The following is a 57,671-nucleotide window of genomic DNA, read 5'->3' as shown; positions in this document are numbered from 1 at the left end:
ATCTCCGCCCAAATTCGGAACGTAAACTTCGGGTGTTGTAATTAAAAACGATAAGGTTACAAATGCCATTACGAACGTTAGAAGTCCGCCCAGAAAGCCGATTTTAGGATACCAAATTCCCAAAAGCACCAACAAGCCAATGGTCACAATAACAGTTCCTAATCCGTAAGAGAAAATATAGGTTCCGTTGGTTTCGTGCCATTTAATGTTTTTCTCCACAGTTTTACCTTCAGCGTTTTTGTAAAGTGTATAGGCTTTGACGGTTTTACCATCCTCATTCACAACTTGTTTATTGGCATCTTTATAAAAGAAACTCATAAACGGACTATTGGCAACTAGCGGAACAATTCCGTCAGCTTCATATTTAAAAGCTTTTAATCCGCCAATCCAAGCCATTACAACAAATATGGCAATTCTTAAAAAGTGAATAAAGTTGTTTTGTCCACCAGCAATAAATCGTATAAATTTTTCCATTTTGATTCTGTTTTAAATACATACCAAAATTACTATACTGCTATCTGGATAAAAATGGACTAAAAGGAGTTTTCATGGACTATTTTGCCACGATAGAAATGCCAACTTCTTTTCGGAATTCTTTAGGCGAAATGCCCACACTTTTCTTGAAATATCGGCTGAAATAAAATTCGTCTTCAAAATTAAGATCGTCTGCAATTTCTTTTATCGTCTTCGTTGTTAAATGCAGTTGTTTCTTGGCTTCCAAAACAATTCGGTCCTGAATAAGCTGAGAAGGCGATTTTCCGAAATGCTTTTTGATTCTTTTACTGAAAGTATTCACACTTAAATTGTACTTAGAAGCATAAAAAGCGACTTCTTTGGCTTCAAGAAAATGAGTGTCTAACAAATGCTGAAATTTCAAAATATCAGCATTTCCAATAGATTCCTGAATCTGTGGTGACATTTTGAGCTGTTTTTCTTTGCTGCTCAAGGCGAGAATAACCTGTAAATACGATTTTAGAATCGAATTATCATAATCGAGTTTAGAGTCTTCTACCCTTTTCATTCTTTCCATAATGCTCGTGATTTCTTCATAAATAAAATCAGAAACCGTCACAAAAGGTTCGCTATAAATATCATTGAATAAAATTCCGTTGCAGGCCACTTCTTTTTTATGGTATTCAATACAGTAAAAATCGCCATGAAAACTGAGAACATTTATGAAAGATGCAGTCGAACTTTTCCATTGCAATAACTGATATGGCGTTAAAAACAAAAGGCATTTCCCTTGGCATTCGTAATCGGTTAAATCAACAGAAAAAGCCGCTTTTCCATCAAACATTAAAATGTTGTAATACGGCTCGTTGATTCCCTTTTCAAGAAAAGAAGATTGTTTCAGTTCGATTTTCATTTTACTAAATTAACGTAAAGCCAACTATTGCGCAATTTAAACCAAAAAAAAATGTCCCAGAAAGTTAGCTTTTCTGGGAACATTTGAGGTTGAACAATTCTAATTATTCAAAGCTGGTTTCGTAAATATTCCTCTTTTAATTCAGGAAACAAGAATGCACTGGAAGTTGGTACAATTCTTCAAAATCTACTCCGACGAGATTTAGGCTTTTAAAAAATGTTTTCGCTTTATTTTTTGCCTGTTTATTCAATCCAGTATAAAATATTTCATCGCCATTCTGCTTTTGGTTTATTATAGAAAATACTTCTGGATTAACTATATTAAGCACCCTTATAGCATGAGCTTCTGGTAAAAGAGAAGCAATGATTTCGGGTGATGATTTTGAATTTGGCTTCAAGCATTCTAAACTAAAAATAGGATTGCTCTCGTATATAATTACTTTTTCGTTCATATCTGGCAAGTCTGTCAGGAACAATCCAACATCTTCACGCGGAATAAACACGATCAAAATGTTGGCTTTTGCAGCTTCGTCTTTGCTTACCAATGTTACGTTCTCTCCCAAAGTCTCCGCCATATCTTTAAACTGACGATTTTCGCGTGTAGAACTTAATAATACCTGATGTCCAGCCCCGACCGCACGGTTCACAAAATCCATTGTAAAACTACATAAACCAATTACCCCTACCTTCATACGTTTTGCATTTTGTTTTAACCTTATAACGCAAATATAACGGTACAAAGTACTACACGACTTATTTTTGCTGTGCCAATAAATCTACAACGTTGTAGATTTAAAACTACAAACGGCAAATTGTGATTTATGTTTGCTAAGTTTGTTCTATAATTTAGTCAGATGCCAAAAATAGCGGTTCATATTTTGCGTTACTGTTGTTTTCTGCTTTTGCTCATTACAACCCAAATGGTCTGTCAAGAAAACTACACAGCCAGATGGTACACTGCGGATAATAACGAGCTGCAACAGAATAGCATAAAGGCAATTGTTCAGGGTAAACACAATTTTATATGGATGACGACTGAAAATGGCATTGTGCGCTATGACGGAAATAATTTTCTTACTTTCAATTCTTCCAATACCTCTTTAGAACATACTCGCTTTACAGATATTTTCGGAAGCATCGAAAAAGACAGCCTAACCAGTTTCAACGAAAGCAAAAAAGAGCTTGTCTTTATCCGAAATGCCAAAGTCCAAATACTCAAAAAAAACGCTCGCAATTCTAGTTTAGTGCGAAACGACAGACGTATCTTTTTTCATGACGGTCTTCCTTCCAACTATACAATCAATCGGCATGAACCTTATTATATTAAATTATCTACTGGAAATATATTTTTTATAGATAACCAAACCGTTGAATTATGCGATTCTAAAATGAAAAGCATTTCTAAAATTGTTTTCAAAAACGATAATGTCTTTAATTTTTTTGCAATCAGCAATTCTCTTTTCTACCTTACAGATAACGGCGATTACAAGTGTTTTTCTAAAAAAGGTGAATCTTCTGGAAAACTGAATATAGCACTAAAAGGCAATCATAAGCTATTCTGGAATATTACAACTGGGCAGGTTTTTCTTTGTATAAAAAATAAAATATATCAGCTAGAGAATCAAAATGATCAATTAAAAGCTAAGCTCATTGTAGATTACAAAGATTTTGAAACTAGCAATATCATCGCTATTTATTTCGATCAGAAAACCCAAAAACTGTACTTAGGAAGCGGTACAGATGGCTTGTGTATTATTTCCTTTCCTGCTTTTAAATCGGTTACCAAAAGTAAAAATAAGGCCGAAGTGTACTACGCTGCACAAGCTTTCAGCGACAGTACAGTCATCACCTCTGAAGGATTCATAATTGGCAATAAAAGAGTGATTGACAGTATTCCTTTTCCTAAAAGTGTTTTTTTGGATGAACGACTGAATATGGCTCTCGACGATGAAAAAAACATCTGGATTAGCCGAGACAAGAAAGTTCTTTGTTATCTAAAAAAATCCGGATATAAAAAGTATACCACCTACCCTTTTGACCAAAATCCGAAAACAATATTCAAAGATAACAGCAATACCATTTGGGTTTCTATGGGATTGGACGAATTCCATAAACCTAAGTTATATGCTATAAAAAATGGAGTTGTAAAGCTTAAAGCGAACTTTAGAAATAACATTCATTATATTGTCCAGCAGAACAATACGCTTTATTTAGGTGGAGATAATGGTTTGTTTCTGTACGATTTAGAAACCAACAAATTACGTTTTGCAAAAAATACCGAGAAAATAAATATTCGAAGTGTTTTTATAGACAGTCAACAGAAAATGTGGTTTACTACATACGAGAAAGGATTTTTCCTTTACGAAAACAATATTTTGCACTCTTTTCCAACAGACGAAGAACATTCTCTCAACGCTTCACACTGCATTATCGAGGACCATAATGGCTTTTTCTGGATATCTACCAACAAAGGACTTTTTCAGGTTTCTAGAAAAGCGCTGCTTCAATATATTAAAAATAAAAACACGGTTATTTACTACCATCAATACACTAAATCGGATGGTTTCCTGATTAACGAATTTAACGGCGGATGCCAGCCATGCGGTAATTTTCTAAAAAATAATGATATCGTTTTTCCGTCTATGAATGGTATCGTGTTTTTCAATCCTTATAAAGTAGCTCCTTTACTGCCTGGCAAGGAACTTTTTATTGACAGAATTGTTCTGGACCAAAAAACAATTGATCCAAAAGACACCATTGTCTTAAAAAACAACTTTCAAAGGGTTAGTTTTTTGCTTTCTTATCCTTATTATGGCAATCCTAAAAATCTGTCTATAGAGGCGAAAATGGACAAAATTGGCACGGATCGCTGGGAACGATTAAAAGCCGATAAATCGATATCTTTTACCACGCTTCCTCCTGGAAATTATAAACTTACCTTTAGAAGTTTATCTGGTTTTAATGCCAATTACGCCTACAAAACTGTAATTCTTGTTGTTCCTGCAAAATTTTACCAGACGATCTGGTTTGCCATTCTCTGCGGTTTTCTGGTCGTTGGTTTTGTAATTTCGATCTGGCATATTAGATTGTATTATCAAAGAATGAAAAGAAGACAGCTGGAGGAAGTAATTGCGAAAAAAACAAAGAAATTGGCCTCTACCGTTAAAAAGCTTGAAAAAACAGAAAACAATTTAAAACAAGAAATTAAACAGCACGAAATGCTTGTTAAAAGTGTGAGCCATGATATAAAAAGTCCGTTAAAATTCTTGTCTTCTTCTATAAAACATCTTTCTGAAAACAGTAGTATTCAAGACGACCAGCGCCTCAAACAGCAATTAACAACTTTACAGACTTCGACATCTCAGCTTTATGAATATGTAGAAAATCTAATAAAATATTCTTCTATTTTTATTGAAGGAAAAAAACTGGAAGACGATAGTTATTCTTTGTATGAATTGATCGAAGAACGAATCCAGATTTTTGAAAAGATTGCTGAAGCAGAAAACGTATCGATTGTCAATAATGTAGAAAAAAGTTTTTGTGTGAGAACCAACAAGAAAGCGCTTTCTATTATCATTCATAATCTGATTGATAATGCCATAAAAAACACCAAAAACGGAAGAATTGAGCTCTTATGCACGCCTCAAGAAAATATTCTGACTTTAAAAATTATAGATAATGGAAAAGGAATGAGTAAAGAGCTTATTGATTATTACCATAATTTTTATAAAAACCCGATTTCAAAAAATTACCATCTCGGACTTCATATGATTATTGAACTTCTTATTCTTATTGAAGGGAACATCAATATTATTAGTGACCTTGATAAAGGCACTACTATAGAGATTATGGTTGAGTACAACTAACTCTTAAACGTTTTATATAAGTTGATAAGTTCTACCAGATTATTGACTTTTAATTTCTCAAAAACCCTCGCTTTGTATGTGCTTACAGTCGACATATGAATGTTGAGTTTGTTGGAGATTTCTAAATTACCATTTCCCTGAACCAGTAAATCTGTAATTTGAAGCTCTCTTTTAGACAAACCTTCCAACGGATTTAATTTTCTTTTATTGGACTGATTATCTACTAATTTACTGACTAGTTCTGGAGAAACATAAGTTCCCGATTCGAAAATTGAAGTAATGGCAAACATGATTTTTTCTTCGCTGCACAATTTGTCTACATAACCGTTGGCACCAGAAGAAAGGTATTTTAAAGCATATTGTTCTTCTTCGTGAGCAGAGAAAACCAATATTTTCACCTCAGGCTGAATGGCTCTAATATCGGTTATCATATCCGTGTTTTTTCCGCCGGGAATATTGATATCTAAAATCACTAAGTCAAAAGGAAGATTTTTTAAAAGTGTAATCGCTTCAAAGAAATTTTCGGCATTCGAAATGGCAACATCTTCAAATTGTCGCTCCAAAATCATAGCAACCCCGTTTCGCACTACCAAATGATCATCTACTATTAAAATCTTCTTTGTCATCTTCATTATTTCTTGGTAAATCCTTTTCTGGTCATTTCTCCCCAGCCTTTGGTTCCCATCATTTTTTCTTTATAACCAATTAAAGCGGCATAAACCGTAAACGGATGAAAATAAAACGGCTCAATAAAAGCGGCCATCAGTAATTTGAAAAAATCAGCCTGTTTTGGGTATTTATGATAGGTTTTTTCTTCGCTGTACAAAGCAATCACCGAAAAGAACACTGCAAAGGTATACACAAAAAGCAGCAGTAAAAAGAAAAAATGCCAGTTTAGCAAACCGAACACTATAAATACAGCGGTTATGACCAAACCGATAAACTCAATTGCAGGCGCTAAAAACTCAAACAGAGTCCAATACGGCACACTCAGCATTCCTAATAATTTATATTTTGGATTTAAGAACATTCCGCGGTGAATGCTTAATGTTTCTATGGTTCCTCTCATCCAGCGGGAGCGTTGTTTTTTGAATATTTTGAAATCCTCAGGCGCTTCGGTCCAGCAAAGCGGATCTGGAATATAACTCACGGAATAAGGCAGTTTATTATCGAGCATATAACGGCGCATTCTGACAATAAGTTCCATGTCTTCTCCAACCGTTTTGGTGCTGTACCCGCCACAAAGAATGGCAATTTCTTTGTCAAAAGCTCCAAAAGCACCACTGATAAGCAGTAATCCATCCAGTTTTCCCCAGGCCATTCTTCCTAAAAGAAAAGCTCTTAGATATTCTAAAACCTGAATTCTCGACAGCATTACATCTGGAACATTTACTTCGACCAAGCGTCCGTTTTTAATCACGCATTGATTGGCAATTCGTACTACTCCTCCAGTCGCGATAATTCGTTTTCCGTACGATTCTAAAAATGGTTTTGCGAGTTTTAAAAGTGAATCTTTATCTAAGATACAATCAACATCAATACAAACTACGTAAGGATTTTGGGCAATATTAAGTCCGACATTTAAGGCATCGGCTTTACCACCATTTTCTTTGTCAACGACAATCAGTTTTTTGAAAGCAGCATTTTTGGAAGTGTAAATTCCTCTGATTTTTTTAGTCTCAATTTGCGGATGAAAATCCAAATCAGTCAAAACCAAATCGTAGGTTTTGGTTAAGATTTCCATCGAATTGTCTTTACTTCCGTCGTTTACCACAATAACCTGATAATTGTTGTAATTCAGCGAAAGCAGCGATTTTACATTTTCTTCAATAGTTAAACCTTCGTTATACGCAGGCGCTATAAGCGAAAGTTTTGGCGCAAACTCGCTGGTTAACAAAACATCATAATCTACAAAACTGTTTCGTTTAAGGTATTTTCTAAGCTCTTTTGTAGAAAGATAAGCCAACATTAAATAAGAAGACATGATTAGTATGGCGTAACCCAATATAAGGAGTATATATACATCCAAAAACCACGTTATTTCAGTATTAAAAAAAGTCATTTTCTTATAAGATTATGCTGTTAAGGTCTGCAAAATACTCTGCGCTTCGTACTTAATGATGGTATTGGTTGTCTGAGCTGCCAATTGTGCTACATGAGGAACTTTTTGAGACAATTTAAGCTCTTTTATCAGTTTTAATCCAAGTGTAACCACTGTCATATTTTGTGATTCCAATAAATGCTCGATTCCTTCTGTATCGCCAATATCATGTTTTTTGAAAGCTCCAATAATATTCAGCTGCATCCAATCGTCTATAGGATCTGAATGTTCTACAAGATATTTTATACTTTCAGTGCCTTCAAGTTTAATAGCTGCATTGATTGCTACGATTTTTAATGTTTTCTTTCTGGCTTTAGAATAAACAATAATCTGATCAAAAGCTTCATTGATATTAAACTCTGCCAGTTCAGTAATTCCTTTGCATTTTACCTCCCATTTCAGGCTTTTCAATTTTTTGAATGAATCTTTTATCAATCCAGAATCTTTATAAAACTGCTCTAATTTTTGAGCATAAATACCTTCATAGTTTTTATGCAGATTGATAAGAGATTCTGTCAAAACTTCTCTGAAAAAAGAAGTGTCAAAAAGAACTAGGAAATTTTTGTCTTTCTTTACTTCTTCAAAAGGAACATCTTCAAAAATAACAGCCGACATTATTTTGTCTATTATTGTACTGTATTCTTTACTTAGGCGTTCTCGTTTTATTTTACCGTTTCTGCTGGCAACAATAACAAGATATAGAATAAGTGAAGCCGCTATGAACAGATAAATCGAGAAAGTAAGAAAAGGCACTTCCCACTGACCTTGCTTATATAGTTCCCAGATTTCAGTCATATTAAAAACGTTTTGTTACAATTAACTGCACATTAAACTTGTTTCTATATTCTCCAGGTGCATATTCCTCATCTTCATAAAGGAAAATCGGGCGTACAAAAAACGAATCGCCAAAACGATGCTGATACTGAATTCCAATTCTATACGCTTTTAGAGGTTGTGTAAAATTATTGTACAGATACAAATAAGGAACGTTTCCGTATTGCAACTCCAGCCTAATAAGGCGCTCTTTTTCTTCGTTTACGCGCTGAACGCTTAAAACATGAGAAAACAATTCGTTCGAAGTATCATAATAAGGTCTGTAAGCAAAACTATAAATTCCGGCGCTATAGGCCACTTGTCCTGTAAGCAGCGTAATATCGTCTGTATCAAAATGCATAAATCTTGCGCCAAGCGAAAAATCAAAATGTTTCCGTGGCTTAAAATAATATTCTAAACCAGCTTTGGCTACAGGAAATATAGTTTCTCCTGTTGATACCCCAGCATTTACATACAAATAGCTTTTGTTTGAAAAGGTTTGGTAGAAATCGGTTTCAAATAACATTTGGGTTTCATTGCTCACATTTCCAATATTTGCCCTTCCTACTATTGCCGATTTGCTGAATTTATGCGAATACTCTGCATATCCATAATGAAATGGAGATTGTCCTGGATCTGAGGTTGAAATATTAAGATAAGAAAACGAAACGGCATTTTTTGCTTTGCGCCCAATAAGCGTACGGATTCCTCTGAAAGCCTGCGTGCTATTATCAATGTAAGATGCTTTTTCTATTAAATCTAAAGCTTCCTGATCGCGGTTTAATTTCTCTAGACAAGTGACTTTAATCTTTAAAACATCAACCGATTTTGGATCAATGGCCAGATATTTATCGCAATACGAAATGCATTTTTCATAATCTTCTGTCCAAAAATAGACATTTAGAAGTGCCTGTAACGCTTCTGGGTTTGGATTATTTCTGTCCGCCATTGGAGACAAAATTTTGATAGCGGTTTTATATTCTTTTTTCCAGCTGTAAATGCGTCCTGTGTAGATCTGTATATCTTCATTTTCAGGATATTTGGCGCGCAGAGGTTCTATAATCGATAAAGCTTTATCGTAATTTTCTTTTTCGACTTCGCGCTTCACATTGGCCAAAGCCTCGTCTATATTGATTTCTTGTCCAATTGCAACAGAAGAAATAAAAAGCAGGAAAATAGAATAATAAATAAACTTCATCAGATTCGGGTTTTTAGTAGTTTATTAATTCTCACTAAAAGTACAGCCGGACTTACTGGCTTGGCAATAAATTCGTTTGCCCCAATATCAAAAGAGTCAAGCTCGGTCTGCTCAACGCCCGAAGAAGTCAATATAATAACAGGAGTATCAGATTTAAGGTTCTCTCTGACGTGCTGCGTAATTTCCATTCCGCTAACACCCGGCATGTTTATATCAGTCAATATTAAGTCATAGTTTTCTTTTTCGATCGCGTCCAACGCCTCTTTACCATCAGAAAACTGGTCAACATTAAATCCTTTCGACTCTAAGAAAAAAGATAACGATTTGCGTAGGATATCATTATCTTCGGCTACAATAATTCTCATTTTTTATTTTTTTATCTGGGGGATATTCAAAATTATAACTTCTTATTTATAAAGCTACTGCATATTTCTTTTATATCATAGCTCTTTTAAAATTTTAACGACTTCTTCAATTCCGCAGTGAAAAATATTCACTTTATCTAATGTTTCCGCAGTAAATTCGCCAGATGACGCTTCTACTTCGATAATCGACAGACAATTGCTCAAATCCTGGAGCATAAATATATCCATGCTTGATTTCATATTATGCGCTAGTTTTTTTACATTTTCATAATCTGTATTCTTAAATGCTTCATCTAACTGTGACACCTGACTTGGAATTTTTTCTATAAAAAGATTTATCATATCTTTTCTAAATTCAGAATCACCTCCAGACATTTCATCCAAAAAAGACATATCAATAATTCTCTTATGAGTCACATTGTGGTCTGGCGTCATTACTGTTTTTATCGCTTTTAAAAGAACAGACTGTTTAAACGGTTTTGGCACATAAGCATTCATTCCTACTTTGTAGCATCGCTCCTGCTCACCTACCAGAGAATGTGCCGTCATGGCAATAATTGGAATACTAGAATTCATCTCGTTTCGAATGTATTCTGTGGTTTGATAACCGTCTTTAACAGGCATCTGTAAATCCATTAAAACTAAATCATATTCGTTTTGAGACAAAAGTTCGATGCCTTCTTCGCCATTTTGCGCAATATCCAAATCAAAACCAAAATTATTAATTACGCTTTTTGCAAGCTTTTGGTTTAAAACATTGTCTTCGCAAAGCAGTATTTTAAGATTTCCTAAATCATTTTTAGAAACCGTTTTTACTGCGGTCTCTTCAAAATTTGACTTTTTGTACGAAAGGGTAAAGAAAAACTCCGAACCGCGGTTTAAAGTACTTTTTACGTGAACTTCTCCTTTCTGCAATTCAACCAGCTGTTTTACAATATTCAATCCAAGTCCGGTACCGCCAAATGTTCGTGTAGTACTTTCTTCGCCTTGTGTAAAGCGCTCAAAAATAGTTGCAAGTTTATCTTTCGGGATTCCGATTCCAGTATCTTTTACAGAAAATTTAAGCGAATAACTGTCTTCTGTTTCGTCTATTTTCTTTACCGAAACGGTTACTTCTCCTTCATTTGTAAATTTCAACGCATTCCCGATAAGATTTACCAATATTTGATTAAGTCTTCCTTGATCTCCAATAACCAAATCTGGCATTTCGGCATCCAAAAAAAGATTAAACTCCACCTCTTTCTGCACTTTTACTTTCAGTAAATTGTAGACGTGTTTGAGCGTTTTCTTTAAATTAAAAGATTCAGCTTCGATTGGTAAATTTCCCGATTCAATTTTTGAAAGATCCAAAATATCATTTACAATCAGAAGTAAATTTTCGCCTGCAATCTGCACACTTTCGATATAATCGCGCTGTGTATCATCGAGTTCTGTCTGTGCAAGCAAATCTGTAAAACCAATAATAGCATTTAAAGGCGTTCTGATTTCATGGCTCATATTGGCCAAAAAACTGTCTCTTGCCAGAACAGCGCGCTCGGCAATTTTTCGTTGCGTATATAATTGATGGTTTTTTGTACCTAATTCGAGCTGTGCGATAACGTGTTTTGCTACGATAGAAAGTGCATTACGCTGATTTTCATTCAATTCTTTTACGACATGATCAACTGCACACAAAGTCCCGATATTATAGCCATCGGGCGTTGTAAGCGGTACACCTGCATAAAAACGAACATTAAATCCGCCCGTTACATTGGGATCGTCTTTGAATGTTTCATTGACATGCGTATCGTTGATTTCTAGAATTTTTGTGTCTAAAATAGTGTAATTGCAAAAAGTGATTTCGCGAGGAACTTCAGAAACTCCTATTCCAATTTCAGATTTGAACCATTGCCTATTTTCATCAATAAAAGAAATATGGGCAATTGGCACACCGCAGATATAAGCAACAAGCTTTGTAGCATCATCAAAGGCATCATCTGGAAGCGAGTCGAGTATATTATAACGTTTTAGGGCAGCTAAACGTTGAAGTTCGTTATCTGGAATTGGATAATCTTTATTCATTTTATTCAAGTGGTAAAGGCATAAAGGTAAGGCAATTTAGTCTAAGACCCTTGCATTATCTCGACTTTTCTAAAAAAACGACTTTAAGTATAGTAGTTTTCATCGGTCAAATCTTCCTTTTTTTATTTCATTACAAATTTTTTCTTGGTCATTACAAAATTGAATATCCCCTATTGGGCGAATGCTGATTTTGTTATAAAATTGCCCTGATTTTATCAACTAATCTCTTCAAAAAAGCCTTTTTTTTACCTTTTTCACAAGAAAATAACGTCGTTGCGAAGAGCAAAAAATTAAAATAAATGAAAAATTTAAGAAACAGTATTTTTTACGTTGGAGTTATTGGAGGATTCTCTGTTCTAATGTATTGGATTATTTTGTTAGGCGTAAAACTGGAAACAGGCCGAAATCTTAAAATCCCAACATCTGACAAAAGCCAATGGAGCGAGTTTCTCGATTCTCTTATAAAAAATCTGCACCATCCTTTAGCGCTTTTATTGGCGCAGATTGTTACAATTATCTTTGTTGCCCGTATTTTTGGATGGATTTGCATTAAAATAAAACAGCCTGCCGTAATCGGAGAAATGATTGCGGGAATTGTGATGGGTCCTTCTTTAATCGGAATGTATCTTCCTGAGTTTTCTGCCGCTTTATTTCCTGCGGAATCACTTGGAAATCTTCAGTTCTTAAGCCAGATTGGTTTAATCCTTTTCATGTATATCGTGGGAATGGAAATCGATATGAAGATTTTGAGAAACAAAGCCCACGATGCTGTAGTGATAAGTCACGCAAGTATTATCATTCCGTTTGTTTTAGGAATGGGACTGGCGTATTTTATCTATGACGAGTTTGCCCCCGCAGATGTACAATTCACATCTTTTGGTTTGTTTGCCGGAATCGCGATGAGTATCACAGCTTTTCCGGTGCTTGCCAGAATTGTGCAGGAACGCGGCATTCATAAAACAAAATTAGGAACGATCGTAATTACCTGTGCCGCTGCCGATGATATTACGGCATGGTGTATTCTTGCGGTTGTAATTGCAATTGTAAAAGCGGGTTCTTTTGGAAGTGCTATATACACGGTTGTTTTGGCTTTAGGATATGTTTTCTTAATGATTAAAGTGGTTCGTCCGTTCCTTAAAAGAATCGGAGATTTGTATGCAACAAGCGAAAAATTAAGCAAACCCATTGTTGCCATTTTCTTTTTAACGCTTGTGGTTTCTTCTTACTTAACAGAAGTTATCGGAATCCATGCTTTATTTGGAGCTTTTATTGCTGGAGCCATCATGCCTGAAAATATTAGATTCAGAAATCTATTTATCGAAAAAGTGGAAGACGTTGCGCTTGTACTTTTATTGCCATTATTCTTTGTTTTTACTGGTTTAAGAACGCAAATTGGTTTATTGAACGAACCTTATTTATGGAAAATTGCAGGATTAATTTTTGCAGTGGCTGTTATAGGTAAATTTGTCAGCAGTGCGCTTGCAGCAAGATTTGTGGGGCAAAACTGGAAAGACAGTTTATCGATTGGAGCTTTGATGAATACAAGAGGTTTAACAGAATTAGTGGCTTTAAATATTGGTTACGATCTGGGTGTTTTAAGTCCAGAATTGTTCTCTATGTTTGTTATTATGGCGCTGGCTACCACGTTTATGACGGGACCAACATTAGATTTAATCAATTGGCTTTTTAGATCTAGCAAACAGGAAACCGAAGAAGATCTTGCATTAAAAAACAAGTACCGAATTTTATTGTCTTTTGACAGACCAGAATCTGGAAGGGCTTTACTTAAAGTTGCCGACGGATTAACCAATAAACGTTCTGAAAGTTCTGAAATTACAGCCATGCATTTTCTTCCTACAGAAGAATTACACCACTACAACACAGACGTTTATGAAGACGAAAAGTTTAAAGATATTGTGGAAGAATCTGTTGCTTTAAACCGAAATATCACTACTATGTTTAAGGCATCTTCTGATATTGATAACGAGATTGTAAATGTTGCCAACAAAAGCAAACATGATTTATTATTGGTTGGAATTGGGCAATCTATCTATCAAGGAAGTTTATTAGGACGCGTACTCGGATTTACAACTCGAATTATTAATCCTGAAAATATATTGAATACCGTAACGGGAAAGGAAAACATTTTAGAATCTGCTCCTTTTGATGACGGAACAAGACAAATTATTGCAAAATCTCATATTCCGGTTGGAGTTTTAATTGACAAGGATTTAGCCGACATCAACACGATTTTTATTCCGCTTTTTAGTTTAAAAGATTGGAGTTTTATTCAGAACTACGTTCAGAAATTTATTCAGAATATCAATGCGAGAATTGAAATTTTGGATGTCGAAGGTAAAATTATGGCCGATCTGGACACGAAAGAAAAAATTAGGCTAATGGAACAAGTAGCTCCAAACCAGCTGACTCTAAGAAAAGAACAATCTATTGAAAAAGATTTTCTTGACCAGCAAGATCTTATGCTGATTTCTATTGATGGATGGAAATATTTAGTAGAGAATAAAAGTCCTTGGCTGGCTAATATACCTTCCACTTTAATTCTTTCTGAAGATAAAAAATAGCTTTTTTTGTGAAATGTGAATTGTGAAATGTAAATCATTACTTTTAACATTTCACATTTCACTTATAAACTAATAATTCTGTCAAGTTCAAGTGTTGTATTTCCTGATGGAAGCGATTTTGGAGCTTTTACTAATTTTTGAGCTAAAAATGCAGTTGTGATTGGTTTCAGGTTTTTAAAAAGTCCGATGGCGTTGAAGAATTTAATGACTTTTACTGAAATCTTTTCGCCCAAACGATCTGTATTTTCTCGAATTAAAGGTCCGGGCCTGAAAATAATATATTGAGGAAAATGAAGCTCCTGAAGATAATCTTCTAGTTTTCCTTTCATCATCGAATAATATACATTGCTTTTTGCCGAAGCTCCGTAAGAAGACACCAAAACCAATGAATTTACATTGTTTTGTTTTGCAGTGGTTGCAAAATCAGCAGGAATATCATAGTCAATTTTCCATTGCTTCTCTTTTGAGCCCGCATCTTTTAAAGTTGTTCCAATGCAAGAAAAAAGAACATCGCCCGTAATTAATTCCCGAAACGAATTTACATCTGAAAAATCAACAACGTGTTCTGTCAATTTTGAATGTGATTTTCCTGTTGGACGTCGCACAAAAATGGAGACTTCTGAATAATCACTACTTTCTAAAAGAAGATTAACCAATTCTTTTCCCGTCGCGCCTGTAGCTCCAATTACCAATGCTTTCATAATGTTCGGAATTTTGTATGGTAAATATAATGATCTTTTTATTGAAAAAAACGTCTACCAATATGTCGTCTACCAATATTTCGCTCCTACGGAGCGTTTTCTTTGGTTATTCTATTTGCTATAAATATTATGCTTCTCCAAAGCATTAAAAAACGTATTGTGCTTGGTTTTTCTTTGCTTTTAAACGGTCGAAACCATTGGTTATGCTTCTTTGCTGTAAATATGTTTTTGCTCAGGAGCATTTATAAAAAAAAGGCTGTCACCAAAGTGACAGCCTCAAATTATTGCAATTCTAAATTTTATCTTTTAATAAATTTCTGTGTATACTTTGCTTTGTCTGTTGCAATATTGATAATGTAAAAACCTTTGGCAAAATTACTTACATCAATTTGATTGTTGTTAATTCTAGTATTAACGGTTCTTCCATTAACATCATAAATTACAACATCAATAACTTCCTCTTCACTACTGATATTCAGATAATCTGAAACTGGATTTGGATAAATAGACAAGTGCACTTTCGTGAATTCATCTCTTCCTAAAGTCGATGTATTAACTGAAATCGATTTTTCGACCACTTTTCCGTTAGAATTAAAACTAACTACAACTGTTGCTGTTCCTGGATTCTTTGGAGTTAAAACCAATTCTTCGTTAGCATTAATTTCTGCTAAAACAATATTTTCATCACTATTTGATTTTATCGTTTTTACAATCGCCGCCGAAATATTGTCTTCATCTGAAACCACCGTTTTCAAATCAATAATTGTTGGACTTAACACTGAAACTTGTGAAGGTAAAATTGCATTGACAACTGGCGCTGCATTATCAGGAAATACCGTCATAGCAGGAAACCAATAATAATCGTTTAGAGTTTCAGTATCAATCAATTGCCCTGTAGTATCGTAAGTATGAACCCAGTTTTTTTGATAATGCGCTCCAAATCCGCTTTCTGTTGTGTTTACAATTAAGTTACCAGAAACTGGATCAATACGCAATCCAGCACCGTACACAATCTGTTTGTACGTTCCTGTTTGTCCAGGAATTGTAGCAAAATTTTCATTGAATGTTTTCGTTGCAATATCAAACTTTACAATTTTAATTCCACTAACATAACTGTTTGCACCATTGTTCCAATACAATGCATTTTCTTTATTGCTATAAGTAAAACTTCCTGCATTCCAAGCTCCCCAAGAACCTTGATATTTAGTTGTTGGAATCGCGTATTCTGTGGTTGCAAAAGTTTTTGCATCAATATTAATCAATTTCTGGTCTTGAATTCCCCAAACACTTCCATCTTTAGCTTGCGTAACCGAATTGAAGACTCCAGTAATAGTTTTGACAACAGTATTTGTTTTAGGATCAATAACTAAAATTCCTGCGCTCTGTTTTACAGCAAAAACATATTGCGAAGTACGAATCATATTCCCGATTTGTCCCAAGTACTGACTTCCGCCATCTGTTCCTGCAATCAAGCTTCCAACTTTCATATTGGCAATATCAAAAAGAAAAATTCCGTTTGAAGCACCTATATATCCTGTTTTTTCATCAACACCAAGGAAAGAACGACCGTCTCCTCCTCCAATGTTATCAAATCCAGCAATTTTTTCCATGGTTAAAGCATCGGCAACAACCAATCTTCCACCTGGCGTATAGTGTGTATCTCCTCCATCTGCCGCTTGTTTAGAAACAAAATAAAACTTATCTCCGTAAATCGTTCCGTACTGTGTAGTTGCGCCAAAAGCTTTATTTTCATTTACATCGCTATAAACTCTATAATTAATTTTTCCATCATTGCTGACAAAATTTACAGATCCATTAGTGTGGCCAAACCATTCTTCGTTTACCATGAAATAGCCTTTAGTAAAATCTATTGTTTTAGAATAAGGAGTAACTGGAGTAAAAGTTGCAGCAATATCAAACGTTTCCATATTGGGTTTAAAATTCCAGACATCCCAAGAACCATTTTGGAGTTCACGAGTAGAAGCTCCAACACCAGAATAATTATAATCGGCATCTGTTGGATCTTTAACCCAATAAGTCCAATATCCTACCATCCATCCTGACTGCCAATGATCATTGGGATCGATGCTTGTATAAGAATCAAAATCGTATTCGCTAGTATTAATAAGACCATCAAAAGGATAATAGGGATATTTTTTATCTCCATCTTTATAAAGTCCGTTTGTACCTGTTCCATTCAAATCGAAACCTAACCCGCCAATTGCAGATCCATACTGAGTTCCTTGTCTAAGTAAGGCAAAGAAACGCGGATCGGCCTTTGCAATGGCTTTAACCATATCTTCTCCTGTTGCAGTTCCATTCCATTTAAAACCCCAAACCAAAGCGTCAGCAGTTTTACCCTCATTCCACTGCACCACAAATGCGGCCTGATTAGATCCACTTCCAACCCAAAACTGAATATCTGCAAAAGTGTTTGCATTGGCGCTTTTTGCCGTTACTTGTTTTTGCCTTACCGTTTTTGATTTAATATCATTTCTAGGAACGCCCTGCACTGTTATCTGTGCATTGGTTAGAAATGCAAAAAACAACATGATGACTATAAAGTAATTTTTCTTCATAATTTATTGATTTTTAAATGTTGTGTTAATATTTTTTTTTAAAACACATAGAGACATAGATTTTATTTCATCGAAAAGAATAGAAAAAAGAAACTAGTTTCTAACACATAGCTATGTGTTTTTAAACAAAGTGAAACGCCTTTTTAGTTTCTAATCACGTAGCTAAAAAACTATGTTTCTATGTGTTTAAAAAATTAGTTAAGATGTAAGTCATAAGCCCCAGAAACTTCTGTAGAAACTTCTCCAAGCCAACCTGCTTCCTGATTAATTGCAGTGTAAACTTTTACGAAATCAATTCCGGGAAGTTTGACATATTTTCCGTTTTTATCTACTGCCCAAGAAATGTCAATATTTGAAGCTTCATCGTTATTTGGCGCATTATCGGCATAGCCAAATTCAAACGATTTGCCTACCCAATACGAGCCTTCGCCACTTTGATCGTAGAAATTATCTGCGATTTTGGTTCCTTTCAAAGTATAAGAAGCGTCGGCAATCCAAAGCGGATAATAATTTTGATTATGAAATACATTCTGCACTTTATAACCAGATTGCCCAGCATTATCCTGCCATTTAATATATTCTGTATCAAATTGCCAAAATTCATTTCCTGTAACAGGTTCTTTATTGGCATCTGGTTTAAAATAAGTGATCTCGTAGTTTTTTATTGTAGTGCTCTTAAAATATTCGCTTCCAGCAATTTCATACCATTCGTCTTCATCTGGTTTGCCATTTTTATTTTTGTCATAAGCCACCATAATAATTCCGGGTTCACACGATCCTGCGCGCGCTTCGTTGGCTTCATTTCCCCAAAAAGCATTCCCTAAAATCTTAAAATCGCGACCGCTCCTATTCGGAATCGTATGATCGAAACCAAAAACTACATAACCGCCAAAACCACCAAGCGAAATCATAGACGTATTTGAACCCACAATTGCTTTTTTCGCAGCTGCAATGATGTTGGCTTCTGTATTTCCTGCTACATATTGCGGAATTTCATTAGTAAACTGCCCAACTGCTGGACGAAAATCAAGTACATTAGAAATATATTTACTGTAAGTTCCCGTTTCTTTGATCACATTAATTGAAGAATTGTAGACTTTTGATTCTCCATTAATTTCTACTTTTAAAGTCAGCAGATAATTTTTTTGAAAAGGACTAATAAAATCTAAATCTGCATTTTCTGAAAGAATAGAATCGTTGATACTCCAAGTCAGTTTTGCAGTATTTGGAAGAGCTGTAGCAATATTCAACACTTTAAAACGGTCAATTGTATACGATTCTTTCAGCACTTCTGCAGGAAGCAAATCTTCTTCGTTGTCTTTATCGCAGGCAACAAATCCCAAAAAGAGAATTGAAAACAAAGCGATTTTGAAAAGGTTTTTGTTCGACATTTTTTAATTTTTAGTTATAAAAGCAATATGAGCGGGAATATTTCCAGCGGTAGTTTTCCATTTTAATTTTCCGTCGGGCGTAAAACAGTAGATATAACCTGTTACTACATAGTTTTGAGCGTCGGTAATGTAGATTTCTTTGGTTTCTGGATTGACTTGAAGTCCGTACGGAATCATGATTTGTTTGTCGGTTCCGTCTGTGATAATTTGGTCTGTAATTACTTTTTTAGTTTTGGTGTCCAAAATTCCGTAACTCACTTTATTTGTTCCCGTTAGATAGCTCCAAGAAACACTATAGTAATACAATAAATCGTTAACGAGACAAGTTCCAGAAACCGGAATATCGAGTTGCATTTTCTTTTCATCTGTCTGCGTATCAATAACAAAAAGATTAGATGGCGTGTTGTAATAATCGCCTCGCGAACTCACATAAATATCGCCTCGGCTGTCAATCTGCATGCTGTATAAATTTATTCCAACATCGATTTTTTTAATCTCTGTAAACGTTTCCAAATCAATTACAGATACCGTTCTGTCATAATTTGGAACTCTGTAACCGCCAGAATTGGCGACATATAATTTTCCGTTATGAACGACCATTTGTTCGGGCTGATAACCAACCGTTACTTTTCTTTTTATTTCTAATGAAGTCGTATCAATTTCGGCAACAAAACCAATTTCAGCATTCGGATTTATAGCAACAGGTCCAGAATACGAACTCACATACGCTTTTCCCTTATAAAAAGATACATAGCGGCAATTTGGAATGTCTATTTTTTTGATTCGTTTTGCTGTCCATTTTTCTAAAACTTCTACTTTGTTAGAACAATTAATTACCGCATAAACCTTATTTCCGTAGATTTTAATGTCATTTCCAACATCTCCCAATTCTTTTACAACCGAAGGATTTCGTTCTGAATAGACATCTGTAGTATAATTTCCTGTTCTGTAATTGAAAACATCCAAACTCGCGCGGTTCATTCCCATATTACCTTCGTTTAGAAGATAAAAACCTTCAATCTTTCCATCGCTTCTTGGCGCTGCAACACTCACATCCGAAGAAAGAAATATCGTTTCGTCTTCTCTGCAGGAAACTAAAAAAATGGCAATACTTAAACTGAATACTATTTTTAAAATGCTCTTTTTCATAACTCAAAACTGATTATAAATTTGAATGTTCTTCCCGGCATCGGATAATTGTAAATCACTTCATATTGCTGCTTGAAAGCGTTGTTGACTTCAATCGCTCCGTTCAGTTTGTAATTTTTGAATGTGAAAGATTTTTGAACCGCCAAATCGTGCGTATACCAAGGCTGAACTTCATTTACTTTAATATTATTGACATTTCCGTTGTAGCGTTTTCCGACATAAATAAAGCTGTAATTGAAATTCCAAGATTCATAACCCGCATTCAAAATTCCAGATCCGCTGTGCCAAGGCGTGTAGGGAATCTGATCGCCATAAGAAGACATTTCTAAACCGACAAACTTTGTAAAATCTTGACTTTGAGAATACGTATAGGTTAAATTGGCATCTAGTCTTAGCTTATTAAAATGCGTTGCCATATTCAGAACCGTTTCGATTCCTTTTCCTTTTACTTGCCCGATATTGGTCATCATCCAGCGAAACAAATTTCCTGTCGGGGCGGCAATAATTTTATCTTTTGTATTGGTGTAATAAGCATCTGCTTGAAAAGAAAATTTATCAAAAAAGCTTTCCCTTACGGGGAAATTATACGTAAAACCAACATCGTACTGATTCATGTATTCTGGCCTCAAAGTGCTCGAACCGATCATGGTATAATACAAATCGTTGAAAGTGGGCATTCTGAAAATTCGTTTAGCAAATGCCCTTAAATTGAAATCGTATTTTTTAAACGGAGTATAACCTAGGAATATAGCGGGAGTAAATTCGGTTTTATTGGGCGCTTTGGCATTGTACTTCACTTCTTCGATAACGCGAGTTGCGAGTACATTTCCTAAAACTTTAAACCCTTCATATCGATAGGAACTTGCCAGAGAAACAAGTGCAGTATAACGCTGCGGAAAAGAAAACTGTGTCTGAATGCCTCTTCTAGTTGCGTTTAGTTTATTGTATTGAAAATCGGTTGATAGCGAAACATCCCAAGTGGGCAAAATGCTGTACATATTGACTGCAGAAAAATAAGCTTCCTGCTGATAATAACTATCATCAGATTGCACGCCTTCTGTTACGGTTTCTCCTAAAACATTGGTTGTATCTCGTGCTATATAATGGGTGTAATCGTAAGCAAATTTTCCTTTTAGCTGAAATTTATATTTCTCTGAAACGTCTTTCGTTAAAGAAGACTGTCCGAAAAAATTCTTATCAAATTGACGGAAACCATCTCGAAACTTATTTTCTACAATGGCACCTGGAGCGCCTCTTTCAGAATCGTAATAATACACTTTGGCATCCCAAGTTCCTTTATTTATTTTTCCGAACAAGCCCGATTCCAATCGGAATGCTTCAATATCGCTGTTCCATCGCGTTGCTGTGGTATCGTATGCAATGCTACCGTCTTGATTTTTTCTTTTATACCTAAATTTATACTGTCCGTTTGATTTGATGTATTCAGAGCTTACACTCAAGCTGACTTTGTCGCTTAGTTTTTGTTCCCATCTAAAAGAAGGATCATGATAATCAATAGACATTGTTTTGTAACGAACCAGTAGATTTGTTTTCTTATTGCCTGAAAAAGCAGGTCGTTTGGTTCGCAAATAAATCGCAGAAGCAGAAGCGAAATCTTTAGCCGATTGAAAAATTTCACTTTTCTGACCGTTGTACATCGTCAAAGATTCCATGTCGTCAAGCGAATACTTTCCTAGATCGGTTACGCCGTTTTGCGCATTTCCAAGCTGAATTCCGTCGTAGAAAACACCAACATGATGCGTTCCCATATTACGAACATCAACCGTTTTGAGTCCGCCCACTCCGCCATAATCTTTAATTTGAGTTCCAGCAAAATAACGAAGAGCATCTGCGACATTGTGAGTCGCCAAATTCTCAAGCAAAACGCCCGAAAGACTTTGTACGGGAATCACTTCCTGGTAGGGTTTTCCTTTTAAAACAACTTCTTTTAAAACCCGCGAACTATCAGTCACTGCTTGAGAATGAAGCAAAAAAGGAACTAATACTAAAAAAACAGAAAATAAAGTTTTACTCAAATTATACATCACGATTTTATTAAATAAACTTTACGTGATGCAATAATTATAAAACATAGAAATAGACCAACTATCCTAAATAGCAGGTCATTATCTTGTCATCAACTTCATACCACGAAAGTTTTAAACTATGTGATCGTGGCAGGTCTCCTGACTTATTCCATCTTTAAACGGCCTTCTCATTCGAAATAACGAACAATGGCATTAGTAATGTTTAAAGACTTAAATAGAACTTACAGTAGCGGGTCTGTTCAGGATTTACACCTGATTCCCTTTTAACTATTTCTTCTGAATTGAAAAAATAGACCAAAATCAGCCGCAAAGATAGAATTATCTTTTAAAAATGTAAATTCGAAAGATTTTAAAGCCTATTATTTTTTGTTTCTTCTAAAATTGATCGCATTAAAAGAATACGAAACCATCAAGTAACTCCAAAACGACAGTTTTTCTACGTCTTGTACCTTGGGAAGGTTTGTCATTGAATCTGTAGATTTATAAAATGAAAATGCACCGTTAATTTCTAACTCTTTAATAGGAACATATTTTATAGAAATATCATTTTCAAATCCTAAAAATTTTGACATTGTGTGATTTAAATTATTCTGCAAAGAATATTGTGTATAAAAAAGATGAAAATCTGAACGAAACGTAAGTTTTGAATTTATTGGAAACAAAGCAAACAAATATGGATTCACAAGACCTTTTCCTCCAACATCAGCAGGAAAACGTGTAAAAACATTCATGTTTCCATTAAACTTCCAAGTAACGCCATATAAAACATCAAAGTCTCCTGAATTTTCTTTCCCTGTCTGTAAACTGCTTCCGCTAATTATCTCCGCTCCTAATCGTAAAGTAGTTTTTGGCAATGATAATTTCACTTCTGGCTGGAAATAGTATGCAAACAAATGTTGCCCTTTTTGATTTCTACCAAATTGCAAATAGCTGTTTAAAGTATAATACCATTGCTTCTTTTTAAACTCAATTCTTCCTCCTGTAGTGGCGCGAGTGTATAGTGTTTCTGAATTTGTTTTCTCTAAAAAATCAACTGTATTTATAGAATTAAAAGAAAGATTTTTATTCGAATTATAACTAAAGTTGTACACTAGCATGTATTTGTATTTATTGGAAGCAACTGGAGAATAAGCACTTTCAAAACTTGTATTGTATTTTCTCGTAAAAACAAAGAAAAAATCATGGGCAAAATGTGGCGTATATTTCATAATTCGAATTCCTTCATGGGCTCTACCCTGCTGAGCCCAAGGCGCATCCGAAAATAATCTGCCGTTATCTAATAAAATATTTTGTCTTCCTAGACGAAAGTTTATGTCCTTAAATTTCGTTTCCAAAAACAACTGATAAAAATTTATGCTTCCGACTTTAGAATTTGAATTTGCTTCATCCCACAAATGAATTTCTTGTAAATCGGATTTTATAAACCATTTTTCACGCAAGTATTGCATTGAAACTCTATTTCTCTGCGTTATGTAAAAATAAGGATCTATCGAGTCATTTGGAGGAAGTATATAATTTGAAGTATATTCTGCTCTTGGACGTATTTCTATATTCATCAAAAACTGCTGCGACAAACTATCGCTTTTTTGTGCATTTAAATATCCACTAACTAATAAAAACAGTAAAAAGACAATTAATTTAAATGAGTTTGCCTGAATCATATATACACAAATCCTATAGAATTACTATACAAATGTAATAATATAAGTAGTGTTATTTATTCTAGCAAAAAGACTTATTTGTGATATCGCTTCAAAGAAATAGCTAATAGGTTCAAAATTAATATTACTAAAGCAAAAAAACCACTCCTAAAAAAGAGTGGTTTAAAAAAGATATGAAGAAGAATGTTACTAACTCTACTTAAAAAAATAACCTACTGTTATTTGAAAAATTCGGTTCTTCATATCGCTGTTAATACTATAATTCGTGTTTGCGGTTACATCTTTAAAAACATCAGTATAAGAAACATTATATCTTGCATCTGCATAAAATTTGTCTTTAAACTGATAACCCAATCCAAAATTTAGAGAAGCATCTACTCCATTTGAATACTCTTTTAAATTCATTTCTTCATGGTTATCATAACCTAAAAAGTTGTCTTGATATTTATTGTTTGCTTTTAAAAGTATTCCTACTTGAGGCCCAGCTTGTAAACTCAACCCTTTAACAACATAATATTTCAGCATTACTGGAATGTTTAAATAGTTTAAGGCAATGGTGCTTTTGTAATGTGAGTTTTGAACTTCTGGATCTGAATAAGACAATTTCATTCCCTGCTGACTGTATAATAACTCCGGCTGTACCGAGAAGTTTTTTGCCAACGGAATTTCAGCCATTAAACCGGCTGTAAATCCTGTTTTATCAGAGGAGTTCAATTCGTTATCATCAAACGTTAGGCTCGAAATATTCAAACCCGCTTTTACTCCCAGTTTCACCTTTTCGGTTTGGGCCATTACACCTGCACACATCATTAGTGCACAGATTATTAGCTTTGATTTTTTCATCGTATTTGTTTGTTTTTAGGAAGGGCAGTTCTACGCGAGAACTGCCATTTCTATCTGTATTTTTGTTACTTTTTAATGATCTTAGCCGTGTACTTTTTACCTTGAACTGTACAGTCTAAAATATAAACTCCAGTTGCAAGCTGACTTACATTTACGCTTGACGGAACAGCAGAATAGGTTTTACTCCAAACGGCATTGCCTTCCATAGAGTAAATTTTCATTTCAGCTTCTCCTTCTGCTTTTTCAGCCAAGAAGATATTAACATTATCTGCCACTGGATTTGGGAAAACTCGGAATGAATTTGTCAATTTTCCGATAAGCAACCCTTTAGAATCAATTGGAGCAGACATACTTGTACAGCCGTGTGCATTGGTTACTTGAAGACTATAACTTCCTTCCCAAATTGTAGCAACTGTTTTTTCGGTTGCATTTGGCAAAGGTCTTCCATTTAAATACCATTGGTAGCCAGCAGAATCACTAGAAGCTGTAATTTTATTTCCTTCTAATGCCTGGATTTCTGGAACTGTGTTTTCAAGAACATTAATCGTTGTAGTGAAAATTTTTCCTAATCCGTGTTCGTTGTAAACCGTTACGAAATAATCTCCGCTTTCTGTTGTAGTGAAAGTTGGATCTGTAGAACCATCAAACCACTCGTAAGCAGCATAATTTCCAGGATTTAAAACTACTTCTGGACCACAAACATCTCCGTTTGGAAGCTCAGATTCGAAAGTATCAAATACCACAGTTACTTTTTCAGTAAGGCTGCATCCATTTTCCAATGTTGCTGTTACGGTATAATCTCCTGCTTTATCAACATTGATAGAATTGGTAGTTTCACCAGAGCTCCATTTGTATGAAGTCGCTTCTAATTCTTTAGCAGAAAAGTTTCTCTCTGCATCCAGAAATACACTTTTACCTGCATAAGCATGGATAACTGACACATCAAACATTTTAAAATCTGACGGTACACCTTGGTATACATAATTCTTGATACTATTATTTTGTTCGATAGCATCGTTTTCCATTTTTGCATTCACGGCAAATACATGAGAATCTCCAGAGTCATCTAATTTAGGCTGTTTGATAAAAGTATAATCAATACTTTCGCCAACCGGAATTCCTGATGCAACGGCTTCTGAGATTTTTTCTGATGTATTACTATACTCCAAATCTAACTGGATAGAATTTTCTTTAATCGCAACTTGCCCTTCGTTTGTCAGTCTAACTTTTACTTCGCTATTGCCACAAATATCTTTTGGAGACAAAATTTGAACAGAAACATCTAAAACAGCCTCACTTATTACTTTAAGATCATCTAAAACCATATAAGAATACCCATCTGATTTTGCATGTCTAAAACGGAACAATACTGATTTTCCAGCATATTTGGTAATGTTTAAGACTGCTTTTTGCCATTCGGTATCTACATAAGTTCCTTGATTTGTTGCTCTCCAAGCTTCAGTCCATTCTCCGCCAACTGGCTTAATATCTACAATTAAAGCATCATTGACATTACTTTGCATAGCGTAATAAAACTCTAAAGCTGTAGCACTTGCAGATAGTTTATAAAGTGGAGAAATTAATTCGCTATAGTAATAATAACCTTCTAATTGACTGTATAAAAGTTTACCGTTAGCGTCTCCTGTTCGGTTTTTTAACGGAACCGTCAAATAGGTATTATCTGGAGTTGTAACCGCTCTCCAAGGATAATTTTCATCACTTTGATTCGAAATAAACCCTTTTGATCCAAATATTGAACCTTGCGTCAGGTTAGAGAAATCCTCATTGCTAAGTTCCAATGCTTTTTCAACAACTTGAAAAGATGCAGTAAGACTTTTAACATCTGTATTTGCCTCTCCATCGGCAGTTGCTTGTACTTTAATTTCATAATTTCCAGCTGCTAATTTAGGAAGACCGTCTATTTTATAAACAAGAGTTTCACCTTGTCGTATCGTTTTAGTTCTTTCTAATGAAACTGGTTCACCAATGGCGTTTCCGTTCTGAAGAATTTGATATTTGATAGTAACTTTCTCCAATGTTTTATAAGCTACATTTCTTGCATCAATATAAAACTCATGCGAAGGTACATCTTCATAAACCGTTTCACCCACAACTAAATTCGATAGCTGTAAATTACTTTTAGTTGGTGTAATTTCAATATTATCTACTGCAAAACCATTACCAAAAAAGCCGTTGTCATTTTGCTGAAAGGCAACCATAACACAAGAATTTCCAGCATAAGCACTTAAATCAACATTATATCCAAACCAAGCGCCATAATAAGGCATTTTAAACACCTCTTTCCAAGTTGTTCCACCATCGGTACTTACTTTTACAAAACCGTCTGACCATTGTTGCGGATCTCCAAAACCATCAAATGCTAAGTGTGCTTCTTTGTAATTGGTTAAATCAAATACTGGTGAAACCAGCATATCGTTTGAAGCATCACAATTGCATTTGTCATCATTACTTGCCATAAACTTGGTGTGATCTTCAAGAAACCATCCTGGAGAGCCTAAATCTGCTCGCACTCCATGTTTCCATCCTGCAGAACCTTTATTTTCAGAAGTTCTCCATCCTTTATATTTAGTATCGTCTTCAAAATCCATTTTGTACGGAAGTACAGAAACTTTCATGTCTTCATTATTCCAATTATCGTACGTTAATGTTACGGCATTGTTTCCTTGCTTAAGGTCTTTTGCCATGTCTTCAGGAAAAACAGAAACCGAAATCGTATGCTCTCCGATATTTTTTAGATTAATATTAGGAACAGAATAGTTTATCATGTCTTTAAACTTAGCGAAGTTTAAAGTTGTTTTTTCTGATTTTGAAAAAACTTCGACTTTTGCTGCATCCAGAATTTTAGTTGTAATAATAACTTCCTGACTTGCAGTCGCAAAATTGTTTGTTATTTTAGCAATTACTGCCGCATTATTATTATTGATATCACATTTACCAGCGTCTAATTTTGCCGATACAACTTCTAAATCGTAAGGCGCATCGCTCACTAAAATGTTATCTATAAATCCGCCTAAGAATCCGTCATAATAGTCATCCGATTTTACATGGAAACGAATAGCGGCTTTTTTTCCTGCTAATTCATTTAAACGAATTTGATACGGATCTTTTCTAAGTTGGGTATTTACACCTGTAAACCAAGCTCCATCAAATAAATCATTGCCATGTTCTATTTCTGGATAATTTACTGTATTTATTTTTTTCCAGCTTTTACCTTTATCCTCAGAATATTCAACAATTAAACCATCGTAAGTTCTATGCAGTAAATAATACAAATCGAATTCAACATATGGAGAAACTACATTAGTAAAATCGAAGATTGGAGATTCTAAAACGAAATCAGAATTAAGTCCCATTCTGTCAGTTCCTTTAAAGTCTACCATTCCCCACATATATTGTGATTTAACAGTTCTAAAAGTTGCAGGATAATTTTGAAATACAAACTTCTGATTCCCGCTTAACGCTTTTGTGTTCCATCCTCCAGGCGTTCTTTCGAATCCTTCACAATAAGGAAATTGCGCAATAACATCGCTGTAAGCAGCATTTATGATACTATTATTTGTCGTAACTGGATCTTTATCATAGCTTACATAAGCTTCGTAAGTGTGTAAGCCCGCCACTGATAAATCGACAGCAGTATCAAAAGATATTTTCATTTCTGAATTTCCCTTAAAAGCAGTCTGCAATGTCACATCTTTCCAAATTGTTGCGCTTCCTGCTTTGGTATCGGCATATCCAATTTTTAAAACAGTTCCCGCTGGAATATCCTGACAGCCTAAATTAAAAATTGTAATAGCCGGAGTATAACTTGTTGTAAGCAAATCTCCAGTATACATTGGAAGATCTAAAGCTGTAGCTTTGATATCAAAATCTTTTTGTGCAGTGGCAACATATATACCTGTAACAAAAGAATATCCTTCTTTAACGCCAAAATCTACAATAGGATCAAGATCTACTTTAACTTCTACGTAGCTCGTCGCATTTATTTGATATGGTATTGCACTCTTAATCGCAACAGTTGTTTCTTCTCCAATTCCTAAATCTTTAGTAAAAGGAACTTTCCCATCAATGGTATAAAAAGTAATAAGTCTGCCAAGTGCGCTTGCCATGGCTCTTAATTTGAAATTTAAAGCTTCATCCGCTTTAATAACAGAAGTTCCTGTATTTCTTAGTGTAATATAAAAAGGCTCGTCACCTTTTAATGGCCCGCAAGAAGTTGAAGGATTTTCTACCGAAACAATAGTTATTTGTCGATCTGCATAAGCTGTACCTACCCCAATGGCATACCAAGCATTAGTAACTTGTTTAAACTCTTCAGAACCTAAACCATACAAATCTTCTGTTGCCATCAAAGTTGCCTGACGCATGTCGCTAAAATTTGAAGACGGCGATAAATATTCTGTTAACGCTATGTAGGCAATCTTTTCAGCTTTAGCTAAACCAATCGGTTTAACCGTATAACTGTTATTAAGATCATTAACCCCTTCTCCACCTTCAGCCAAAAGATAAAACCAATAATTGGTAATACCGCTGTTAATGTGCACACCTCCATTATCATACGATGTATTGGCTGGATTTACCCAATTTGTTCCTCCATAGGTATCAGGCTGTCCCTGCGCTTTTGGATTAGCCATGCTTCTTAAACTTCCGTGAGAATACAATTCGTCTCCCAAAAGCCAAATATCATTTTTAGTATCTCTTCCAGCATAAAATTCAATAGAAACCCCAAAAATATCACTAAAAGATTCGTTCATTGCACCCGATTCTCCTTGGTAAATTAATCCGGCAGAAAATTGTGTTACGGCGTGCGTTAATTCATGTCCAGTAATGGCCAAACTTACAAAAGGCTGGTTTTTACCATCTCCAAACTGCGCCCATCCTCCTGTCCAAGAGGCATTTTCAACATTGGTTCCTAAGTGAGCAAGACCAAAAATGGTCATTCCTTTGTCATCAACACTATTTCGGCTAAATTTTTCTTCGTAATAGTTCAACGTTTTTTGTAATCCCCAATGAATATCAATCGCCACTTCATCGTGATCTTTGTTGTATAAATCATTCCAGTTATTATCTTCATCGATATATTCTGTAAGCACTTCATCAGATGCATGTTCTGCATGATTCATATTCAAAGTATAAATGGGCACTTTGTATTTTCCTTCCAAAGTTTCCAATCTATAACCATCTGAATATTGCGTTGTCCCAAAAGTAACATCTCCAGAGAACCTTGCTTTTCCTTTACCAATTGTACTTCTCCCATCAATAATAGGCGAAGAAGACGAATGAAGATCTCTGCTTAAATCAATTTTTAAAATGACTTTTCCTGTATTAGCATCAACATAAATCGTCTGGCTTGACTGCGGATTTGTAGCGAAAACATCGTATTTCCATGCCAAATGATATTCTGTTAATTCAGAAGAAAAATTAGGTCCTACATAAACCAATTCTCCTTGTGGTTTTGTACTGATTTTTTTATGGACTAAAGACGATAATTTTTTGCTTTGCCAAACATATTCTTTAGCATTTACAGTATTTAATGCATTTTGTAAAGCAGCCGACGCGTTTACTTTATAATTACTGTTTGCAGGCAATTTTTTACTGATATGCCCAAAAGCTTCAATTTTGTTCTTGTTATCTCTCACTTTATAAATCGCACCTTCAACAGGAACAGCATTATGTGTTTGCTGATACGTTGCCAGACTTCTGCCGTGTTTATCAGAAACCGATCTTAGTTGCATTTTATCTGCACTCGAAAGTTCAAAATCTGCTCTTTTAACTTCAAATACATTTCGGATATTCAAATTAGACGATTTTGCAAAAGATCTCACTTTTGTGCTGTCTGCACTTTGAACATTTTTTGCCGTTGAAGCGCTTTGACTTTTGTCAAAAAGTTTCTGACTAGCTTTTAATCTCTTATTTACATCATCACTTTCTTGCTGCGAAAGTGCTGTTCCATTGACACTTTTTTGAGGTGAAAGAATGTTAGAATCATCATCCGGATTAGCATTCTGATCAGTCTTTTTTGAGAAAGCTGCTCTTTTTTCTGATTAGCAGCTGGCGATTGTACGGCTGTCTGCGCATTAGATGTTTTGTTTTTTGGAAAAGGAGACTGAGCCATTCCAGCGGAACAGACCAAGAAACCTAACAAAAGAAACAAATACCTGGGTTTAGAGTAAATCTGGTTCATTTTTTTTAATTTAAAATTAGTATTAAGGCTGCGAGTTAATAGATGTGATGGTTCGCAGAAAACCACAAAAGCAAGCCCTTAGAATCAATTCGGCAGTTGATTCTTAGAACTTGCTTTCGTTATTTTTTGTAGAATTTTTAAGAGCGCACTCTTTTTTGTTTTTGTTTCTTCCAAAAGTTCTTCCAAACTTTTAGAAGGTTCTTCTTTTTTTGTGGTATTCATCCAAACTTCTTTTTGATAATCGTTTGGTAAAAATAGACGGACGCTATAAGGCTCGAAAAAAAAGGACTAATGCAAAAACACTCGTAGGCAGAAATAGAGCACTCACAAAACACTCTTTTTAAACTAAAAACAACTATATCAAACAGTTATACTTAAAATTATTTTACAATAAATCGCCTTTAAAACTGTTCAGATAAGTGGAAAGATTTACTTTTTCGTTGGTTAAATCGAACTTTTTACGCAATCTGGTTCTGGCATTTTCTATCGATTTAAAAGATTGTCCTGTAATTTGAGAAATTTCTTTTGTAGTTAAATCTAAATAAAGCAGCGCACAAAGTCGGCGCTCTTTTGGAGTAAGTGCCGGATAATCGATGGTTAGTTTATCGAAGAAAGATTTATGAACCTGTTCAAAACTAATTTCAAATTCTTTCCATATATCGGCATTCAAATCTTTTTCCAGACGTTTCAAAACAATATCAATTGCCTGCTGCAATTCTTTGTTGGCAGTTTTGAGTTTGATTTTTTTAAGATCGGTCAGAATTTCGTTGATATTATCGGTACGATGAATTTCGGCCATAGCCTTACCTACCAAAACCATATTTTTGGCTTCGAGACTTTGATTCAATTCCTGCTGTTTGGCTTTTAATTTTTCTTTTTCCAGCTGATTGGTAATATTTCGGTTTCGATAACGGATCAGCAAAAGAATTAAAGTCAATATTCCAATAACCAATATTAATCCAACCACATAATACTTAAATCTGGTTTTCTCTTCAACTAAAGTTCGAATCTGGCTTCGGACTTTATAATCTTGTTCGAGTTTTATTCTTTCTAGATTTACGGCCTTTTGTTCGATATTAATACTGTCACTAATTTTATTGAACTGCTGAAAATAAAAAACCGCATTTTTATAATCACCCATTTGTAAATAGGCTTCATAAAGTATTTTGTTCAAACGCATGCTAGAAAAACCAAATGGATTTCCTTGAGAATATTCCAAAGACTTTTTCGCATTTAAAATGACTTTATCCAGTTTTTTTTCTTGTAAATTATATTCGGAAAACGATTCAAAAACAAAGGCTTTTAGTGAATCATCGATAGGAGTATCTATTAATAAAAAAGCTTTTTCAAAATACAAATCAGCATTTTTTTTATCTCTTTTTAAACTATAAGCCCTAGCCAAATTGGTGTACACATAAACTGTTAAGGTATTGTTTTTTAGTTTTTTTGCAATCGCATCGGCTTTATGATAATAATGCAGGGATGAATCTAAGCTTTTACCAAGATAAGTTGTACCAATGTTGTTTAATATTTTTACCAGTTTTTCTGGCTGGTTCTTAGATTTCTGATAACGATATACATTTAGGAAATACTTGAGCGCTTTTTCTTGGTTATTGGTTTTTCCATAAGTAATGGCTAGATTATTTTCTACCTGAACAATTTCATCTTCAATGTTATTGCTTTTATAAATTTCATAAGCCTTTAAATAATATTGCAAGGTAATATCTAGTACGTCTTTTGAACTGTAAATTCCTCCAGCAGATAAATAAACTTTAGCTAAAGCTAAATCGGCTTTCTCTGTTTTTTTTGCCTCTGTTTCAGCCAGCTCTACATATTTTATCGCTCTATCCCAATCAGAATCTTGAAGTTGGGAAGCAATTTTTAGGGCTAAATCCACTTTTTTTTCGTGATTATCAATAGTATTTAAACTATCAATCCATTCTTTTGTTGAAGGTTGCGGATAAATATAAAAAGTAGTAAAAATAAAAAATATGCAAAGTAATCGACCCATCGTGTGTAAAAATGATAAAGATGGATTCAAAATTATACAAAATTATCAGTATTCAACAACAAACAGAAGAAATAAATGATATCTAAAAAAGACCAAAAAGTTAATCATGATTTACAATCTGGCGAAAAAGCAACAACTCTCCATTACTGTCCTTTTTCCAAACATTTATACTTTTACCTTTTACATTCCCGTGATTGTCACCATCGCGCCAATCAACGCTGTAAAAACCAAATTCTACAATCGCTTTTTGTGAATAAATAATATTTGAAGTTTCAATCGAAATTTGTTCGATACGCAGTGTACCAGGTTTTTCATGTTCTGTAAAATAATCCGTAATTTCCTTTTCACCCGAAAGAATTGGAGTATAATAAGTTAAATACATTGCATCTGGCATAAACATTTTGGCATGCTCTGCTCCTTGCCTATTTTGAACCAGCTCTTTAATGGTATTATTTCTTTCTTTTACCTCTAAAGTTAATTTGTCTGTCGGAATATATTTTTTAGTCTTAGGAATTTCGATATCGTTTATATCTGGAATATTTTTATCATCAAAATAACTTGACGAACCCCAGATTTCAGCAGCAATTGTTGGAGGCAAAGTTCTTTTTGAAGACTTTTTCCATAAAACTGCATATTTTCCAATATAAGAAAACGCTTTCTGTTCGTTTAGATTTAAGTCTTCATTAAAAGTTCCTATTTCCAAAACATAGTTTCCAAAATCCTGTAATTCTAAAATTGTTTTTTGATAGGAAGTAATTTTTGCCTGTTTCAACCATTGTTTGTAAAAATCCCGAATCGTTTTTCTACCCACTCTTTGCCTACTATGCTCAGGCATAAAGATGGTTTGATCTGTATACGCTTTTACTAAATCGTCTTGATTCCCTTTTGTAAAAGCAATTGCAAATGAGGCATTATAATCTTCAATCTGCTTTTTAATACTCGAATTTGTGCTGTTTTCCTGAGCAAAACTACCGACTGCAAAAAGGAAAAAGATAAAACTTAACCTATTCATACCAGAAATTATTTTATTGAACAATAAATATACAAAATATTAATATTCAATATCTTACAATAAAATAAATATAAAAAAGAAGGAATTTATATTAATCATTTAAAACATTTTCCCTTTCCATATATAAAAGAAAGAATCTTCAAAATCTCACAAGAATATATAGATAATTCAGTTTCAGCAGAAAACACTTTAATTTTGCTTATAAAGAAGTTAATTTTTCGACAAATAATTCCTAGCAAGACAATATTTGGTTTCATAAAATGTTTATATATAAAAGATTATGATGCATCTAATTTTTTAAATCAATACCACACAAGATTAATAGTAGAAAAACATGAAAAAAATATTTTTGATAATTGCCTTTGCTTCCTTTTCATTGCACAGTTTTGCTCAGGAACTTGATAATAAATTCAAATCGATTCCGGCAAAAAAATCTCCTGTAAAAGAAGTTATTCCGCCAGCAGAAGCTTCCCCTAAAGAAAACCCGCCAGCGCCTATTGAGAAGCCTGCACCGCTTCAGGTTAATCCAGACGAGTTGTTTAAAGACACTAATCTTTATAAGCCAGAAGCAAATGTTGAGGGAATATTTTATAGAAGAAATCAGTTTTTAGGTAATTTCAATACAACAGCCGTTACTTCGACCATTATGTATCGCGATGCCGCTTTTGTAGATGGCGATAAAGTAAAAGTATACTTAAACGATCAAGTAATTGAGCCTGAAGTTTTCTTAAATGGTGATTTTAAAAGTGTGAAAATAAACTTAGTAAAAGGAATCAACAAAATTGACATTGAAGCTTTAAACGAAGGTTTTGCTTCTCCAAATACAGCCGAATTTAAAGTTTATGACGATAAAGGCCAGGTTATTTCGTCAAGCGAATGGAATGTTGGTACGGGCTACAAAGCTGTTATTGTATTAGTTAAAGAATAAAATTTTCTAACAGAAATCGTTTGAAATCATAAAAAACACTTAAAACTGCTGATCTCAGCAGTTTTTTTGTTGTGTATATGTAGTTAACTACGTAGTTTTGTACACATATTTAATTTACAAGACAAATGCAAATTCAGCCTATACAAAATAAGTACGAAAATGAAATCGTAGATTTGATTTTACACATTCAGCAAAAAGAATTTAATGTTCCTGTGACTTTAGAAGATCAGCCTGATTTATTGGACATTGAAAACTTTTACTATAAGCCAGGCGGGATTTTTCTTGGTGCTTTTATAGACGAAAAATTAGTTGGCACAATTGCTTTGGTAAAATTCAATTCTGAAGCTGCAGCAATCAGAAAAATGTTCGTTAAGAAAGAATACAGAGGTAAAGAATTTCAAATTGCTCAGCAATTATTAGAGCAACTAATTGCATACAGCAAAGAAAAAGGAATTAAAGACTTATATTTAGGAACGGTTTCTTTATTGCAGGCGGCTTTACGTTTTTACGAAAAGAATAATTTTGTAACAATCGAAAAAGAAGCGCTTCCAACTGATTTTCCATTAATGAAACCCGATAATGTTTTTTGTCATTTAAACCTAAATCAATAAAAATGAATATAATTGACGAGATTGGAATATTAGCCATATCAACGCGGTTGCAGCGTCTGAGCGAACAGTTGCGCAAAGACGGTGCTTTAATTTATAAATCTTTTGATATTGATTTTGAACCGAAATGGTTTCCTGTAATCTATACGCTTCACATTAAAGAAATGCTAAGTGTTGTAGAAATTGCGAGCGAAATTGGCTATAGCCATCCGTCAACTATAAGTTTATTGAAGGAATTAGAAAAACAAAAACTTATCAGTTCTAAAAAAGACAAATTAGACGAACGCAAGAGATTAATTGTGCTTACCGCCAAAGGAAAAGAACTGGTCGTAAAAATGCAACCCGTTTGGACGGTGATGAAAAATGCTTTAAACGAAATCACCGATAATCAGAACAATCTTTTGAGAGCTATTGAAGAAACGGAGCAAAAACTGGCTACACAAGGATTTTTTAAGAGAATTTCAGAATTCAAAAGCTGATTTACTCTTTACCCGTAATCTTTTTTCTGTGATTATGTCCCCATTTTGCTAAAGAATCAATTACCTCTTTTAAAGTATGCCCATATTCTGTTAATTGATATTCAACTGTTATGGGCTGCGTATTCAAAACGGTTCTTGTAACCAATTGGTTTTCTTCAAGGTTTTTTAGTTCTCTGCTCAACATTTTTCCCGAAATTCCTTCTACTTCCCGCAATAAATCGGTAAATCTTAAGGTGTTAAAACAAAGTGATGCAATTATAGAAATTTTCCATCTTCCGTTTAAGATATACATGGCATCATGAACCGCCATAATGTGCTGCGTGCATTTTTTAGGATCGTGGTCGAGTTGTTTTAGCATGTTCTATTATAAGTTACCTCGATGTTACAGTTACTTTTGGTAATCGGTTGACAAAAATACACTTAAAGTGTTTACATTTGAAAACAATTTTAAATTAATAAAGAAAAATGGCCTTAATAGATGCACTAAAGTGGCGTTATGCTACAAAAAAAATGAACGGACAAGCTGTTCCGCAAGAAAAAGTAGATTATATTCTTGAAGCTGCAAAGCTTGCTCCATCTTCTTCTGGATTACAGCCTTACAAGATTTTCGTTATCACAAACAAAGAATTAAAAGACAAACTTAGAGCGGTTAGTTTTGACCAGAGTCAAGTTACAGATGCTTCTCACGTTTTGGTATGGGCTGCTTGGGACGGCTATAGTTTAGAAAAAATTTCTGCTGTTTTTGACAGAACAATTGCTGAAAGAGGAATTCCTGCTGATGCAATGGACGAATACAAACAAAGACTTTGGGGAATGTACGAGCCACTTGGACAAGAATGGCATGCTAACCACGCTGCAAAACAAGCTTACATTTCGTTTGGTGTTGCAATCGCTGCAGCTGCAGAACAAGAAGTAGATGCAACTCCAATGGAAGGTTTTATTCCTGCTGAAGTAGACAGCCTTTTAGGTTTAAACGAACTTGGATTAAAGAGTGTTTTAGTTTTACCTCTAGGATACAGAGATCATGAAAATGATTGGTTGGTAAACATGAAAAAAGTAAGAACTCCGCAAGAAGATTTTATAACAGAAATCAAGTAAAAAATTATTTTTTGCTTAAATGAAAATGCTTTTGAAATGGTGCAGCAGCGCTTTTTCAGAAGCATTTTTTGTTTAATTATTTCATTTTCAAATCAAAACAAAATTCAATTTAAGGAAACGAAAAAACTGATTTTTAGAACTTATGTTAATTTTATTATTTGCATAAAAATAGGTACGTATTACGGATAATTAAATAATATTGTATAACTAATTTTGCTTTATCCAAAACGATTCATTCTAATTAAATCCTAAAAACCTATGTCTGATTTCTTAACGCAATTTGGGGAAGACCTAAAAAAGAACGTCCCAGGTTTCATCGCAGTATCTGTTGCTGAAATCGCAAGCGGTATGTCATATTATTCACACTCTGCAGTTGCAGATTTTGACCCAGAATTGGCATCTGCATACAACCTTGAAGTAGTAAAAGCCAAAATGAATGCTATTAAAGCTTTGAATTTAAACGGTCAAGTTATTGACAATGTAATGATTACATTAAGCTCTCAAATTCACATTATCGACGTTTCTGATAATCAAGATTATTTTATTTATTTGGCTGTAGATTCTACAAAAGCTAATTTAGGTATGACAAAATCTATCCTTAATAAGTATAAAAAAGAAATCGCAGGTAAATTGTAACAAAGTTTTGCCCCCCCCTTGATAAAAAGGAATAGTCGTTCGCGAGTATTCCTTTTTATTTTTTAAACCTGTTTTTATGTCGCTCCTCCGGAGCTTTATATCTTTTGTGCTATTTCTTTCTATAAATATTGCGCTCCTCCGGAGCTCTGCTATATAACTCAAAGCCCAAAGTGAGCGAAATATATCGGCACAATCAATACTATTCAGAAAACGCAAAAAAATTTTATTTTTTATTCCAATTTGCTCTTCATTTCTTCAAAATATTTTATATTTCGAAACCTAAATAAGGAATTATATAAATGGAATTACGCGCTTATTTTGAAAAATATTCTGATGAAGCAACTTGTATTGAAGAGCTCAAAAACAAACGTCTAGAAAATGGACTTTTGTGCCGAAAATGTGGGCATAACGTACATTCTTTTCGTCAAAATGATTTAAAATTTCAGTGCAGAAAATGCGGCAGCAGAACCAGTCTAAGATCGGGAACTGTAATGGAAAACTCCAATCTCCCTATTCGTTATTGGATGATTTGCATTGAATTAATGACACTTTCCCACCGAAAAATATCTATTCTTAAAATTCAATATTTGCTTGGCCACAAAAGATACGAGCCGATTTGGCTGATGGTACAGAAGATTCTTCTCGTAATGAAGATTAGAGACGAAAAATACAGATTGCGTGCTTACTCCGAATTTGACCCCGAATTTCTTCAAAAAATTGACAAACTTGCGATAGAGAAAAAAACTCAAAAATTGTGAATGGTGAATTGTGAAAACTGAAAACTGCAATAAAAACAGCCACAGATTACAGGATTAAAATGATTTTTTAAAATCTGTATCAATCTTGTAATCTGTGGCTTTATACTTTTATTGAGATGGATGAATCTTGCTCGGCTTCGAATACGCTCAGCCTGAAAATATCAGAAAGTTATATCTATCCTACATAACCTTCAACAATTCACAATTCACAATTCACAATTCACAATTCACCATTCACAATTAATCATTCACAATTAATCATTAACCATTATTTCTTCTTATTCTTTTTTGCTTTAGATCTTTTTGCTTTCTTTTTAGCAATCTTTTTCGCTTTTGCTTTTTCCTTTGCTTTTTGAGCTTTTGCTTTCTTTTTAGCTTTAGCTTTTAGTTTTGCTTTTTTAGCTTTCTCTTTCTTTTTATCTTTTGCTTTTTCTTTTTTCTTAGCAACAGCTTTTTTCTTTTTCTCTTTGTCTTTGTCTTTTTCTTTCATTTTTTTATTCTTTTTAGATTTTGGCTGATTTTTGTTTTCTTCAGATGTTTCTTCTTCAGCCTCAGATGAAATTTCTTCTATTTGTGTTGGTTCTTGTACTGCTTCTTCTGCCGTATTACCCTCTTTTTCTGCCACTTTCTTTGGAGCTCTTTTAGGTTTTGGATTTGCTTCTGGAGTTTCAGCAGATTCTAGAACTGGAGTCTCTTTTTGTTCGATTTCGTCATTAGAGATAACCGAAACAGCTTCTGCCTCCTGATTGATTTCATCAACAAGTATTTCTTTTGCCATTATTCTGTTAATTTTAAGAAATTGATTAAATTTATTTTTAATTAAACTAATTTTTAATGTTATTAAATCATTAAATTAACATCAAAAAATAATAAACAAAGATAGATTGAAAAAGACATTCGCCAATGTTAAGTTTTTCATTGTTCCTAAAAAACAAACACAAACAACTAATATACAATAACTTATCCAATGTTAAGTTTTTCATCGCACTTTTTATCGAATTAGAAAGTCTCTTATAAGCTTTCTATAAGTGATTCTTTTCTTAGAAATAAAATACATTTTGTTTACTTTCACTTTAAAATTTGATAAAATGTTCAACGATTTAGCATACAAATCCATAAAACCCAGCAAAAAGCTCTTAGATTTTGTAGATAGCTTTTGGTGCATGCAAAATAAATCGGATCAAACATTGGAAACGATTGGCCTTCCTGATGGACGAATTGATTTGTCTTTAATGAAAACCGCCAAAACTTCTTTTCAAATTAGACTTTTAGGTTTAGGAACGCAACAGTATGAAAAAGGGATAATTCCAGCCAATAGCTTAACCTTTGTCATTAGCTTTAAACTTCCTGCTGTTGAGCATATCTTCCGCGAAAGCATTACTGAAATTTTAAACTCAGGAAAACTGCTTGAAAACAACTTTTGGGATTTTAACGAAAATGATTTAGATGATTTTGAATTGTTTTGCGAAAAAGCTTCTTCAAAAATCGAGTCTTTATTAGTAAAGGAAATAGATACTCGAAAACAAAAACTATTCAAATTAATTTATGAAACCAACGGAAATCTGACCGTAAAAGAATTATCCGAGCAATCTAATTGGAGCAGCCGTCAAATTAATCGGTATTTTAATCAATATTTTGGTGTTTCGCTAAAGGCCTATTGTTCGATTCTTCGTTTTCGTGCTTCCTTAGAACATATTGCTAAAGGGAAACTTTTTCCAGAGGAGAATTTTACAGATCAAACGCATTTTATTAAAGAAATCAAGAAAATTTCGGGATCACTGCCAAAAGAGCTTTTTCAAAACAAAAATGACCGATTTATACTATTATCTGCTCTTTCCTCTAAATAATTTTGCAACATAGATTTTAACTACAAACTATGTTACTACAAAATAAAAAGGTTGCCATTGTTGGCGGCGGAATGGGTGGTTTAGTATTAGCCCGTCTTTTACAGCTGCAAAATATAAAGGTAAAGGTTTACGAAAGAGACCTCAACTCAAAAGTTCGTGTACAAGGTTCTCCATTAGATTTACACGAAGATTCAGGTTTAATAGCCATGGAAAAAGCAAATTTACTAGATGAGTTTTACAAAAAGATTCGCCCAAATGCTAGTAAAGCTCGAATTGTAAATCAGAATTTTGAATTGAAATTTGATGAATACGCCATTAAAGGAACGGGTTTTCAAGAAATTTCAAACGCAGACCATGATTCACTTCAAGACATATCAAAACCACGTCCAGAAATAGATCGCTCAGAACTTCGAGCTATTTTATTGCATTCGCTTTTACCAGAAACTATCGTTTGGGACAGTCAATTCCTTTCAATGGAAAAAGAAAATAATGGCTGGAGATTGTTCTTTAAAAATGGAAAAACCGTTTATGCCGATTTGGTCATTGGCGCAGATGGAGCAAATTCTAATATTCGTTCTTATATAAGCACACAAAAGCCTATTTATTCTGGCATAACGATGATTGAAGGTACAATTTATAATGCCCAAGAAAATGCTCCCAAGCTTTTTGAATTTTCAAAAGGCGGAAAAGTGCTGGCTTTAGGAAATGAACAGACGATCATGTACGGCACAAAAGGAGACGGTTCTTTAATGTTTCTTCTGGGCAGTAAAATTCCTGAAAACTGGATTACTGAAAATGATTTGGATTTTAAAAACAATCAGATGATTTATGATTGGTTTAAAGAGGTTTACAAAGATTGGAGTTCTGAGTGGCATGAATTTTTTAAAAGTGAAGAATTGCACTTTATATTTCGTCCGCAGTATTATTTTCCGCAAAACCAATCTTGGGAAACACAAGAAAACCTGACCATTCTTGGCGATGCAGCACATAGAATGCTTCCTTTTGCGGGAAAAGGTGCTAATCTGGCTATGCTTGACGCTTTTGAATTGGCAGATTGTTTAACGAATAATCTATTTTCTGATATGAAAACTGCTATTTCTTATTTTGAAGAAAGAATGCTGAAAAGAGCTGCGAAGGCCTTAAATGACACTGTAAGCAACGGTGAACAACTGCATTCTAAAAATGCCTTAGAAAGACTACTTTCTATATTTAACCCACCCGCATAAACTTAATTGTTTTTATATCAAATACTTACATTTTTTATTTAAATTTACATATACCCAAAAAGCATACTTTAAGAATTATAAGCCAATATAATTTTCACTAAACAAATTATACAATGAGGCATTTTCTACTTTTACTCTTTTTTATAGCTTTTATTTCTCCTTCTTTCGGTCAAAAAATTACCGATTCGGTTCCGAAAAAAACAAAAGAAAAGAAAATCGAACTGCGAGTAATGCCTTATCTAAGCTATAATCGGAACCTTGATTTTATGTTTGGCGTCATTCCGATGGCTATGTACAAACTCAACCACAACGACACTATTTCTCCTAAATCACTGTCTGGAATGTCGGCTATTTATACTACCAATAAATCGTATGTTTTGGCATTCTTTAATAAATGGTATTTAAATGAAGACAAATGGCGTTTAAAGTTTTTCTTTTTTACAGGAAATCAGAATTCACAGTTTTATGTGGATGATATCGATCAGCCCGATTTTTACGATTACGGAACCAAAACAACTATCTTGAGTTTGGGAGGTCAGCGCAAAATTGTTGGCAAGTTTTATGGCGGACTTTCTTATACTTATGCACATTACAATACCGTTTATGAAGATAATATTTCTCCTTCTTCTATTTCTCACAGTAATGCAGTTGTCTTTAATTTATTGTACGATACGAGAGATGCCGTTTACTATCCGACAACGGGTTACAAAATTAGAATGGACTGGTCTACTTATCCGAAATTTTTAGATAACGAACTGGCATCGAATCGAATTTCTTTTCAAGCCAATAAATATTTCCCAACCCGAGAAGGCAAAGATGTTATTGCGGCACGTTTTTATGGAAAGTTCGGTCTTGGAAATGTCGCATTTGAACAGCAAAGCACTATTGGCGGAACAGATATTCGCGGTTATTCTGAAGGAAAATACAGGGGTTCAGGATTAATGGATATTCAAGGTGAATACCGATATAACTTTGGAAAGAAAATGGGATTGGTTGGCTTTTTTGGTATTGCAACCATTTACGGTTCTGACACTCCTAGTTTTGACTGGAAAATGTATCCTGGAGGTGGCGTTGGTTACCGATACAATCCTTTCAAAAAATCGAAATTCAATGTTGGCCTGGACGGTGCAGTCGGTAAAGGAGACTGGGGAATTTATTTTAGAATTGGTGAAGCATTTTAATTTTCAAAAAATATTCATAAAAGGGCTGTGTCAAAAAAGACAGCCCTTTGTTATTTCTCATAATTTACCTTCTGCCCGACTTTACTGGAGCTTTGAAAACTAAATTTTATTAAAATATTTCACTCTACTCAAACTTTTTTTGTAAAAATAAGATGTAGTACATTATTACAGTAAACGCTTACTGACCTTGTTATAAAGCCTTTTATTGTTGCAAAATCTATTTTTTATGTTTCATTTTATAATATGCAACATACTAAAAACATTTCATAGTTATCTTTCTTTAAATTTGAGTAACCCCAAACATATTCAAATCTTAACTACAATTAAATGCTCAAAATCAATTTATTAATTTCGAGGTAGTTGTAATTTGCTGTGCTGCCTTTTCATTCCTGATTGCTTATGGCACAATTTTATTTTTCTTGGAGAATTTTTACTTTATCAAAAAAACTGGGTTTTGCTGGCTTATTACTTTTTCTTATTACTTTTCAAGCAAATGCGCAAAACTGTACTGTAAACGCTGGAGTTTTAAATGTTACCATTTGTGCAACCGATGCATTGGTTCTAACTGGGAATAATCCTAGCCCAATTATCGGTACAGTCAAATGGACTCAAATCTCTGGGCCAGCTGTAACTATTAATTCGCCAACTAGCCCAAGTACTACCATTTCTGGCTACACAGGAGGAAATACCTATATTTTTAGATATAGCGCAACTTGTAGCGACGGAATTACAGCCTATCAGGACAAAGTCGTAAATGTTGAGCCTATAACTACAGCAAATGCAGGAGGTAACATTACTAGTTGTCCTAATAGCACTGGAAATTTATCTATAACAGCAAACGCACCTCAAAACACTGGGGAAACAGGCCATTGGGAAATTGTTGGCGGTAATAATGCAGGAGTGGTAATTAATTTCCCGAATCTGCCTACCTCAACGATAACTTTGCCTGCTACAAGCTGTGGCGTTACAACACTACAATGGGTTATTGAAGGTCCAGAATATGCTCCTGGACAGCGTTGCAGAACTACTTCTCAAATAACAGTAACCAATTATGGAGGTGTTAAACCCGTTTCTGCAGGACCAGATCAAACGCTAAGCAATTGTTACACTACAACACAAAGCACTAATCTTAATGCTACTTATGGCGGCTGCGGTCTTAACGGACAAAATGGACAGTGGACATTTGTAAGCGGTCCAAATACGCCAACCATTGCCAATCCTAACGCTAATAATACAGGAGTTTCAAATCTTGTTCAGGGAACTTATACTTTCAGATGGACGGTAACTGGACCTTGTGCTTCTGGCAATGATTTGGTTGTAATTAATGTTCCAGCGGCGACACAAGACGTTACGACTCTTCCTGGCGGTGATGAAAATATTTTCTTTTGCGACAATACAATTACGCAAGTAACTTTAGTAGCGCAAACTCCTCTTTATGCTGGAGAAACTGTTCAATGGACACAAATAGCGGGAGACACTGGCGCTGTAATAGCTGCTCCAACAAACCCAACAACATTAGTTACAAATATATCAGATCAAGGTGATCCATATACTTTTAGATATACGCTTACTAATAGTAATACAGGCTGTATTTTTACTAAAGATTATCATGTACAATTTAACGGAGCAACTAGAACCATTGTTGCTAACAACGGAGATGACATGGTGGGAAGCTGTGATGCAACAGTATTTACTATTCCACTTACGGTTACAGGATCAGGAGTAAATCAGTACCGAATTGTAAGCGGTCCAGCTAACTCACCTCTTGCCCCCTTTCCCACTGCTTTGCAAGATATTGGAAATTCTCTAACTCTAACTCTTACTGTAGCAGGAGATTATACCGTTGAATTTATCAGAAGCCAAGACGGTTCACTTACTTCTGGCTGTGATTACGGTTTTGATACTTTGAATATTCTTGCCTCTGGCGACCCGACCCCTTCTAATGCTGGATCTGATGTAAGTTTGCCATGCGGTGATACCAGTACAATGCTTTCTGGGGTTGCTACAGGTGATGGTATGCATTTTTGGAGTCAGCTTAGTGGTCCTAATCAAGCTGTAATTGCCGATAACTTTGCCATAGATACTCAGGTAACAGGTCTTATACCTGGGTCTTATGTTTTTCAATATATAACAAAAGGTGGCGGTGCTACTTGCGGTTTTTCTGTATCTTCAGTAACCATTCATGTATCTGATACTTCATTAAGCACTCCAAATGCTGGACCAGACGAAGTAGTCTGTGCAAGTTCGCAAGTACCTATGTCGGCAACACCTGCACAAAGTGGGGAAATTGGAACTTGGAGCCAAATTTCAGGCTAGTACAGTTGTCTTCTCCAATGTTAATGATCCTAATGCTGTTGTATCTGGTTTTACCGTTGCTGCCTCTCTTTATGAACTTCAATGGTCGATATCATATGTAAATCCAGGTCCTTCTTGCAGCGCAGCAATTTCTGATACTGTACAAATTATTACCAATAACAGTACAGCTCCAACCACTTCAGATGCCGGCCCTGATTCGTGTTATCCTAATGGTACAACCTCATTTAATCTTAGCGGAAATACAACCGATCCTCAAGATTTTGGAACATGGACCATTGTACCGACCACGGGGGTGATTATTGCAGACATAAACGATCCAAACACTTCGGTTACGGTTGTTTCTAGCGGAACATACACTTTTACATGGGCAATAGAAAACAGACTCCGACTTTGTCTTCCTAATAAAAGTGATGTTAAAGTTACGATAGCAGACACTCCGCCAGCTACAAATGCAGGGCCTGATCAGGAAATCTGTGGCAATACCATAACAATGGCGGCTACTGCAAGTGCAGGAGGGATTGGAACCTGGACAAGAATTTCTGGTGTAGGAAGCTATACCATAAGTGATATACATGATCCAAATGCTGTCTTTACGTTTACCTATAGCGGCTATTATATATTTAGATGGACAATAGAAGCCGAGGTCTGTGGTCAAGCATTCGATGATGTTAATTTAACTATCGGTATTCCGCCTCATCAAGCTGTTGCAGGACCAGATCAAAATGTCTGTGCCAGTACCAGCGTTACAATGGCAGGAAGTACTTACGATAGTTTTTTTGAAACAGGGCAATGGTCAGTGTTAACTGGCGCTCCTAATCAGCCCAATATTGTTGATCCGACTAATCCAAATACTGTAATTAATGGACTTGCAGCAGGCACGTATACTTTTAGGTGGACTATTACAGCCAAAAGCATCTTTTTATGTCAGGGTACTTTCGACGATATGGTTGTGGTAGTAACGCCAACGGCAGATGCAGGAACTACTCAAACCTATTGTGATGTTACCAGCATTCAGCTTACAGGAAATAAAAACTCAACTGGAACTTGGACACTTACCAGCACATCTGGAAATCCAGCAGCTGTTGTTATAACGCAAACACCTTCTAATAGCTACATTGCAAATGCTACTGTTGTTCCTGGAACTAGTTATGTTTTTACTTATACCACTAGTTCTACCACTTTTCCTGATGGTTCAACTTGCCCAGGATCATCTGATTCTGTAAATGTTGAAATTTTTAGCGGAGCAAGTGTACCGCCCAATGCAGGTCCAGATCAAACTTTATGTATTTCTGATGTTAATGGAACTGCCTCTTTAAGCGGAAATGTTCCTCCGCCAGATGTTACAACTTTTGAATGGCGTTTTGCATCTCAACCTGCTGGAAGCGTAGCTGTAATAACAACTCCCACTGCACCATTGACTACTGTTACAGGTTTAACAGTGCCTGGTTTATATATTTTGGAATGGGTCTTTGAAAGCCCTTCCTGCAGAACATTGTCTGACATTGTAAGAATTGTAATGAATGCTCCTCCAAGTACAGCAAATGCAGGACCTGATGATACAGTTGCTTGTCAAACCACTTACAAAACAGCTGCTGTGCCACCAACAGTTGGTATTGGTACATGGACATTTGATTCTCAGCCTCCTGGTGGAAATGCTGTCATTGACAATCCAAACAGTCCTGTTACTACCCTATCTAATATTAATGTTTTAGGCACTTATGTATTGACTTGGACGGTTACTAACGGTCCTTTTACCAATCCTTCATTATGTCAGCCAACCTCAGATACTGTCAACATCACTTTTAACGATAATCCACCGACCGTAGCCAACGCCGGCCCCGATCAAGAAATCTGTAATGCTACAACAACAACGATGGCGGGGAATACTCCACTTATTGGCACAGGACTATGGACACAAGTTTCTGGACCTAATTCGGCTACAATATCAGCTCCAAATAATCCAAACTCGCTGATGTTAGGATTAATTCCTGGCACTTATACATTTAAATGGACAATAACCACAACCGGATGTATTTCTGAAGATACTGTTTTAGTGACCATTTATGCAAATCCTTCAACTGCAGAGGCAGGACCAAATCAAATAGTTCCCCAATTTACAGCTGTAAATTTAAATGCAACCGTTCCTACAGTCGGCACTGGTCAATGGAGTCAGGTTTCTGGGCCAAGCGTTATAGGTTTTATGGATGTAAACTCTCCTACTTCAGCAGTAACCGGAACTGTTCCTGGAATATATACTCTACAATGGACTGTCAGCAATGGTAATTGTGCTGTTTCATCAGATACTATGAACCTGACCATTTTATCGATTGCAGATCTTGAATTAACAAAAACAGTAACACCAACAACAGGAAGCGTTGGAGATGTGGTTACTTTCAATATAAATGTTTTTAATAACAATTCATTGGGCGGATCTGCTACAGCAACCAATGTTGCCATCCGTGATTATATTCCAATGGGATTTGCACTAGTTGCCGGAACGGTGACTTCAGGAGGAATCTACAATGTTGGCGATAACACCATTACTTGGAGCGGTGTAACAATTCCGAGTGGCAGTATCTTAAATTTATCATTTAAAGCTACTATTCTAGGCGGTGGATCTTATGTAAATAATGCAGAGGTTTTTGCATCCGATCAATTTGATCCTGACAGTACGCCTAACAACCAAAACCCTGCAGAAGACGATCAGGACAGCGCGACAGTATTGCTTGATGTAGCCGATTTATCACTGCAAAAAACCGTTTCACCAACAACTGTCAGCATAAACGATAATGTTGTGTTTACCATTAGAGTTACCAACAGCGGCCCTAATAATGCAACTGGAATTACAGTATCAGACCAATTGCCTCCAGGCTATACTTATGTAAGTGACAATGGTGGCGGAAAATATAATAATGCCACAGGAATTTGGAATGTTGGCAATCTAAACAATGGAAACTCTCTTGCTTTACAAATTACAGCCAAAGTAAACGTTGTTACCTCCGCAAATGATTATATCAATACCGCTGAAATAGAAACGGCCTATCAGTTTGATCCCGACAGTACTCCTGGAAACGGATTGCCAGAAGATGATATATCAACAGCTTCTGTTTCGCTAAAACAAGCAGATTTGGAACTTACCAAAGCGGTAACCCCAACTTCTGCGGCGGCTGGAGACCAAGTAGCTTTTACTATTAATGTACTTAACAGAGGACCTGGAAATGCAACAGGAGTTGCCGTACAAGATGTTATTCCTGTGGGATACACCCTTATACCGGGATCAGTATCTGCTGGCGGAACGTATCAGGTTGCTACAGCTACACTCGAATGGAAAAATCTACTATTGCCTGCAAACTCTACTGTTGATCTGACCTTTAATGCTTTTGTAAATCCATTAGGAAATTATTTAAATGTAGCACAAATAACAGCTAGTGATTTGCCAGATCCAGATAGTACACCAAATAACAACGTCGCTTCTGAAGATGATCAAGACGATGCAGAAATTACTTTTATTGGTCCTTCTGCCGATTTATCTTTAACCAAAAATGTAGTTACAGGTAATACAAGTCCTGTCGTTGGAAGCCAAGTCTCGTTTGAACTTAAAATAACAAACGACGGTCCAAATAATGCAACTGGAGTACAGGTAACCGATTTACTGCCTTCTGGTTTTCAATACGTAAATTACAGTTCGTCTGCTGGAACATATGACAGTACTACGGGAGTATGGAATGTTGGTACGGTCGATGTTGGCGTTACAGAATCACTTATTCTGGATGCAAAAGTTTTGCCAACTGGAGATTATAAAAATATAACACAAGTTACTGCCAGTAATCTTCCTGATCCTGATAGTACGCCTAATAATGACGATGGAGATCAAAGCGAAGATGATGAAGATAGTATAGTACTAACTCCTATACCGCCAGCAGCCGATTTATCATTGACAAAAACAGTGAGTAATGCTACTCCTTTGGTAGGCTCTGTGGTAACGTTTACTATTATCACCACTAATAGTGGTCCTCAAGATGCAGCCCAAGTTCAAGTAACCGATTTACTACCTTCTGGATATACTTTCACTACTTTTAATGCTACAAGCGGAACTTATGACAGTACAACTGGTTTATGGACACTAGACATATTAGAAAGCAGTGAATCTGAGACATTACAGATTAATGCAATAGTTAATCCAACAGGAGATTATACAAATATTGCAGAAGTCACCAATAGTGATACTCCAGATCCTGACTCTACACCCAATAACGGAGTGCCAACAGAAGACGATTATGGAACTGCAACCACTACTCCTATTCCACAATCTTCAGATCTATCTTTAACTAAAACCGTTAATAATACTACACCTTTAGTAGGTTCGTTAGTTACTTTTGAAGTAGTTGTAACCAATAATGGCCCTCAGGACAACTTTGGCGTACAAGTGACAGATATTCTTCCGTCTGGATATACTTTTACTGGATTTACCATTTCTACAGGAACTTACGATACGACTACAGGAATATGGACAGTGGGTAATTTAGTTACCGGTGATGCAGAAACACTTCAAATTGTAGCGAGGGTAAACCCAAGTGGCGATTATACAAATAAAGCCGAGGTCACAGCTGCTAATCTTCCCGACCCAGACTCAACTCCAAATAATGGAGTTACAACCGAAGACGATTATGCAGAAGTTACAACAGTTCCTGTTCCAACATCGGCAGATTTATCTTTAACTAAAACCGTAAATAATGCTGCTCCACTTGTGGGTTCGCAGGTAACTTTCAGTATTCAGGTAACCAATTCTGGTCCGCAAGAAGCAAATTCTGTGGCTGTTACCGATTTACTGCCTTCTGGATATACTTACGCATCCTATAGTGCAACAACCGGAAGTTATGATTCGTCAACAGGAGTTTGGACAGTTGGAAATATGCCTATTTCAGATTCTTATACTTTACAAATAACAGCTACTGTTAATGCTAATGGAAACTACACCAATACTGCCGAAGTTACAGCAAGCAGTCAGCCTGATCCTGATTCTACGCCAAACAACGGAGTTACCACAGAAGATGATTACGCAGAAGCCACAACGGTTCCAGTTCCAGCATCAGCCGATTTATCATTAACTAAAACAGTAAATAACGCAACTCCTCTTGTAGGTTCTCAAGTAATTTTCAACCTTCAGGTAAGCAATGCTGGGCCTCAAGCCGCAGATGGTGTTGCTGTAACCGATTTACTGCCTTCTGGTTATACCTATAACTCTTATAGTGCAACCGCTGGAAGTTATAATTCTTCTACAGGTTTATGGACCGTTGGAAATGTCGCAATTGGTGCTACTCATACTTTACAAATAACAGCGGTAGTAAATACTGCAGGAAACTACACTAATACAGCCGAAATTACAGCAAGCAATCAGCCTGATCCGGACAGTACGCCTAATAATGGAGTTACCACAGAAGATGATTATGCAACAGCGACAACTACTCCAACAGCTCTTTCTTCTGATCTTTCGTTAACAAAAACGGTTAGCGATTCAACTCCGATTGTTAATACAGAAATTACATTTGAAATAATTGTTACCAATAGCGGGCCAGAGGACAATACAGGTGTTCAGGTAACCGACTTACTGCCTGCAGCATTTACATTTACTAGATATACCGTTTCAAGAGGAACTTATGATCCAGCAACAGGTTTATGGAATATTGGAAACTTGCCAAAAAATCAATCAGAAACACTGCAAATTGCAGCAATAGCAAATGCAATTGGAAATTTTGTGAACATAGCAGAAGTAACCGCAGCTGGTCTTCCTGATCCTGATTCAACTCCAAACAACGGAGCAATATTGGAAGATGACTATGCAATTGCTCCAGTAGGTGTGAGAGCAGATACACCTCCTCCTCCGCCAGTTTCTGATTTATCATTGACAAAGACAGTTAATAATTCTGTACCGTTAGTTGGTTCTCAAGTTACTTTTGAAGTTATAATTACCAACAGCGGAAAAGATGACAATAAAGGTGTTCAAGTTACAGATTTGCTCCCTTCCGGATATACACTTACTGGATATACAATTTCTACGGGAACCTATACGCCAGCAACAGGTTTATGGAACATTGGCAATATCGTAAACGGAAAATCTGAAACTCTTCAAATTACAGCAACTGTAAACGGCTCTGGAAATTACACTAATATTGCAGAAGTAACTGCAGCTGATTATGAAGATCCTGACTCAACTCCAAACAACGGAGTTACCACAGAAGATGATTATGCATCAGTAACAACTACTCCAAACCCATTAGCGGCCGATTTATCTTTAACTAAAACAGTAAATAATGCGACGCCACTTATAGGTGCGCAAGTCATTTTTGAAGTAATTGCAACCAATAATGGCCCTCAAAATACTACAGGAGTGGAAGTGACAGATTTACTACCTTCTGGATATACTTTTACTAACTACAGCACCACAAAAGGAACTTACAATCCAGCAACTGGAAAATGGGCAATTGGTTCATTCTTAAACGGAGATTCGCAAGTATTACGAATAACCGCTGTTGTAAATCCGACAGGGAATTATGTAAATATTGCCGAAGTTACTGCTAGTAATCTACCAGACCCTAATTCGACTCCAAATAACGGAATCCCAACAGAAAATGATTATGCTGAAATTGCAACAACTCCTGTTGTTCCTATGGCCGATTTATCACTTACAAAAGCCGTAGTCGGCGGTAATATTAGTCCAATATTTGGTGCTACCGTTACTTTTGAAATAACCGTAAAAAACAGTGGTCCACAAACTGCAACAGGTGTTCAAGTAAAAGATTTGTTGCCGAGCGGTTACGAATATGTCGTATACAGCTCAACAGCTGGGCAATATTTTAATACAACCGGAATATGGGATATTGGAACTATACCAACAGGAAGCTCAGAATCTTTACTCATAGGCGCAAAAGTGAACACAACAGGTGATTATAATAATATTGCCGAGGTTTATGCTTCAAATGAACCGGATCCAGATTCAACACCAAACAATAATGTTAGCGGTGAAGATGATATAAGTTCTGTATTATTAACGCCAGTTCCTGCTGTAGCCGATCTTTCTATTGAGAAAAAAGTAATCAATAACATACTTAATCCTGCTGTAGGATCGCAGATTTCATTCTCCATAACATTAACCAACTCAGGTCCAAGCAATGCTACTGGAATTATTGTCAAAGATGTACTTCCTTCTGGATATGATTATATTTTCTATAATTCGACTTCGGGAGCTTATAATCCGGCAACAGGAGAATGGACTCCTGGAATTATACTTGCTGGCAATAGTCATACTTTAATTTTAAATGTTTTTGTAAAAGCTCCAACAGGTACTGCAGACGAATATTTAAATATAGCAGAAATTATGACTGCAGATCAACATGATCCGGACAGTACACCAGGCAATGGAATTGCGACAGAAGATGATTACGACAGTATTTCTGTTACGCCTGTAATTGTAATGGCAGATTTATCTATTAAAAAAACAGCTCTTAATCAGGATGCCGTTCATGATGTGGGCTCAACGGTTATTTTCACAGTTACCGTTACCAATGACGGGCCTGCAGATGCATCTGGTGTACGAGTAAAAGATTTGCTTCCTCCTGGATTTACCTATCAAACAAGTAGTCCTACAAGTGGTTTGTACAATTATGTGACAGGTATTTGGAATGTCGGAAATATTCCAACAGGAACTGATCAATCATTGGATATTTATACCACAGTTAATAAGCCGTCGGGTATAGCAGGCGAATACACCAATATCACCGAAGTCATTGCTAGCAACCTTCCCGATCCTGATTCGACTCCAAATAACGGAGTTACAACAGAGGACGATTATGACAGTTTACAAATCAAAGTTGCCGTTGCCGATTTAAGTCTGGAAAAAACAGCCAGCAACAAAAACGCCAATGTAAACGAGGTGGTAACATTTACTATTCAGGTTAATAATGAAGGACCAAGCACCGCTACAGGAGTTGCTGTTGAAGATTTGATACCGCTTGGATTCAAGAACATTTCAAATATCAATAACGGAGGTGTTTTCAGCAAGAATATTATCAAATGGGTTGATTTAACTGTTCCTGTAGGAGGCATTACGTTAACGTACGAGGCAACTGTTGCCAATCCGCTTGGACTGGAAAATGCTGATTTTGTTAATATCGCTCAGGTAACCGCCAGCAATCAATTTGATCCAGATTCGACTCCAAATAACGATAACGGAGATCAAAGCGAAGATGATGAAGATTCTGAATCTATCAATATTCCTTCTACTGATATAGCAATTAACAAGGAAGTCGATAAAACAGATGTTCCGATGGACACTCAAGTAACCTTTGCGATTACAGCAGAAAACCTTGGCAATTTAACGGCAACAAACGTAGAAGTTCAAGATGCTCTACCAAAAGGATATTCATTAGTAAATTCAACCGTAAGTTCAGGCACTTATGATCCTAAAACCGGCATTTGGAGCATTCCATCAATCAATGCCGGAGCTATACAAACCCTAACTTTAGCGGTTAAAGTCGTGGATTTTAATGATTATCTAAACACAGCACATTTGACAAAACTGGATCAGATAGACACCAATTCGGCAAACAATCAGGATAGCGCGACTGTTTCGCCAAACTGTCTGAAAATCTATAACGAGTTTTCACCAAATGATGATGGCCAGAACGATTTCTTCTACATCGATTGTATCGAAAGATATCCTAATAATCAGCTGGAAATCTTTAACCGCTGGGGTAATTTGGTTTATTACCAAAAAGGCTATAAAAACACTTGGGACGGAAAAGCGGAAGGTTCTGCCAAAACGCTTCCTGAAGGCACCTATTTCTATATTCTGGATTTAGGAGACGGATCTAAAAAAACCTCTGGATGGCTTTACCTCAAATAGAACCATCCAGAAAATGAAAAGTTTAAGAATAGGATTAACCAAAATAAAATTGGCTATGATTAAAATATAAAAAAGGTTTTCGCGATAATAACTCTATTCTCGGCATATGGAGCCTTTGCACAGCAAGACCCGCAATACACGCAGTATATGTACAATACACTCACCGTAAACTCGGCATATGCCGGTTCGTTAGGACATTTAGCCATAACAGGAATTTACAGAACACAATGGGTTGGTATTGAAGGAGCTCCAGACACGCAAAGTTTTTCATTGGATACTCCAGTCGGAAAAAATGTAGGTCTTGGAATTTCGATCGTAAACGAAGAAATCGGACCCACAGAAGAACAATATTTGGATGCCAATCTCTCATATAGCATCAAATCTGGCGAAACACACAAACTTTCCTTTGGTATAAAAGGCGGCGGACGCGTCATTAATATCGACTGGTCTAAAGGAAGCTACAAAGATCCCGATGTGCAATTTCGTGAAAACATTACCAATAAATTCCTTCCTGTAGTTGGCGCTGGATTGTATTGGCACGGAGAAAGAGATTACATCGGACTTTCCGTTCCGAATTTCATGACCCGCGAACGTTATACTTATGATGATATCAGCGAAGATTTAGTCAATCAGAGAATACATGTTTATCTTATTGGAGGTTATGTTTTTGACCTTTCGGCACATACCAAATTTAAACCCGCTGTTTTCCTAAAATATGTGGCCGGCGCTCCAATTATTGCCGATATATCAGCCAATTTTATGTTCAACAATGCTCTAACGCTCGGTGTTTCCTATCGTACATCAGACTCCGTAAGCGGTCTGGTCGGAATCCAGATTACACCAATGATTATGGCTGGTTATGCCTACGATTACACCACAACCGCTTTGCAGAATTATAATAGCGGTACGCACGAAATTATGCTTCGTTTTGAACTGGTTTCACGCAAAAAAGGATTAAAATCACCAAGATTCTTTTAATACGGATAGTCTATGAAAAGAACAATTACTATACTCGCATTATTGGTTATACAGCTGATTCATTCACAAACCAAAACAAAACTGCCGATGCTCTTTTTGATAAGATGTATTATGTGGAAGCTGCAAAATCGTATGAGCTTTCCATAAATAATGGTGATGCTTCCAAAGAAACGCTTCAGCGACTTGGAGATGCTTATTATTTTAATACCAGAATGTCAAGCGCATCAAAATGGTACGGAAAGCTGATTTCAGAATATCCAAATGAGGTTTCTGCCGAATATCTTTTTCGTTACGCACAGTCGCTGCAGGGAATTCAGAATTATGATCTGGCTAAAAAATGGATGAAGAGCTTCGCCGAAAAACAAAAATCGACCGATGCTAGAGCGAAGAACTTCTCGCTAAAAAATGTCACATTAGAAGATATCGAAAACATAAAACCTTCTTTTATACTAGAAAACTTAGACATCAACTCTACTTATTCTGATTTTGGTCCGATGTATTACAAAGGCGATTTAGTTTATTCGACAACAGTCGATTCTTCGTATTTAAAAACAGACAGATACGGATGGAACGATCAGCCTTATTTAAATATGCAGCTGGGCAAAATAAGCGAAACACAATCGAATGTGACTTTTAAAGAACGTTTCGGAAAAGACATTACAACCAAGTATCACGAAGCCTGTATCGCCTTTTCTCCCGATGAAAAAACGATTTATTTTACCCGAAACAATTATAACGGAAAACTGAAACGAGATAATAAAGGCATCAATAATCTTAAAATTTATTCGGCAACAGCTGTAGAAAGCGAAAATGGCGCCACAAATTGGACCAATATTCAGGAACTGCGCTTTAATAGCGATAGCTATTCAGTCGGACATCCTGCGGTAAGTAAAGACGGAAAAAAGCTCTATTTCGTGTCGGATATGCCTGGAACAATTGGTTCGACAGATATTTTTGTAGTCGATATTTTAGGCAATAATCAATTCTCTGAACCCAAAAATTTAGGCGAAAAAATAAACACAACAGGACGCGAAATGTTTCCGTACATCACCGATCAAGCATTGTATTTTTCTTCTGACGGATTTTTAGGTTTAGGAGGTCTAGACGTATTCGAAAGCAGAATAAACGATGGCGTTTTTGAGACACCAGCAAATCTGGGAGCGCCATTAAACAGCAATCGAGACGATTTTGGCTATATCGTTAACGAAGCCACCAACAAAGGTTTTGTCTGTTCGAATAGAAAAACAGGAAAAGGCGATGATGACATTTACTCTTTTGAAAGATCTTGCAATCAAGCCATAAGCGGTTATGTTTTTGATGCCATTTCAAACAACAGAATTGCAGGTGCCATGGTAACGCTGAAAAATGCAAACGGAATAAAAGTGGCCGAAACTGTTTCTCAATTGGACGGAATATACGATTTCAATAACAATGTAAATTGCAATACTCCTTATACGATTGAAGTTACAAAAGAGAATTATAATGCCAATACTAAAGCAATCGTAACAGCAAACAGTTCAGGAAAAACAGAAGCTCTTGTAGGCTTAGATCCTGCTTTAATTGTTCGCGAAAATGGAGTTCTAAAAATAAAAATCGGAATTATTTTCTTTGATTTAGATAAATCTGATATTCGTTATGACGCTGCAATAGAACTCAATAAAGTAGTTCTCTTAATGCATCAGTACAACACGGTTGTGATCAAAATAGAATCGCATACCGACTCCCGTGCCAATGATCAATACAATTTAGAATTATCTGACCGAAGAGCAAAAGCCACAAGAGATTATCTAATTTCTCAAGGAGTTGCACCAGAAAGAATAGAAAGCGCAATTGGCTACGGAGAAACCCAATTAATCAACAATTGCTCCAACGGAGTTCCCTGCACAGAAGCACAACACCAAATCAACCGCCGAAGCGAATTCATCATCACAAAAATGTAAAAAGAAAAGCGTCCCAAGATTATCTCAGGACGCTTTCTTTATTTCTCAATCGCTCTTGCCTCTACCAGATCTTTTCTCTTGCTTCTATTCTCTATTCTCCTACTGCAACTTCACACACATCCATTCCCCTTTCATAATCAATCTATCCTCATCAAAAGCTTCACCCGATTGTTTTATGATTTTTTCGCTTGTGCGAATGTTTTTTACAACAAATTTAACGAGTTTATTGAACTCAACACCCGCAAAAAATTCAACATTATCCATACTAACCAATCCAAAAACGCCATCTGCAATCCCTAAAAGCTTTATACCTGCACCGCCACATTGTGCCATCGCTTCAATCAAAATAGTTCCCGGAACAAAATTAAAATCGGGAAAACTGCCCTGAAGCCAGGCATCTTTATCTGTAAACGTCTTTAAACCAACGATTGTGTCTGTGGTATAAGAAATAATTTCATCTACAAAGAGAAATGGAGCACGATGCGGAATTAAATCTTCTATTTTTTTAATCATGTCTGTAATTTTTAACAATGTACGAATCTGAACTGAAATAGACAATATTAAAATGGCATCTGTGTTAAAAGCAGGTTAAAATGTTAAAAAAAGGGCCAACTCAAATTGAGTCAGCCCCGCGTTATCAACCCTAAAATCACAAGCTTTATTCTTGCAATAAAACAAAACTTTTAGCATCTGCTTTGATTTTATTTCCTTCAAAATCAATATCGATTATTCCTGCTTTTCTTGGAGAAACACCGCTATTGCTAAAATGTGTATGCAGTACATACTTCATTTTTCCGTTTGTATCATAGAAAACATCACCGTGACC

Annotated in this window: 39 protein-coding genes, 1 pseudogene and 1 riboswitch (2 of these 41 only partly in view); of the genes and pseudogenes, 15 read left to right on the top strand and 25 right to left on the bottom strand. The window is 35.5% G+C overall.

Annotated features, from left to right (window positions below; translation table 11 throughout):
• The 3 genes from QLQ95_RS19445 to QLQ95_RS19435 form a co-directional block, all read right to left on the bottom strand.
• Positions 1-474: the 5' portion of a DUF417 family protein gene (locus QLQ95_RS19445; protein ID WP_320495064.1), read on the bottom strand. 138 nt of this gene lie to the left of the window's left edge; 474 of the gene's 612 nt are visible here — the first part of the coding sequence; the start codon lies at positions 472-474; its stop codon lies off the left edge, out of view.
• A gap of 79 nt (positions 475-553) precedes the next feature.
• Complete coding sequence (locus QLQ95_RS19440) at positions 554-1,366, bottom strand: AraC family transcriptional regulator (RefSeq protein ID WP_320495065.1); 813 nt, start codon at positions 1,364-1,366, stop codon at positions 554-556.
• Positions 1,367-1,502: 136 nt separating this feature from the next.
• Positions 1,503-2,057, bottom strand: a complete 555-nt coding sequence (locus QLQ95_RS19435; RefSeq protein ID WP_482501235.1) for an NAD(P)-binding domain-containing protein — start codon at positions 2,055-2,057, stop codon at positions 1,503-1,505.
• A 162-nt stretch (positions 2,058-2,219) separates the two neighbouring features.
• Between QLQ95_RS19435 and QLQ95_RS19430 the strand changes: the two genes are divergently transcribed.
• Positions 2,220-5,231 carry a sensor histidine kinase gene (locus QLQ95_RS19430; protein WP_482501233.1) on the top strand — a complete coding sequence of 1,004 codons (3,012 nt, stop codon included), beginning with the start codon at positions 2,220-2,222 and terminating at the stop codon, positions 5,229-5,231.
• On the opposite strand, the gene QLQ95_RS19425 is transcribed toward QLQ95_RS19430, so the two are convergent.
• The 6 genes from QLQ95_RS19425 to QLQ95_RS19400 form a co-directional block, all read right to left on the bottom strand.
• Entirely contained in the window at positions 5,228-5,857 is a 630-nt protein-coding gene (locus tag QLQ95_RS19425; protein WP_428238442.1) for a response regulator, read from the bottom strand. The two genes, QLQ95_RS19430 and QLQ95_RS19425, sit on opposite strands and share 4 nt — an antisense overlap.
• Positions 5,858-5,862: 5 nt before the next feature.
• Positions 5,863-7,293, bottom strand: a complete 1,431-nt coding sequence (locus QLQ95_RS19420) for a glycosyltransferase family 2 protein (RefSeq protein WP_428238441.1) — start codon at positions 7,291-7,293, stop codon at positions 5,863-5,865.
• Between the two features lie 12 nt (positions 7,294-7,305).
• Positions 7,306-8,127 carry a hypothetical protein gene (locus QLQ95_RS19415; protein WP_095927523.1) on the bottom strand — a complete coding sequence of 274 codons (822 nt, stop codon included), beginning with the start codon at positions 8,125-8,127 and terminating at the stop codon, positions 7,306-7,308.
• Position 8,128: 1 nt separating this feature from the next.
• Positions 8,129-9,343, bottom strand: a complete 1,215-nt coding sequence (locus QLQ95_RS19410) for a YaiO family outer membrane beta-barrel protein (RefSeq protein WP_482501231.1) — start codon at positions 9,341-9,343, stop codon at positions 8,129-8,131.
• A complete protein-coding gene (locus QLQ95_RS19405) occupies positions 9,343-9,708 on the bottom strand; it encodes a response regulator transcription factor (RefSeq protein WP_095927525.1) in 366 nt (121 codons plus the stop codon). Before QLQ95_RS19405 ends, QLQ95_RS19410 begins: the two co-directional genes overlap by 1 nt.
• Positions 9,709-9,783: 75 nt before the next feature.
• Positions 9,784-11,769, bottom strand: coding sequence for a GAF domain-containing hybrid sensor histidine kinase/response regulator (locus QLQ95_RS19400; RefSeq protein ID WP_428238440.1), 1,986 nt, complete (start codon positions 11,767-11,769; stop codon positions 9,784-9,786).
• Between the two features lie 299 nt (positions 11,770-12,068).
• On the opposite strand from QLQ95_RS19400, the gene QLQ95_RS19395 reads away from it, so the two are divergent.
• Positions 12,069-14,351 (top strand): cation:proton antiporter domain-containing protein, encoded by a 2,283-nt coding sequence (locus QLQ95_RS19395; protein WP_482501228.1) that lies wholly within the window; start codon positions 12,069-12,071, stop codon positions 14,349-14,351.
• Between the two features lie 62 nt (positions 14,352-14,413).
• On the opposite strand, the gene QLQ95_RS19390 is transcribed toward QLQ95_RS19395, so the two are convergent.
• The 12 genes from QLQ95_RS19390 to QLQ95_RS19335 form a co-directional block, all read right to left on the bottom strand.
• On the bottom strand, positions 14,414-15,052 hold the full coding sequence (locus QLQ95_RS19390) for an NAD(P)H-binding protein (RefSeq protein ID WP_095927528.1): 639 nt from the start codon (positions 15,050-15,052) through the stop codon (positions 14,414-14,416).
• A 299-nt stretch (positions 15,053-15,351) separates the two neighbouring features.
• Entirely contained in the window at positions 15,352-17,631 is a 2,280-nt protein-coding gene (locus QLQ95_RS19385; protein WP_482501226.1) for a T9SS type A sorting domain-containing protein, read from the bottom strand.
• A gap of 194 nt (positions 17,632-17,825) precedes the next feature.
• A complete protein-coding gene (locus QLQ95_RS19380; RefSeq protein ID WP_320495074.1) occupies positions 17,826-19,022 on the bottom strand; it encodes a cell surface protein in 1,197 nt (398 codons plus the stop codon).
• Positions 19,023-19,025: 3 nt separating this feature from the next.
• Positions 19,026-20,171, bottom strand: a complete 1,146-nt coding sequence (locus QLQ95_RS19375) for a YncE family protein (protein ID WP_427873421.1) — start codon at positions 20,169-20,171, stop codon at positions 19,026-19,028.
• Positions 20,168-22,216 carry a TonB-dependent receptor gene (locus QLQ95_RS19370; RefSeq protein ID WP_482501223.1) on the bottom strand — a complete coding sequence of 683 codons (2,049 nt, stop codon included), beginning with the start codon at positions 22,214-22,216 and terminating at the stop codon, positions 20,168-20,170. The genes QLQ95_RS19375 and QLQ95_RS19370 overlap by 4 nt, the downstream gene beginning before the upstream one ends.
• 114 nt (positions 22,217-22,330) lie before the next feature.
• A riboswitch (cobalamin riboswitch) is annotated at positions 22,331-22,533 on the bottom strand.
• Positions 22,534-22,578: 45 nt separating this feature from the next.
• Positions 22,579-23,880 (bottom strand): alginate export family protein, encoded by a 1,302-nt coding sequence (locus QLQ95_RS19365; RefSeq protein WP_482501221.1) that lies wholly within the window; start codon positions 23,878-23,880, stop codon positions 22,579-22,581.
• A 195-nt stretch (positions 23,881-24,075) separates the two neighbouring features.
• Positions 24,076-24,723, bottom strand: a complete 648-nt coding sequence (locus QLQ95_RS19360) for a porin family protein (protein ID WP_320495078.1) — start codon at positions 24,721-24,723, stop codon at positions 24,076-24,078.
• Between the two features lie 65 nt (positions 24,724-24,788).
• Entirely contained in the window at positions 24,789-30,566 is a 5,778-nt protein-coding gene (locus tag QLQ95_RS19355) for a M4 family metallopeptidase (protein ID WP_482501219.1), read from the bottom strand.
• Positions 30,567-30,655: 89 nt separating this feature from the next.
• Positions 30,656-30,925 (bottom strand): hypothetical protein, encoded by a 270-nt coding sequence (locus QLQ95_RS19350; protein ID WP_482501217.1) that lies wholly within the window; start codon positions 30,923-30,925, stop codon positions 30,656-30,658.
• Positions 30,926-31,009: 84 nt separating this feature from the next.
• A complete protein-coding gene (locus QLQ95_RS19345; RefSeq protein WP_320495080.1) occupies positions 31,010-31,147 on the bottom strand; it encodes a hypothetical protein in 138 nt (45 codons plus the stop codon).
• A gap of 163 nt (positions 31,148-31,310) precedes the next feature.
• Positions 31,311-32,936, bottom strand: a complete 1,626-nt coding sequence (locus QLQ95_RS19340) for a tetratricopeptide repeat protein (protein ID WP_482501215.1) — start codon at positions 32,934-32,936, stop codon at positions 31,311-31,313.
• A 100-nt stretch (positions 32,937-33,036) separates the two neighbouring features.
• Positions 33,037-33,948, bottom strand: coding sequence for a YybH family protein (locus QLQ95_RS19335; protein WP_482501213.1), 912 nt, complete (start codon positions 33,946-33,948; stop codon positions 33,037-33,039).
• 334 nt (positions 33,949-34,282) lie between these two features.
• Between QLQ95_RS19335 and QLQ95_RS19330 the strand changes: the two genes are divergently transcribed.
• The 3 genes from QLQ95_RS19330 to QLQ95_RS19320 all read left to right on the top strand — a co-directional run bounded on the left by QLQ95_RS19330 (position 34,283) and on the right by QLQ95_RS19320 (position 35,963).
• Positions 34,283-34,876, top strand: coding sequence for a hypothetical protein (locus QLQ95_RS19330; protein WP_095927538.1), 594 nt, complete (start codon positions 34,283-34,285; stop codon positions 34,874-34,876).
• Between the two features lie 125 nt (positions 34,877-35,001).
• On the top strand, positions 35,002-35,487 hold the full coding sequence (locus tag QLQ95_RS19325; RefSeq protein WP_095927539.1) for a GNAT family N-acetyltransferase: 486 nt from the start codon (positions 35,002-35,004) through the stop codon (positions 35,485-35,487).
• 2 nt (positions 35,488-35,489) lie between these two features.
• On the top strand, positions 35,490-35,963 hold the full coding sequence (locus QLQ95_RS19320) for a MarR family winged helix-turn-helix transcriptional regulator (RefSeq protein ID WP_095927540.1): 474 nt from the start codon (positions 35,490-35,492) through the stop codon (positions 35,961-35,963).
• Between the two features lies 1 nt (position 35,964).
• Here the strand turns inward: QLQ95_RS19320 and QLQ95_RS19315 are convergent, their stop codons facing one another.
• A complete protein-coding gene (locus QLQ95_RS19315; protein ID WP_248726529.1) occupies positions 35,965-36,321 on the bottom strand; it encodes a winged helix-turn-helix transcriptional regulator in 357 nt (118 codons plus the stop codon).
• 107 nt (positions 36,322-36,428) lie between these two features.
• Here QLQ95_RS19315 and QLQ95_RS19310 point away from each other — a divergent pair, with 107 nt between their 5' ends.
• The 3 genes and pseudogenes from QLQ95_RS19310 to QLQ95_RS19300 all read left to right on the top strand — a co-directional run.
• Positions 36,429-37,061 (top strand): nitroreductase family protein, encoded by a 633-nt coding sequence (locus QLQ95_RS19310; protein WP_095927541.1) that lies wholly within the window; start codon positions 36,429-36,431, stop codon positions 37,059-37,061.
• Between the two features lie 258 nt (positions 37,062-37,319).
• Complete coding sequence (locus tag QLQ95_RS19305) at positions 37,320-37,697, top strand: hypothetical protein (RefSeq protein WP_095927542.1); 378 nt, start codon at positions 37,320-37,322, stop codon at positions 37,695-37,697.
• A gap of 299 nt (positions 37,698-37,996) precedes the next feature.
• A pseudogene (locus QLQ95_RS19300) lies at positions 37,997-38,446 on the top strand (transposase); the annotation flags it as partial.
• A 277-nt stretch (positions 38,447-38,723) separates the two neighbouring features.
• On the opposite strand, the gene QLQ95_RS19295 reads toward QLQ95_RS19300, so the two are convergent.
• The gene (locus tag QLQ95_RS19295; RefSeq protein ID WP_482501209.1) at positions 38,724-39,233 is read right to left on the bottom strand and encodes a hypothetical protein; all 510 of its coding nucleotides are present in this window, start codon (positions 39,231-39,233) and stop codon (positions 38,724-38,726) included.
• Between the two features lie 310 nt (positions 39,234-39,543).
• On the opposite strand from QLQ95_RS19295, the gene QLQ95_RS19290 reads away from it, so the two are divergent.
• From QLQ95_RS19290 to QLQ95_RS19260, 7 genes are all read left to right on the top strand, one after another.
• Positions 39,544-40,302: a helix-turn-helix domain-containing protein gene (locus tag QLQ95_RS19290; protein WP_482501207.1), complete on the top strand. Its 759-nt coding sequence runs from the start codon at positions 39,544-39,546 to the stop codon at positions 40,300-40,302.
• A gap of 29 nt (positions 40,303-40,331) precedes the next feature.
• Positions 40,332-41,528: an FAD-dependent oxidoreductase gene (locus QLQ95_RS19285; protein WP_482501205.1), complete on the top strand. Its 1,197-nt coding sequence runs from the start codon at positions 40,332-40,334 to the stop codon at positions 41,526-41,528.
• A 113-nt stretch (positions 41,529-41,641) separates the two neighbouring features.
• The gene (locus tag QLQ95_RS19280) at positions 41,642-42,709 is read left to right on the top strand and encodes a BamA/TamA family outer membrane protein (protein WP_482501203.1); all 1,068 of its coding nucleotides are present in this window, start codon (positions 41,642-41,644) and stop codon (positions 42,707-42,709) included.
• Positions 42,710-43,108: 399 nt separating this feature from the next.
• The gene (locus QLQ95_RS19275; protein ID WP_482501201.1) at positions 43,109-45,025 is read left to right on the top strand and encodes a PKD domain-containing protein; all 1,917 of its coding nucleotides are present in this window, start codon (positions 43,109-43,111) and stop codon (positions 45,023-45,025) included.
• Positions 44,997-53,927, top strand: coding sequence for a T9SS type B sorting domain-containing protein (locus tag QLQ95_RS19270; protein ID WP_482501200.1), 8,931 nt, complete (start codon positions 44,997-44,999; stop codon positions 53,925-53,927). The genes QLQ95_RS19275 and QLQ95_RS19270 overlap by 29 nt, the downstream gene beginning before the upstream one ends.
• A 66-nt stretch (positions 53,928-53,993) precedes the next feature.
• Positions 53,994-54,905, top strand: a complete 912-nt coding sequence (locus QLQ95_RS19265) for a PorP/SprF family type IX secretion system membrane protein (RefSeq protein ID WP_482504069.1) — start codon at positions 53,994-53,996, stop codon at positions 54,903-54,905.
• Between the two features lie 104 nt (positions 54,906-55,009).
• Positions 55,010-56,845, top strand: a complete 1,836-nt coding sequence (locus QLQ95_RS19260; RefSeq protein WP_482501198.1) for an OmpA family protein — start codon at positions 55,010-55,012, stop codon at positions 56,843-56,845.
• A 99-nt stretch (positions 56,846-56,944) separates the two neighbouring features.
• Here the strand turns inward: QLQ95_RS19260 and QLQ95_RS19255 are convergent, their stop codons facing one another.
• Both QLQ95_RS19255 and QLQ95_RS19250 read right to left on the bottom strand, forming a co-directional pair.
• Complete coding sequence (locus QLQ95_RS19255; protein WP_482501196.1) at positions 56,945-57,358, bottom strand: 3-hydroxyacyl-ACP dehydratase FabZ family protein; 414 nt, start codon at positions 57,356-57,358, stop codon at positions 56,945-56,947.
• A gap of 145 nt (positions 57,359-57,503) precedes the next feature.
• A protein-coding gene (locus QLQ95_RS19250) for a glycoside hydrolase family 43 protein (RefSeq protein ID WP_482501194.1) crosses the window boundary here: on the bottom strand, positions 57,504-57,671 show its end. It continues 813 nt past the right edge of the window; only the last 168 of its 981 coding nucleotides appear in the window; the start codon falls outside the window, past its right edge; its stop codon occupies positions 57,504-57,506.

The sequence above is a fragment of the Flavobacterium sp. B330r genome (assembly GCF_056824325.1).
Note: the sequence above shows the minus strand (reverse complement) of the source record. Positions and strands in the feature narration are given on the sequence as shown.

What these genes read in the sequence shown, in the direction of transcription:
- QLQ95_RS19440 (WP_320495065.1), bottom strand. Translation starts at nt 1,366, where the DNA reads ATGAAAATCGAACTGAAACAATCTTCTTTTCTTGAAAAGGGAATCAAC.
- QLQ95_RS19435 (WP_482501235.1), bottom strand. Translation starts at nt 2,057, where the DNA reads ATGAAGGTAGGGGTAATTGGTTTATGTAGTTTTACAATGGATTTTGTG.
- QLQ95_RS19430 (WP_482501233.1), top strand. Translation starts at nt 2,220, where the DNA reads ATGCCAAAAATAGCGGTTCATATTTTGCGTTACTGTTGTTTTCTGCTT.
- QLQ95_RS19425 (WP_428238442.1), bottom strand. Translation starts at nt 5,857, where the DNA reads ATGACAAAGAAGATTTTAATAGTAGATGATCATTTGGTAGTGCGAAAC.
- QLQ95_RS19420 (WP_428238441.1), bottom strand. Translation starts at nt 7,293, where the DNA reads ATGACTTTTTTTAATACTGAAATAACGTGGTTTTTGGATGTATATATA.
- QLQ95_RS19415 (WP_095927523.1), bottom strand. Translation starts at nt 8,127, where the DNA reads ATGACTGAAATCTGGGAACTATATAAGCAAGGTCAGTGGGAAGTGCCT.
- QLQ95_RS19410 (WP_482501231.1), bottom strand. Translation starts at nt 9,343, where the DNA reads ATGAAGTTTATTTATTATTCTATTTTCCTGCTTTTTATTTCTTCTGTT.
- QLQ95_RS19405 (WP_095927525.1), bottom strand. Translation starts at nt 9,708, where the DNA reads ATGAGAATTATTGTAGCCGAAGATAATGATATCCTACGCAAATCGTTA.
- QLQ95_RS19400 (WP_428238440.1), bottom strand. Translation starts at nt 11,769, where the DNA reads ATGAATAAAGATTATCCAATTCCAGATAACGAACTTCAACGTTTAGCT.
- QLQ95_RS19395 (WP_482501228.1), top strand. Translation starts at nt 12,069, where the DNA reads ATGAAAAATTTAAGAAACAGTATTTTTTACGTTGGAGTTATTGGAGGA.
- QLQ95_RS19390 (WP_095927528.1), bottom strand. Translation starts at nt 15,052, where the DNA reads ATGAAAGCATTGGTAATTGGAGCTACAGGCGCGACGGGAAAAGAATTG.
- QLQ95_RS19385 (WP_482501226.1), bottom strand. Translation starts at nt 17,631, where the DNA reads ATGAAGAAAAATTACTTTATAGTCATCATGTTGTTTTTTGCATTTCTA.
- QLQ95_RS19380 (WP_320495074.1), bottom strand. Translation starts at nt 19,022, where the DNA reads ATGTCGAACAAAAACCTTTTCAAAATCGCTTTGTTTTCAATTCTCTTT.
- QLQ95_RS19375 (WP_427873421.1), bottom strand. Translation starts at nt 20,171, where the DNA reads ATGAAAAAGAGCATTTTAAAAATAGTATTCAGTTTAAGTATTGCCATT.
- QLQ95_RS19370 (WP_482501223.1), bottom strand. Translation starts at nt 22,216, where the DNA reads ATGTATAATTTGAGTAAAACTTTATTTTCTGTTTTTTTAGTATTAGTT.
- QLQ95_RS19365 (WP_482501221.1), bottom strand. Translation starts at nt 23,880, where the DNA reads ATGATTCAGGCAAACTCATTTAAATTAATTGTCTTTTTACTGTTTTTA.
- QLQ95_RS19360 (WP_320495078.1), bottom strand. Translation starts at nt 24,723, where the DNA reads ATGAAAAAATCAAAGCTAATAATCTGTGCACTAATGATGTGTGCAGGT.
- QLQ95_RS19350 (WP_482501217.1), bottom strand. Translation starts at nt 30,925, where the DNA reads ATGAACCAGATTTACTCTAAACCCAGGTATTTGTTTCTTTTGTTAGGT.
- QLQ95_RS19345 (WP_320495080.1), bottom strand. Translation starts at nt 31,147, where the DNA reads ATGAATACCACAAAAAAAGAAGAACCTTCTAAAAGTTTGGAAGAACTT.
- QLQ95_RS19340 (WP_482501215.1), bottom strand. Translation starts at nt 32,936, where the DNA reads ATGGGTCGATTACTTTGCATATTTTTTATTTTTACTACTTTTTATATT.
- QLQ95_RS19335 (WP_482501213.1), bottom strand. Translation starts at nt 33,948, where the DNA reads ATGAATAGGTTAAGTTTTATCTTTTTCCTTTTTGCAGTCGGTAGTTTT.
- QLQ95_RS19330 (WP_095927538.1), top strand. Translation starts at nt 34,283, where the DNA reads ATGAAAAAAATATTTTTGATAATTGCCTTTGCTTCCTTTTCATTGCAC.
- QLQ95_RS19325 (WP_095927539.1), top strand. Translation starts at nt 35,002, where the DNA reads ATGCAAATTCAGCCTATACAAAATAAGTACGAAAATGAAATCGTAGAT.
- QLQ95_RS19320 (WP_095927540.1), top strand. Translation starts at nt 35,490, where the DNA reads ATGAATATAATTGACGAGATTGGAATATTAGCCATATCAACGCGGTTG.
- QLQ95_RS19315 (WP_248726529.1), bottom strand. Translation starts at nt 36,321, where the DNA reads ATGCTAAAACAACTCGACCACGATCCTAAAAAATGCACGCAGCACATT.
- QLQ95_RS19310 (WP_095927541.1), top strand. Translation starts at nt 36,429, where the DNA reads ATGGCCTTAATAGATGCACTAAAGTGGCGTTATGCTACAAAAAAAATG.
- QLQ95_RS19305 (WP_095927542.1), top strand. Translation starts at nt 37,320, where the DNA reads ATGTCTGATTTCTTAACGCAATTTGGGGAAGACCTAAAAAAGAACGTC.
- QLQ95_RS19295 (WP_482501209.1), bottom strand. Translation starts at nt 39,233, where the DNA reads ATGGCAAAAGAAATACTTGTTGATGAAATCAATCAGGAGGCAGAAGCT.
- QLQ95_RS19290 (WP_482501207.1), top strand. Translation starts at nt 39,544, where the DNA reads ATGTTCAACGATTTAGCATACAAATCCATAAAACCCAGCAAAAAGCTC.
- QLQ95_RS19285 (WP_482501205.1), top strand. Translation starts at nt 40,332, where the DNA reads ATGTTACTACAAAATAAAAAGGTTGCCATTGTTGGCGGCGGAATGGGT.
- QLQ95_RS19280 (WP_482501203.1), top strand. Translation starts at nt 41,642, where the DNA reads ATGAGGCATTTTCTACTTTTACTCTTTTTTATAGCTTTTATTTCTCCT.
- QLQ95_RS19275 (WP_482501201.1), top strand. Translation starts at nt 43,109, where the DNA reads ATGGCACAATTTTATTTTTCTTGGAGAATTTTTACTTTATCAAAAAAA.
- QLQ95_RS19260 (WP_482501198.1), top strand. Translation starts at nt 55,010, where the DNA reads ATGTATTATGTGGAAGCTGCAAAATCGTATGAGCTTTCCATAAATAAT.
- QLQ95_RS19255 (WP_482501196.1), bottom strand. Translation starts at nt 57,358, where the DNA reads ATGATTAAAAAAATAGAAGATTTAATTCCGCATCGTGCTCCATTTCTC.